The 57,671-nt window shown below is 38.6% G+C and carries 50 protein-coding genes (2 of these 50 only partly in view); 29 read left to right on the top strand and 21 right to left on the bottom strand.

Features of this window, described 5'->3' with window-relative positions; all coding sequences use genetic code 11:
- Window positions 1-335: the start of a hypothetical protein gene (locus tag BM073_RS03670; RefSeq protein ID WP_091650528.1), read on the bottom strand. 397 nt of this gene lie to the left of the window's left edge; 335 of the gene's 732 nt are visible here — the first part of the coding sequence; its start codon is at window positions 333-335; its stop codon lies off the left edge, out of view.
- 61 nt (window positions 336-396) lie between these two features.
- Window positions 397-1,056 (bottom strand): DUF6503 family protein, encoded by a 660-nt coding sequence (locus BM073_RS03665; RefSeq protein ID WP_139217434.1) that lies wholly within the window; start codon window positions 1,054-1,056, stop codon window positions 397-399.
- Window positions 1,057-1,091: 35 nt separating this feature from the next.
- Between BM073_RS03665 and BM073_RS03660 the strand changes: the two genes are divergently transcribed.
- Window positions 1,092-1,961, top strand: a complete 870-nt coding sequence (locus BM073_RS03660) for a glutamate--tRNA ligase family protein (RefSeq protein ID WP_091650523.1) — start codon at window positions 1,092-1,094, stop codon at window positions 1,959-1,961.
- A gap of 178 nt (window positions 1,962-2,139) precedes the next feature.
- Here the strand turns inward: BM073_RS03660 and BM073_RS03655 are convergent, their stop codons facing one another.
- From BM073_RS03655 to BM073_RS03640, 4 genes are all read right to left on the bottom strand, one after another.
- Complete coding sequence (locus BM073_RS03655) at window positions 2,140-3,621, bottom strand: S10 family peptidase (RefSeq protein WP_091650520.1); 1,482 nt, start codon at window positions 3,619-3,621, stop codon at window positions 2,140-2,142.
- A gap of 70 nt (window positions 3,622-3,691) precedes the next feature.
- Window positions 3,692-4,405 (bottom strand): potassium channel family protein, encoded by a 714-nt coding sequence (locus tag BM073_RS03650; protein WP_091650518.1) that lies wholly within the window; start codon window positions 4,403-4,405, stop codon window positions 3,692-3,694.
- A complete protein-coding gene (locus BM073_RS03645) occupies window positions 4,405-5,199 on the bottom strand; it encodes a PhzF family protein (protein WP_091650516.1) in 795 nt (264 codons plus the stop codon). Before BM073_RS03645 ends, BM073_RS03650 begins: the two co-directional genes overlap by 1 nt.
- Window positions 5,199-5,714 (bottom strand): DinB family protein, encoded by a 516-nt coding sequence (locus tag BM073_RS03640; RefSeq protein ID WP_091650513.1) that lies wholly within the window; start codon window positions 5,712-5,714, stop codon window positions 5,199-5,201. The genes BM073_RS03645 and BM073_RS03640 overlap by 1 nt, the downstream gene beginning before the upstream one ends.
- Window positions 5,715-5,781: 67 nt before the next feature.
- Between BM073_RS03640 and BM073_RS03635 the strand changes: the two genes are divergently transcribed.
- The 4 genes from BM073_RS03635 to BM073_RS03620 all read left to right on the top strand — a co-directional run bounded on the left by BM073_RS03635 (window position 5,782) and on the right by BM073_RS03620 (window position 10,193).
- Complete coding sequence (locus BM073_RS03635) at window positions 5,782-7,128, top strand: M28 family metallopeptidase (protein WP_091650511.1); 1,347 nt, start codon at window positions 5,782-5,784, stop codon at window positions 7,126-7,128.
- A gap of 121 nt (window positions 7,129-7,249) precedes the next feature.
- Window positions 7,250-7,792, top strand: a complete 543-nt coding sequence (locus BM073_RS03630) for a ferritin (protein ID WP_091650506.1) — start codon at window positions 7,250-7,252, stop codon at window positions 7,790-7,792.
- A 159-nt stretch (window positions 7,793-7,951) separates the two neighbouring features.
- Window positions 7,952-9,046 carry a formylglycine-generating enzyme family protein gene (locus tag BM073_RS03625; RefSeq protein WP_091650503.1) on the top strand — a complete coding sequence of 365 codons (1,095 nt, stop codon included), beginning with the start codon at window positions 7,952-7,954 and terminating at the stop codon, window positions 9,044-9,046.
- A 55-nt stretch (window positions 9,047-9,101) separates the two neighbouring features.
- Window positions 9,102-10,193, top strand: coding sequence for a lipase family protein (locus tag BM073_RS03620; protein WP_091650500.1), 1,092 nt, complete (start codon window positions 9,102-9,104; stop codon window positions 10,191-10,193).
- On the opposite strand, the gene BM073_RS03615 is transcribed toward BM073_RS03620, so the two are convergent.
- Complete coding sequence (locus BM073_RS03615) at window positions 10,190-10,786, bottom strand: riboflavin synthase (protein ID WP_091650497.1); 597 nt, start codon at window positions 10,784-10,786, stop codon at window positions 10,190-10,192. The genes BM073_RS03620 and BM073_RS03615 overlap by 4 nt on opposite strands.
- A gap of 109 nt (window positions 10,787-10,895) precedes the next feature.
- Between BM073_RS03615 and BM073_RS03610 the strand changes: the two genes are divergently transcribed.
- The 5 genes from BM073_RS03610 (at window position 10,896) to BM073_RS03590 (ending at window position 14,163) form a co-directional block, all read left to right on the top strand.
- Window positions 10,896-11,552: a protein-L-isoaspartate(D-aspartate) O-methyltransferase gene (locus BM073_RS03610; protein ID WP_091650941.1), complete on the top strand. Its 657-nt coding sequence runs from the start codon at window positions 10,896-10,898 to the stop codon at window positions 11,550-11,552.
- Window positions 11,553-11,645: 93 nt separating this feature from the next.
- Window positions 11,646-12,173, top strand: coding sequence for an acyl-CoA thioesterase (locus BM073_RS03605; protein WP_091650494.1), 528 nt, complete (start codon window positions 11,646-11,648; stop codon window positions 12,171-12,173).
- Window positions 12,174-12,240: 67 nt separating this feature from the next.
- A complete protein-coding gene (locus tag BM073_RS03600) occupies window positions 12,241-12,825 on the top strand; it encodes a hypothetical protein (RefSeq protein ID WP_091650491.1) in 585 nt (194 codons plus the stop codon).
- A complete protein-coding gene (locus BM073_RS03595) occupies window positions 12,822-13,142 on the top strand; it encodes a DUF3817 domain-containing protein (protein WP_091650489.1) in 321 nt (106 codons plus the stop codon). The genes BM073_RS03600 and BM073_RS03595 overlap by 4 nt, the downstream gene beginning before the upstream one ends.
- 1 nt (window position 13,143) lies before the next feature.
- Window positions 13,144-14,163 (top strand): hypothetical protein, encoded by a 1,020-nt coding sequence (locus BM073_RS03590; protein ID WP_091650938.1) that lies wholly within the window; start codon window positions 13,144-13,146, stop codon window positions 14,161-14,163.
- Between the two features lie 2 nt (window positions 14,164-14,165).
- Here the strand turns inward: BM073_RS03590 and BM073_RS03585 are convergent, their stop codons facing one another.
- From BM073_RS03585 to accC, 3 genes are read right to left on the bottom strand one after another with little or no spacing between them, the layout of a single operon-like run.
- Complete coding sequence (locus tag BM073_RS03585) at window positions 14,166-14,759, bottom strand: Maf family nucleotide pyrophosphatase (RefSeq protein WP_245756362.1); 594 nt, start codon at window positions 14,757-14,759, stop codon at window positions 14,166-14,168.
- Window positions 14,701-16,032, bottom strand: a complete 1,332-nt coding sequence (locus BM073_RS03580; protein ID WP_091650486.1) for a DUF1015 domain-containing protein — start codon at window positions 16,030-16,032, stop codon at window positions 14,701-14,703. Before BM073_RS03580 ends, BM073_RS03585 begins: the two co-directional genes overlap by 59 nt.
- A gap of 1 nt (window position 16,033) precedes the next feature.
- The gene (accC, locus tag BM073_RS03575) at window positions 16,034-17,536 is read right to left on the bottom strand and encodes an acetyl-CoA carboxylase biotin carboxylase subunit (protein ID WP_091650484.1); all 1,503 of its coding nucleotides are present in this window, start codon (window positions 17,534-17,536) and stop codon (window positions 16,034-16,036) included.
- A 185-nt stretch (window positions 17,537-17,721) separates the two neighbouring features.
- Between accC and BM073_RS03570 the strand changes: the two genes are divergently transcribed.
- Window positions 17,722-18,972, top strand: coding sequence for an aminotransferase class I/II-fold pyridoxal phosphate-dependent enzyme (locus BM073_RS03570; RefSeq protein WP_091650481.1), 1,251 nt, complete (start codon window positions 17,722-17,724; stop codon window positions 18,970-18,972).
- Between the two features lie 102 nt (window positions 18,973-19,074).
- Complete coding sequence (locus BM073_RS03565) at window positions 19,075-19,251, top strand: BF3379 family histone-like protein (protein WP_091650478.1); 177 nt, start codon at window positions 19,075-19,077, stop codon at window positions 19,249-19,251.
- Window positions 19,252-19,318: 67 nt separating this feature from the next.
- Here BM073_RS03565 and BM073_RS03560 read toward each other — a convergent pair whose 3' ends face one another.
- Window positions 19,319-21,163 carry a M1 family metallopeptidase gene (locus BM073_RS03560; protein WP_139217433.1) on the bottom strand — a complete coding sequence of 615 codons (1,845 nt, stop codon included), beginning with the start codon at window positions 21,161-21,163 and terminating at the stop codon, window positions 19,319-19,321.
- Between the two features lie 272 nt (window positions 21,164-21,435).
- On the opposite strand from BM073_RS03560, the gene BM073_RS03555 reads away from it, so the two are divergent.
- The 3 genes from BM073_RS03555 to BM073_RS03545 all read left to right on the top strand — a co-directional run bounded on the left by BM073_RS03555 (window position 21,436) and on the right by BM073_RS03545 (window position 27,162).
- The gene (locus BM073_RS03555) at window positions 21,436-24,564 is read left to right on the top strand and encodes a VPS10 domain-containing protein (RefSeq protein WP_091650473.1); all 3,129 of its coding nucleotides are present in this window, start codon (window positions 21,436-21,438) and stop codon (window positions 24,562-24,564) included.
- Between the two features lie 123 nt (window positions 24,565-24,687).
- The gene (galK, locus tag BM073_RS03550; RefSeq protein ID WP_091650469.1) at window positions 24,688-25,854 is read left to right on the top strand and encodes a galactokinase; all 1,167 of its coding nucleotides are present in this window, start codon (window positions 24,688-24,690) and stop codon (window positions 25,852-25,854) included.
- Between the two features lie 12 nt (window positions 25,855-25,866).
- Window positions 25,867-27,162 (top strand): APC family permease, encoded by a 1,296-nt coding sequence (locus BM073_RS03545; RefSeq protein WP_091650466.1) that lies wholly within the window; start codon window positions 25,867-25,869, stop codon window positions 27,160-27,162.
- On the opposite strand, the gene rfbB is transcribed toward BM073_RS03545, so the two are convergent.
- Genes rfbB through BM073_RS03530 form a run of 3 tightly spaced genes read right to left on the bottom strand, consistent with a single transcriptional unit; the run spans window position 27,156 to window position 30,467 of the window.
- Complete coding sequence (gene rfbB / locus BM073_RS03540; RefSeq protein ID WP_091650463.1) at window positions 27,156-28,205, bottom strand: dTDP-glucose 4,6-dehydratase; 1,050 nt, start codon at window positions 28,203-28,205, stop codon at window positions 27,156-27,158. The two genes, BM073_RS03545 and rfbB, sit on opposite strands and share 7 nt — an antisense overlap.
- Window positions 28,198-29,262 carry an NAD-dependent epimerase gene (locus BM073_RS03535; RefSeq protein WP_091650461.1) on the bottom strand — a complete coding sequence of 355 codons (1,065 nt, stop codon included), beginning with the start codon at window positions 29,260-29,262 and terminating at the stop codon, window positions 28,198-28,200. The genes rfbB and BM073_RS03535 overlap by 8 nt, the downstream gene beginning before the upstream one ends.
- A 38-nt stretch (window positions 29,263-29,300) precedes the next feature.
- A complete protein-coding gene (locus tag BM073_RS03530; RefSeq protein ID WP_091650456.1) occupies window positions 29,301-30,467 on the bottom strand; it encodes a glycosyltransferase family 4 protein in 1,167 nt (388 codons plus the stop codon).
- Between the two features lie 260 nt (window positions 30,468-30,727).
- Here BM073_RS03530 and proC point away from each other — a divergent pair, with 260 nt between their 5' ends.
- Complete coding sequence (gene proC / locus BM073_RS03525; RefSeq protein ID WP_091650451.1) at window positions 30,728-31,531, top strand: pyrroline-5-carboxylate reductase; 804 nt, start codon at window positions 30,728-30,730, stop codon at window positions 31,529-31,531.
- Between the two features lie 425 nt (window positions 31,532-31,956).
- Here the strand turns inward: proC and BM073_RS03515 are convergent, their stop codons facing one another.
- Genes BM073_RS03515 through alaS form a run of 3 tightly spaced genes read right to left on the bottom strand, consistent with a single transcriptional unit; the run spans window position 31,957 to window position 37,173 of the window.
- Window positions 31,957-33,069 (bottom strand): TlpA disulfide reductase family protein, encoded by a 1,113-nt coding sequence (locus BM073_RS03515; RefSeq protein WP_091650446.1) that lies wholly within the window; start codon window positions 33,067-33,069, stop codon window positions 31,957-31,959.
- A 1-nt stretch (window position 33,070) separates the two neighbouring features.
- Window positions 33,071-34,531 (bottom strand): Asp-tRNA(Asn)/Glu-tRNA(Gln) amidotransferase subunit GatB, encoded by a 1,461-nt coding sequence (gene gatB / locus BM073_RS03510; RefSeq protein ID WP_091650443.1) that lies wholly within the window; start codon window positions 34,529-34,531, stop codon window positions 33,071-33,073.
- A gap of 17 nt (window positions 34,532-34,548) precedes the next feature.
- Window positions 34,549-37,173 carry an alanine--tRNA ligase gene (gene alaS / locus BM073_RS03505; RefSeq protein ID WP_091650438.1) on the bottom strand — a complete coding sequence of 875 codons (2,625 nt, stop codon included), beginning with the start codon at window positions 37,171-37,173 and terminating at the stop codon, window positions 34,549-34,551.
- Window positions 37,174-37,547: 374 nt separating this feature from the next.
- Between alaS and BM073_RS03500 the strand changes: the two genes are divergently transcribed.
- From BM073_RS03500 to BM073_RS03485, 3 genes are all read left to right on the top strand, one after another.
- The gene (locus BM073_RS03500) at window positions 37,548-38,657 is read left to right on the top strand and encodes an alanine racemase (protein WP_091650435.1); all 1,110 of its coding nucleotides are present in this window, start codon (window positions 37,548-37,550) and stop codon (window positions 38,655-38,657) included.
- Window positions 38,658-38,832: 175 nt separating this feature from the next.
- On the top strand, window positions 38,833-41,424 hold the full coding sequence (locus BM073_RS03490) for a PAS domain S-box protein (protein WP_091650430.1): 2,592 nt from the start codon (window positions 38,833-38,835) through the stop codon (window positions 41,422-41,424).
- Between the two features lie 3 nt (window positions 41,425-41,427).
- Window positions 41,428-41,817 carry a response regulator gene (locus BM073_RS03485; RefSeq protein ID WP_091650427.1) on the top strand — a complete coding sequence of 130 codons (390 nt, stop codon included), beginning with the start codon at window positions 41,428-41,430 and terminating at the stop codon, window positions 41,815-41,817.
- 8 nt (window positions 41,818-41,825) lie between these two features.
- Here BM073_RS03485 and BM073_RS03480 read toward each other — a convergent pair whose 3' ends face one another.
- The 4 genes from BM073_RS03480 to BM073_RS03460 form a co-directional block, all read right to left on the bottom strand.
- Window positions 41,826-42,293, bottom strand: coding sequence for a hypothetical protein (locus BM073_RS03480; RefSeq protein ID WP_091650425.1), 468 nt, complete (start codon window positions 42,291-42,293; stop codon window positions 41,826-41,828).
- An 11-nt stretch (window positions 42,294-42,304) separates the two neighbouring features.
- Window positions 42,305-43,129, bottom strand: a complete 825-nt coding sequence (locus BM073_RS03475) for a DUF2490 domain-containing protein (protein ID WP_091650422.1) — start codon at window positions 43,127-43,129, stop codon at window positions 42,305-42,307.
- A 1-nt stretch (window position 43,130) separates the two neighbouring features.
- Window positions 43,131-45,074 carry a hypothetical protein gene (locus tag BM073_RS03470; RefSeq protein WP_091650420.1) on the bottom strand — a complete coding sequence of 648 codons (1,944 nt, stop codon included), beginning with the start codon at window positions 45,072-45,074 and terminating at the stop codon, window positions 43,131-43,133.
- 264 nt (window positions 45,075-45,338) lie between these two features.
- Window positions 45,339-46,742, bottom strand: a complete 1,404-nt coding sequence (locus BM073_RS03460; protein WP_091650414.1) for an arginine decarboxylase — start codon at window positions 46,740-46,742, stop codon at window positions 45,339-45,341.
- A gap of 291 nt (window positions 46,743-47,033) precedes the next feature.
- Between BM073_RS03460 and rocF the strand changes: the two genes are divergently transcribed.
- From rocF to hisC, 10 genes are all read left to right on the top strand, one after another.
- Window positions 47,034-47,984, top strand: coding sequence for an arginase (gene rocF, locus BM073_RS03455; RefSeq protein WP_091650409.1), 951 nt, complete (start codon window positions 47,034-47,036; stop codon window positions 47,982-47,984).
- A 243-nt stretch (window positions 47,985-48,227) separates the two neighbouring features.
- Window positions 48,228-50,018 (top strand): arginine--tRNA ligase, encoded by a 1,791-nt coding sequence (gene argS / locus BM073_RS03450; protein ID WP_091650404.1) that lies wholly within the window; start codon window positions 48,228-48,230, stop codon window positions 50,016-50,018.
- 1 nt (window position 50,019) lies between these two features.
- Window positions 50,020-50,610 carry a glutathione peroxidase gene (locus tag BM073_RS03445; RefSeq protein WP_091650400.1) on the top strand — a complete coding sequence of 197 codons (591 nt, stop codon included), beginning with the start codon at window positions 50,020-50,022 and terminating at the stop codon, window positions 50,608-50,610.
- A gap of 9 nt (window positions 50,611-50,619) precedes the next feature.
- Complete coding sequence (locus tag BM073_RS03440; RefSeq protein WP_091650398.1) at window positions 50,620-51,528, top strand: 1,4-dihydroxy-2-naphthoate polyprenyltransferase; 909 nt, start codon at window positions 50,620-50,622, stop codon at window positions 51,526-51,528.
- A 74-nt stretch (window positions 51,529-51,602) separates the two neighbouring features.
- A complete protein-coding gene (locus tag BM073_RS03435) occupies window positions 51,603-52,454 on the top strand; it encodes a universal stress protein (protein WP_091650395.1) in 852 nt (283 codons plus the stop codon).
- 47 nt (window positions 52,455-52,501) lie between these two features.
- A complete protein-coding gene (locus BM073_RS03430) occupies window positions 52,502-52,855 on the top strand; it encodes a translation initiation factor (protein WP_091650394.1) in 354 nt (117 codons plus the stop codon).
- An 88-nt stretch (window positions 52,856-52,943) separates the two neighbouring features.
- Window positions 52,944-54,212 (top strand): serine hydrolase domain-containing protein, encoded by a 1,269-nt coding sequence (locus BM073_RS03425; protein ID WP_091650392.1) that lies wholly within the window; start codon window positions 52,944-52,946, stop codon window positions 54,210-54,212.
- Between the two features lie 254 nt (window positions 54,213-54,466).
- Window positions 54,467-55,327, top strand: a complete 861-nt coding sequence (gene hisG, locus BM073_RS03420) for an ATP phosphoribosyltransferase (RefSeq protein ID WP_091650389.1) — start codon at window positions 54,467-54,469, stop codon at window positions 55,325-55,327.
- Between the two features lie 21 nt (window positions 55,328-55,348).
- Window positions 55,349-56,644: a histidinol dehydrogenase gene (hisD, locus tag BM073_RS03415; RefSeq protein ID WP_091650387.1), complete on the top strand. Its 1,296-nt coding sequence runs from the start codon at window positions 55,349-55,351 to the stop codon at window positions 56,642-56,644.
- Window positions 56,641-57,671, top strand: partial view of a histidinol-phosphate transaminase gene (gene hisC / locus BM073_RS03410; protein WP_091650384.1) — the 5' portion only. 22 nt of this gene lie beyond the right edge of the window; 1,031 of the gene's 1,053 nt are visible here — the first part of the coding sequence; its start codon is at window positions 56,641-56,643; its stop codon lies off the right edge, out of view. Before hisD ends, hisC begins: the two co-directional genes overlap by 4 nt.

The following is a 57,671-nucleotide window of genomic DNA, read 5'->3' as shown; positions in this document are numbered from 1 at the left end:
AAGCGATAAGAATAAGGCTTCTCCTTTACTTCAAAAGTCGGCAGAAAACGGGCTTTATCCTGTAACTCAATCAAAAAATAGCGCTCAGCCGAAAGCACCTTTTTTTGACTGATAAATCCGGGAAAACTTATCAATATGGAATCACCCGGAAATGCCTTCACTGAAAAGTAACCTCTTGAATTTGAAAGTGAGTTATGATCTTTACCAATGACCTCTACTTTCACGCCCTCTAAATAAGCCTTATCATTGCTGTCCAGGATATTACCTGAATAGGTGATTTGAGCGCTTACCGAAAAGCTTAGAAACAGAAAGAAAAGAAGGAATAAAATTCTCACCTCGAAAAGTAAATAGGTGCTCTCGATTTCTGAAAAATTGAGGGTTAAAAGACCTTAATCTCTATTTAATTTCCAATAGCATGTCTGTTCCCAAAAATTCCGGGGTTTCCGTTCTGTACCAGGATCTGTTGGTTGGGATTTTCAAGCCATTGTGTTCAGTAAGTCCATCTAAATAAATGATTTCCCCTTTTTTTGTTTCCTCATCCTGATAAAACTTATACGCTTCCATGGCATAAGTTTGAGGGTCTAGGTAGAAATACCAAACGTCCTTTTCATAAGGAACCCTCACGACCAGATAAGATTTACCATTCAATTCTTCTTGCGTAACCTTATCATCGATTTGCGTTCCAGGATCTTGCAATTTCATAGGTAATCCCCACAAATAGGTATAATAATTTCTCATACGGAAAGCTCTTTCAGCTTCAATCTCTCCTTCAAATACCTGAATTGAATCATTCCAAACCAAATAATGAAGCCCTTCTATTCGGTATACCATTTTGGATAAGTTATTCTCGAAGGATACTTCATAAAACCTGGAGTCTCTTCCTGCAGGAAGGCTATCCTGAATCACTAAAGTGCCCTTAAAATTTTTCCATTGATCCTTAGGATCATGAAACTCAATACTTTTCTTAATCAATTCATTTCCAGTTAATTCCAAATCACTCTTTGTATTACAAGAAAAAATAGAAATGATAAATATGAAGGAGAATAAAAACCGCATGACCTTTTTTTTACTAATCTACTTATTTTGGTGAGATGAATCAGCTTTTGACCAGAATAGCACCAACTCCAAGTGGGTATTTGCATTTAGGAAATGCCTATTCTTTTTTAGTCACGAAGGCAATTGCTGAGAAATTTGGAGCAAAAATCCTCTTGAGAATTGATGACTTGGATAGAGATCGATTCAGAGAAGAATACGTTCAGGATATTTTTGATTGCTTGGACTTTCTGGAAATCAATATTGATCAAGGGCCTCGGAACTTGCAAGATTTTCATCAAGAATGGTCACAAATTCACCGATTTGGGCTTTATGAGCAAGCATTGGATAAATTGAGGGTGGACAAAAAGGTCTTTGCCTGCACTTGTTCCAGAAAGAAAATCAGCCAATTAGATTCCTCCGGTTATTATTTGGGACATTGCCTGGATCGAAAGATACCTTTACAAAGACCTGAAGTAGCCTGGCGACTGGATACCTTAGACGCTGATCTGATCAAATTAAAAGACATTCAAGACCGCATTCATTACGAGGTAATTCCCGAAGACGTAGCCTTCTTTGTTGTTAGAAAAAAAGACCGACTTCCCTCCTACCAATTAACTTCTTTAATTGATGACATCCATTTTGGAGTTAATCTGATTGTTAGGGGAAAAGACTTGTATTCGTCCAGTATCGCTCAAACCTATTTAGCAGAGCAATTGAATCTATCCGCTTTTCAAGAGAGTCGATTTTTTCATCATGATTTAATGAAAGGACCCAAAAAGAAAAAGCTTTCTAAAACCGATGGAGCTACATCTATTAAACAGCTTAGAGAGGATGGAAAGGCACTCAATCAGGTAATTGAATTAATTGGGGACTATCTGGGCAAACCTTTTCAAAATTACGATGACATCAAAAAAACAATCTCCTGAACGTCATCAACATCCAGGAGATTGAATTCTTAGAAGCCAAAATAAAGACTTTAGGATATTCCGATTAGATCAATTTTGTAAGTAATATTCATTTGATTAAGTAATGAATATGCAATTGCAACTATGCAAGGAAACTTACATTTTCTCGATTTTCACTTATCCTTCAGCCTCTTTTCAATTATTTATATTTAGCAGGCATATTCGGTGCTACCATAGATTTTTGAATGAATTGGCGAATATCTTCATTGGAAGTAGCCAAATCCTCAGCTCTCAAGTACATCATATGTCCAGATCTATAGCCTTTAAAGGAGAGTCTATCTGACATCTTGCCATTAGGGTCTATATGCCAAAGGCTATATTTTGCATTAAAGAAATCGGTTCCCCCATCAAAATATCCGGATTGAACCATCACGTGCAAATAAGGATTTTGACGCATTGCCTGGCCTAGATCATAGCCTGTATTTTCATTAGATCTGTCCCAAGGATGAACAGGCCCGAAAAGATTATAAGTAAGGTCTGACTTGAAACCCAATACGTTTCTTGCATAAATATTAAATGCAGGTGCAAAAGCATGATTCCAGCTAGTCAAGGCTGGATCAAAATCGTAGCGATCACCCGCTTCCATTCTGTCAAAACCTTTATATCTACTATCTAATCTACCGACAGTCATTCCTTCATCTCTCAATAGTTCTTTCCAGAAGAAGCTGGTTGGAACCATCAGATTATGGTCAAGAATTACTTCTTTGCTCAAACCTGAATAACGAGACATTTGTGTGGCGATTGCATCCCTTTCTTGTGCAGAAAGACTTCCTCCTTTCACCATAGCTGGAAGTACTTTTTCGATGGTATACTTTTCTACTTCCGGTAAAATCTCATCTAAATCCTTGCTCTGAAGATCAGCAGGAAGCTGACCATGATACCAAGCGGTTGCTGCATAATAAGGAAGATAGTTAGCCATTTTCACCGGCCCTCCTCTGTCAATCCCCATATCTGTAGGTGAAACCAGGATCACCCCATTAAAATACATCCAATGAGCATTTTGTAATTGAGAAACCAATCCTGCCACTCGCGTGGTACCATAGCTCTCTCCTATCAAATACTTGGGAGAAGCCCATCTGTTTTGTCTAGTCACAAACGTATTTACCCAATCAGCTAAATACTTGATGTCAGAGTTGATTCCAAAAAAGGTAGATCTTGGAGTCTCAGAGTTCAAAATTCTGGAATATCCTGTATTAACCGGGTCTACATAGACGATGTCGGCTACATCCAAGATCGAATGAGGATTGGATCTTGTACCATAAGGTTGCACTGGATAACCCTCATCATCAATATTCAATAATACCGGCCCTGTATAAGCCAAATGCATCCAGATAGAAGCTGAACCAGGACCACCATTAAACGAGATCACCAAAGGGCGGCTCGCTTTGTTGGTGATATCAGTTCGCTCGTAATAGGTGTAAAATAAGGAAGCTATAGGCTCTCCATTATCGTCCCAAACAGGTTGAGTACCCGCAGTGGATTTATATGGCACCCTTTTTCCTTTGATGGTGACTTCATGTGTTTTTTCTACAGAGGTTTCAACAGGCAGTTTGCGTGTCTCCTGAGCCATCGTCAGGGAATAGCAAAGCATCAATGCCAATGAAAGGTATATTTTTCTCATGAGTTTAGTGATTTAGAAAGAAAGCTAAGGGGAATGATAAAATAAAGCAGGGCCTTTTACACCAGTGGACTCATCTTTTACTTTCACTAACCAATTTTGCGATGACCACTGCGGGATATAAAATCCCTACTGTGCTCAAGAACACTGAAAGCATTTTAGACATGATGTTTACTGGGTAAAGGTCTCCGAAGCCGACAGTAGTGAGAGATACTAAACTAAAATAAATGTACTGGGCATAATCATCATCTAATCCTTTCAAGTCTAGCTCTCCCGAAATACTGTTTCCTAAAGTCAAATGGATAATTTCAAAAACAAAGGCCCCTAATAAGGCTACACATAAATACACATTAATTGCACCAATGACTCTATAAACATTAAACTCCCTGTCTCTAAATAAGAGTCTGAGATTCAAAAATATAAATATGGACATATTCAGTATACCTACAATTCTTTCTGTCAGGTAAAACTGAACCGGAAGGTCCGAAAATCTGAGAATCCTGAGCGTTAATTGAGCAAAGAATAATAAAGCCGTAAAAATTATTAAGAATCGCTGCGTTGAAGACCAAATTCCCGTAAAAAACAAGAAAAGAAAAACCAAGTTCACAAAGATCATCTCCACATGACCATATTCTATTAATATGGGGAGAATGAAAATGGTAAACAGTAGAATCAGCAAAAGCAGGCCAAAACTACCGTCAGTCAACCAATATTCGGTAAAATTGGTAAATACTCTCTTTAGAGTTCTTTTTTTGAAATCTTTGACTTCCTGAAAACTTTCCTCCATTACACTTCAATAAATCCCTGAAGAACAGCAACTGCTTTTCCCCGTAATATCACTCGATCATCGTGTTTTTCCAAAAATAATTTCCCGCCTCTTTTACTAGCCTGATTTGCTTTCAACTGCATCTTACCAGTTTTTTGATACCAAAAATCCATCAATGCGCAGTGTGCAAAGCCAGTTACAGGATCCTCAGGTACTCCCACGTTGGGTCCAAAAAACCTAGATACAATGTCAAAATCGCCATTCCCTGCGGCGGTAATGATAAAGCCTTCCTCGCTGTGAGCTGCAATCTCCATAAAATCAGGCTTAAGTCTTTTTACAGCCTCTGCTGACTCCAGCTCAAAAATCCAGTTCTTTCTCAATTGTGCAGCCGATATGATCTTTTCTCCGAATAGTTCACTTTTAAAATGTGGATGCAGATCTTCAAAAGTGGGGATCAAAGGGAAATTCATTTCCAATCCATCCTCATTTCCTATTACTCTCAATTCACCACTTAAGGTGTGAAAATGAATCGTTTCTCCTGCCTGGGACCAACCTTTTTGAAGCATCCAAAATGAAGATGCCAATGTGGCGTGCCCACAAAGATCAATTTCCAAAGTAGGAGTAAACCAGCGTAGGGAAAAATGATTGGGATTCTCAGTTCTTTGCACGAAGGCAGTTTCACTCAGATTCATCTCCATGGCTATGGATTGCATCAACTCTTTTTCTAAAGGATCATCCAGCAGACAAACGCCCGCTGGATTGCCTGAAAAAGCCTTTTCAGTAAATGCGTCTACAACAGCTATCTCTAATCTCATCAGTATCTTTCTTTTAGAATATTCAAATGGTGAATGAAATGCCCAGGAATAATCCAAAATAAGGCTCTCGGAGTAATGGTGTTTCCATTGGCTTCACCTTTAAAATCCAAAACATCTTCACGAAGTGTTTGGATTAAGGTCATCAAGGCTTTTCTCTGAGCTTCAAAGTCTTTGATTAGTAAGTCAGACTGAACCGAACCAAAGCGGGCATTCAAAACATACGGATCCTGATCAAAGCCAGGTAAAGCAGATTTTTCACCTCTCGCAAAACACAATGCACGGAAAGTCATAATTCTTTCTGTATCTATCACATGACCCAAGACTTCCTTGGGTGACCATTTTCCACTTTGGTAAGGATGGTCAGACCAATTTTCAGGTTTGGATGCAAATAAGCTTTTCAAGTCTTCAATTTGGCTTTCCACCAACTCGCAAAAAGGAGTTTCCGGAACCAAGTCCATATAGGTAGAATAATAAGCAGGGTATTCGCCTTTGTTGGGAAGTAAGAAGGTGTTCATGTAAAATTATGCTGTTATTTTAAAGTCTGAGGGTAAATTTAGGCTTAAGCAATTAATCAACCTTACCATGCGTAAAATTTTATACACCCTACTGTTGGGGATTTTTTCCCAGCAGATCATTGCACAAACATTAATCATCCGAAATCCTGAAATAGACCAAATGGTTCAGGAAATTTCTGCGGATACTTTGGAATCCTATGTGAGAAAACTAGCTTCATTTAACTCTAGACACACTTTAAATACCGATGAAGTAAATGGAATGCCTGCTGCTCAGAACTGGGTACTTTCTAAATTTAATCAATTTGCCAAAAACTCATCCGGTAGAATGAGTGCAGAAATCGAGCGTTTTACCATTCCTGCTGATGGAAGAAGAATAGAAAAAGACTCCCCTGCTGCTAATGTGGTGGCTACAATAAAAGGCACAGATCCAAACGATAGCAGAATATTTATTATCTCCGCCCATATGGATTCACGAAATAAAAATGTGATGGATCCCGACAATCAGGCACCTGGAGCTAATGATGACGGAAGCGGTACAGCGGCTGTGATTGAATTGGCAAGAATCATGGCTTCACATTCTTTTCCTACCACCATCAAATTTGTGGCATTTACAGGGGAAGAGCAAGGTCTTAAGGGCGCAACCTACATGTCGGATAAAGCCAAAGAAGAAGGTTGGAATATCGCTGCAGTACTCAATAATGATATTGTAGGGAATAGTGAATCATCCGGAACCTTGATCAAAGACAATCTCAAAATGAGAGTTTTTTCAGAAACTATTCCAGTGGCTGAAACAGAAAGAGAAGCTTCTATCAGAAGATATACTGGTTCGGATAATGACTCTGACTCCAGACTTCTAGCAAGATATATCAAGGAGCTTGGTGAAAGATATGTGGACCAATTTGAAGTTAAATTGATTTACAGAGCCGATAGATTCTTAAGAGGCGGAGATCAGACAGCTTTTGCCAGAAACGGTTTTACCGCTGTTAGAATGTCGGAAATGAATGAAAATTTCTACTATCAGCATGAAAATGTCCGTGTTGAAGACGGTATACAATATGGTGACTTACCTGAGTTTATGGATTTTGAATATTTAAGAAAGGTTTCAGGAGTTAATTTGGCTTCATTGGCAACCTTGGCGAATTCAGCCGGTAAACCACAAAATGTTAGAATTGATGTGAGAGGATTGAGTAACCATTCCATCTTATTATGGGAAGCTCCGAAAGTTGGAAAAGTTAAGGGTTACTATGTCTTGATGCGTGAAACCTCCTCTCCTGTTTGGGAAAAGAAATTTTTCACCACAGACACCAATTTAACATTGCCCTACTCCAAGGATAATTATTTCTTCGCTGTACAGTCTGTTTCCGAATACGGCGCTGAAGGATTACCTGTATTTCCATCTCCTTTGACCAGATAAAGGGGAAATTGAAATGCGATATAAAACCTATTTAATTAAATCAATTCTAAATTTCTTGTAAAAAAGCAATTTTGGAACCTTGGTTCCTAGAAATGGTTAATTTGGTATAAATAACATCGCTATGAAACAAAAGGAAATAGTCACATTGCAGCGTTCCCTGCTGCACGACACAGAAGCATTACTGAACAAACAGATTGAAATGGAGGGTAAATCCTCTGCCTACTATCTATCAATGGCATCTTGGTGTCATATGATGGGTTACGAGAATGCTGCAAAGTATCTTTATACCCATGCTGATGAAGAAAGATTGCACATGATGAAAATCTTTCAATATGTGAATGAGGCAGGTGGACATGCTATCCAACCTGAGATCACTGGAATCAGAAACCATTTTAATTCCTTGAGAGAAATATTCGAATTGATTTTGGAGCATGAAATCAAAGTGACCAAATCCATCAATTCAATTGTAGATCATGCCTTTTCTGCTAAAGACTTCGCCACTTTCAGCTTTATGCAATGGTATGTAACTGAGCAAAGAGAAGAAGAAACCATGTCCAGAAGAGCATTAGAGCTATTCGATATCATTGGAGAAGAAGGTATTGGTTTGTGGACCATTGATCAAGAACTGGGAAAACTTCATGCAGCAGCGCATGCGGGTGAGTAAGCTCAAATTATTAAAAGACAAAAGCGGCTTAAAAGCCGCTTTTTTTTTGATCTACAGAAAGAAGGATAGAACCATTGCTATCAAAAAAACTAATCTTATCAATGATCAGTCTGACATTGTATAAGAAACTTGTTACTTTTCAATACGAAAACAAGTTATATGAATCTTATTAAATCTAGAAAATATTACCTCAGTCTTTTAATTCTTCTTCCTTTCTTTGCTTGTCAGGAAAAAAAAGAAAATCAATTAGAAGAAGATCTTTTTGAATTATCTGATAGCCCTAAACCCGAAAACACACCTGATGGAATGGTTTGGATTCCAGGCGGAAAATTCACCATGGGCACCAATGATGCAGATGCTTATGAAGCTGAAAAACCTGCAGTTCAAATCGAAGTACAAAGTTTTTGGATGGATGAGCATGAAGTCACTAATCAGGAATTCCAGAAGTTTATAAATGAAACAGGCTACCTAACTGTAGGCGAAAGACCGATTGATTGGGAGGAGCTGAAAAAGCAACTTCCCCCGGGAACTCCAAAACCGGATGACTCTGTCTTAGTGCCCGGTTCAATGGTTTTCACCCCTCCTCCCTTTCCTGTACCGCTTCAAGATATTTCCCTTTGGTGGAGCTGGGTCAATGGAGCCAACTGGCAACATCCGGAAGGTCCAGATAGCAATCTTGAAGGCAGAGAAAATCATCCTGTAGTTCATATCGCATATGAAGATGCGGTAGCTTTTGCTGAATGGGCTGGAAAAAGACTACCTACAGAAGTGGAATGGGAATTTGCGGCTAGAGGAGGAATCAATGGTAAGCGGTTCGCTTGGGGTGATGAATTAATGCCCAATGGGCAATATTTAGCCAATACATTCCAAGGAAGCTTCCCCAATGAAAATTTAGGAAAAGACGGTTTCATTGGCACTTCACCTGTAAAATCCTTTGCTCCAAATGGCTTTGGCCTTTACGATATGATCGGGAATGTGTGGGAACTAACCAGTGACTGGTATGATGCACTCAAGTTTGCCAGAATTGCAGGAAAAGCACCCAAACTAGATGCCGGAATGAACCCGTGTTATAATCCAGACAATCCCTTTGCACAAGAAAGAGTGATCAAAGGGGGCTCTTTTTTATGTGCAGAAAATTATTGTGTCAACTACAGGCCCTCGGCAAGACAAGGTCAGGCTTTTGATTCGGGCACATCCAATGTTGGATTTAGATTGGTCAAAGATGTGGATACTAAAACTCTTAGTATGAATTAAACTTACATTCCAAAAATTAATAAAAGCTCCTTATTTTAGAGGAGCTTTCTTTTTTATGAAAAAACTATCCATAAGCCTAATTTTAACGGTTTTATTCGCATCTCAAGCCTTTGCTCAATTAAAACCTGGTTTTGAAGCTGAAGAATACTTGCAACTTCTGGGTGTTTTTACCCATGGGCTACCAGACAGCACGAAAGTAGGTATACCTTCCCCAAAGGATTTAGAAAAATTATATGATTCACCCGTGGTAGGACTTGAAAATAAATGGAGTCTTTGGGTTCAAGAGTCTGAGAAAATTGCTGTAATAGCTATTAGAGGAACAGTTCAGAGTCCTACGAGTTGGCTGGCAAACTTCTACGCTGCAATGATCCCTGCATCTGGATCCATGAAAATACGAGATGATTACACCTTCAAATATGATTTTGCGAAAAATCCCAAAGCCGCGGTTCATGTGGGTTGGACTTTTGCAACTGCAGCTTTGTCCGAAACAATGACACCAAAAATAGATTCACTGATTGCCAATGGATATCAAGACTTTATAATAGCAGGCCATTCTCAAGGTGGTGCCATAGCAAATTTGGTTAGCGCAATGCTCAATGTTAAAAACCAATCAGGGAGTTGGCCCTCAAAAATTAGAGTTAAAACTTACTGCTCTGCCGCCCCTAAACCGGGTAATTTATACTTCGCCTATGATTATGAGTACATGAATCAAGGCGGTTGGGCCTTTAATGTTGTCAATGCTTCAGACTGGGTGCCTGAAGTTCCTTTTTCAGTCCAGACAGTTGATGATTTCAACAGCACAAATCCCTTCTCCGATGTTTCAGGAATCATCAAGGCACAGAAATTTCCAAGAAACCTAATTTTCAAGAAGGTTTACAAGAAACTGGATAAGCCAACCAAAAAATCCACGAAAAATTTCCAAAAATTTCTTGGGAAGTATGCAGGAAAGCAGGTATTGAAACTATACCCTGATTATGAATCTCCCGCTTTTTTCCCAAGCAATCACTTTGTCCGAGTAGGTAATTTCATTGTGCTTTTACCTGATGAGGAATACCGAAAAATTTATCCTGATGAAGAAGGTAAAATCTTCAAACACCATGTGTTCAATCCTTATTATTTTCTTTTCAAAAAACAGTACTTGGATTAGGGATTAGGATATCCTCTTAAAATTCTTTGAATGTATTTGCCCACGATGTCAAATTCCAAATTGACCAAATCCCCTATTTCTAATTGATGGAAATTGGTGTGCTCGTAGGTATATGGGATAATAGCAACTGAAAATCTACCTGGTCCTGAATTAAAGCATGTCAAACTAGTGCCATTGATAGTGATGGATCCTTTTTCAACAGTCACATTGCCCGTTGCAGGGTCAAATTCCAAATCAAAAATCCAAGAACCATCCTGATCTTTGATATTTTTCACTACTCCGGTCTGATCCACATGACCTTGAACAATATGCCCATCAAACCTTCCATTAGCCGGCATGCATCTTTCCAAATTCACCTTTTTACCCACTTTCCAAGCAGCTAGATTGGTTTTTTGAATAGTTTCATCAATAGCCGTTACTCTGTAAGCTTTAGGGTCTGTTCTTACTACAGTTAAACATACCCCATCATGAGCGACCGATTGATCAATTTTTAATTCCGAACAAATTTCTGACTCCAAGTCAAAATGAACATTTGAACCTTCTTTGGTAATATTTTGAATGACTCCGAATGATTCGATGATTCCTGTAAACATATATTTTCTTTGAACTGGCTTTCAGTGAATAAGCAATTTTTGCCCATTGAGGTTTCAAATTAAGCCAAAATATCCTTTAACTTCGACTGAAACTCCATATTCAATGCCACTGCTTAAATTAGAAGACACCTACCTCCACAAAGGAAAAAGAAAAGCACTTGTAGCTGAACTCAAAAAGAAAGGAATTCAAAGTCAACGTGTTTTAGATGCAATCAACACATTACCCAGGCATTTTTTCTTTGATTCGGCCTTGATATCTCATGCCTATGAGGACAAAGCTTTCCCAATTGGTGAGGGTCAGACAATCTCGCAACCTTATACAGTAGCCTTTCAAACCGAACTGTTAGATATTCAGCAAGGGGATAAAGTTTTAGAAATAGGTACTGGTTCCGGTTACCAAGCAAGCATCCTGCATCTTTTAGGGGCAGAAGTTTATACTATTGAGTATCAAAAAAAGCTTTTTGAGGGCACCCAGAAATTTTTGAAAAGACTGGGAATAGATATGAACCTGTTTTATGGAGATGGTACAGGAGGTCTTCCTCAATTCGCCCCTTACGATAAGATTATTGTGACCGCCGGAGCTCCAGTAGTACCAGAAGCCCTAACCCAACAATTGAAGGTTGGGGGAGTTTTAGTCATTCCTGTTGGGGATAGAAGTAGACAAGCTATGGTAAAAATCACCAAGAAGGCAGGAGGAAAATTAGAAAGAGAAGAATTTGATTACTTCGCTTTTGTACCCTTATTGGGAAAAGATGGATGGAAATAGAATTAAGATATTTTTCAGAATAATATTCTGAAAATATATTTTCATATCATGCTTTAAGAAATTTAATTTTTATTTTTGTTGAAATTAAAGATTATGGCTAAGAAAAAATTTGCAAGGGAATCAGCTACCATCATGACAGAAATGGTGCTACCTAATGACACAAATACACTCAATAATCTCATGGGCGGAAGGTTGATGCATTGGATGGATGTGGTTGCAGCCATCGCTGCTCAAAAGCATTCCAACCGAATTGTAGTAACAGCTTCTGCTGATAGCATTTCATTCAAGCAGCCCATTAAACTTGGCAATGTGGTCACATTGGAATCCAAAGTAACAAGGGCTTTCAATTCTTCAATGGAGGTGTATATTGAAGTAACCGCAGAAGATATTCCTGCTAGCACAAAAATCACTACGCATAGAGCTTTCTTTACATTTGTTGCGGTAGACCAAAACGGGAAACCCATAGAAGTGCCTGAGGTAGTACCTGAGACAGCAGAAGAAGAGGAACTTTTCGAAGGAGCCTTGAGGAGAAGACAATTGAGATTAGTATTGGCAAAAAGAATGAAACCAGAAGATGCAGTGGAGTTGAAATCCATATTCAATCTAGACATCACAAAATAATGATCAGGGAAGGCACAAAGTCTTCCCTTTTTTTGGCTTAAGGGGATTTTTTGAGCAATTTTCAGACATGGAAAATTTATCACTGGGTGAATTAAAATATATACTTCAAGAACCGATTTATCTTTTCGAGGAAGATCAATCTGAATTGAAAAACAAGGTTTCAGAGAATAAATCAGAGCTTGTCAAGAAAAATGAGGTACCCCCTACTCCTCATGAAGAACCAATCAAATCTGATGAATTAAAGCCTGAGACTGAAGAGATTGAAATAGAACCTATTAAAGTTCGTGGCAAGTTTGAAAAAGGGATTCTGATTTTACACGAGGAGGCAGCACTCAGTGACCCAGTGATGGATATGCTTGTGAAAATGATACAGGCAGTAGGACATAGTATGAGCGAAGTTGGATTAGTCAGTTCGGAAGAACTGCATGGAAAAAGCCTAGAGGAATTTCAAGCAATCAATGCGCATATTGTTCTGAAGTTTGGCAAAATCAAACACCCTATCAATGCGCTTCCCATCCATGAATATCAAATTCACACAGAGGAGGAAACAGAGTATTTGTTCGCAGATTCTCTAACAGCCATTTCAGAGGATAAAAATTTAAAAGTTAAAACCTGGAACGCTTTGAAACTTCTCTTTAATATTTCCAAATGAAAAAATTAACTCCAGAGCAGAGCTTGTGGGCCAAACGATTTAAATGGATCAGTTTGATTGAAGGAATATCATTTTTGGTACTCTTATTTATTGCTATGCCATTGAAATACATGATGGATATGCCTCAGGCTGTTACAGTTGTGGGCTGGATTCATGGACTTCTTTTCATTATATACATCTACACCGTTTTCCCTACAGCTTCAAAGCTAAAATGGAATTTCAGCCGAACTCTATTTGCCTTGATAGCTTCTGTATTACCCTTTGGCCCATTTATATTTGACAGAAATCTGAAGAAAAGCCAACAAGTTGATTTTTGAAATGGCATTGATCAGCAAAAAGAAAAAAGTATACAAAATCAGCTCAGAGTTGAGAAGCTACCTCTTGGAATATTCAAGAGAGGTGGATATTCCTATTCATTATCATGAGCTATTGAGATATACTGATTCGATTGCTTTATACGATTCCAAAGAACAGGACACATTTTGGGAGACAGTATTTTATGATCAATCAGATCGAGAAGAAATCCATTTAAATGTCAAAAAGATCTATGCTATCCTGAAAGCCGGAGGAGATATGTCTGTGATGGATCACCTGTATGTAGACAGAATTGATCTCTGTATCTATGGAAACACGCAGCCATTTCGGGTAAGGATTGTTAATCGGATCAATGATAATTTTGACTATTTCTATATCAAAAATGCAGACGCCTCCAGAGTATATGGATTGGAACTAGAGCATTTACTTTCTCCCAATAGAATCAGTTACCTTGTTCATCAAAACACCTTAATTGAGGAACATATAGCAGGTATTCCAGGGGATAAATTTATGCGTCTCCATATGGCAGATCCACATCTGAACCCTATTCGACTCGCCAAAGAGTTCGTCAAATTCAATGAGCGTTGCTTTGTAAGACTTTTGGGAGATATGCACTCCTCTAATTTTGTCATTGATGTTACTCCTGATTTCGAAGAGACGCATTATAGAATCAGAGCGATTGATTTTGATCAGCAAACCTATGAAGGTAAAAAGTCCATCTATTTGCCTCAATATTTCAAGGAAAACAATGTCTTAATTCAATTGGGAATGAAATACATCACTCCTGAATCCATGAGACAGTATCAACGAGAAGAAAGAGCCTTGATCGCCACAAGATTGAAGTCTTCCTATCATGAAATCGAGGGAATTTTAAACGCTATGGAAAAGGATCATATTGCTCCTTTGCAGAATGTGGATAGCCTTAGAAAAGAATTGGCAAGACATTATAAGAACCAAAAGTTCATGTCTTGCCAAAATATGGGACAAATACTTAAAGTAAGTCTAGAGCAGTTGCTCAAATAGCATTACCACTTTTTCAATTGCTCATAAACCAAGTGCAAGGGGAATCCCATTACATTAAAGTAAGATCCTTCAATACTTGCTACTCCTATAAATCCAATCCATTCCTGGATTCCATAAGCTCCCGCCTTGTCGAAAGGCTTATATTCTCGGATATAATGCCAAATCTCCTCTTCTTCCAAAAATCGAAAGGTTACCTTCGTTTCATCCTCAAGCGTGATCCTCTTGTTTCTATCCTTGATGGTAACAGCTGTCATCACTGTATGCGTAGCACCGGATAAACTTTTGATCATGTCGAAAGCCTGTTGTTCTGAATTGGGTTTGCCCAGAACATGGCCTTTTTCGATGACAACAGTATCAGATGTAATGAGGATTTCATTTTCTTCAAGTTCCTCAGAATAAGATTCTGATTTCAACCTAGAGAGATAAGCCGCCACGTATTCCGCAGGAATATCTGCCGGAATCGTCTCATCCACAGGGTTGACTTTAATCTCAAATTCCAGCTCTAACCCTTTAAGAAGCTCTTGTCTTCTCGGAGAGTTAGATGCTAAGATGAGCTTTTTGTCCTTCAGTTTTTTCAAAAAAGGCGTCATATTCATAGTCAAATTCGTCTTGATCAATACTCGCAAAAATCAATCCTCCGAGAGCTTTAGGATAAAAATAAGTAGATTTCTGCGGCATCATTTCTCCGGATTTACAAACCTCCAATACTTGCTCCATCTCTAATTCTCTGGTAATTAAAGCAAAGATTGCTTTTCCGGATCTTACTTCTCTGATACAACGCGCAAAATTTCTTTCGTAGGCTATTTTGGGTGATTTTCTTTGTTCTTCTGAAGGGATTCCTAAAATCTGGTTAAAGAGAACTTCGTGCAAAGCTACTAAGTCCAAGTTTTTCAAAGCAGGCGCTAAGTTCAAATTTAAATTTTCAAACTTCTCTTCCTTTAACTCCAAAAAGTAGGACTCCTCTCCTATCACCAAACCATAAGTATGGGATTTATGAAAAGCATAATTACCTAATTCATCCGGATCTGGGAATTTTTTGACTACAAACCAATCCTCCAACTTATTCATTAATGTGGATTGTTCGATTTCCATATCATAAAAAAGCCGATGAGTGGGAAGAATTTTCAGATCATTCGCCAATGCATTGGTTAAATACATTAAATGATAATCATGAGCCTTCCACTTCTTATCCTGATATTCTCCATTCATCGAATTGCGATAAGAAATAGCTCCTTCTAAGCGATGGTGGCCATCTGCTAATATGATTTGCTTTTTTTGAATTAGATTCAAAAACTTTTGAATAACCTCTGCGTCATGGATCACCGCCAAAACTTCCCTTACTCCTTGGTAATCCTCCAATTCATACAATGGGGATTCAATAGCTGCATCCATGTATTTCTCCAATTGGAATTCCTCGTCCTCATACAATCCATGAGTGGGACTTGCCTGGATTTTAGATGCCTTCAAAAGATCTACTCTATCATTTACCGCAGAGACTATCGTGTTCTCATGCCTTAGAATTTGTTTTTCATCCCAATTATAGGCTTTAATCTGAGCTATAAACCCTTTTCTACATCGCTCATCATGCTCTCCCGGAAGCCTGAAATATTGATAATAGACATAAATTCCGGGAAGCATATCCTGAGAGATAATCCCTTCTTTTTTCCATTCTAAAACAGTATTCTTCACTCTTTCTATAGGCTCGGGACCTTTAGGTACAGAAAGGTGTATACTATTTAAAGGATTTTGGTAAAGTTGTTCTCTCTGCTTTTCAGAAACCACATCAAAAAGTGGGGCAGTAAGTTCTTCCAACTTGGAGCTAAACTTCTCAGCATACCTCCAAGCTCTTAATGGTAGTATTTCAGCCATATTATTTTAATCTATTCCTCCACATGCTTGTAGATTGGGAAGGGTTAGACTCAGTAGTTTTGTTTGTTGATTTTGATTTTTGAGCATTGAAAAATTCGACCGCCAAAGCAGCCAACATTTCTTCTTCTTCAGGAGAGAGCTTCTGGTCCAAAACTTCAGGAGTAAAGTACCTTTCCACGAATTTGGTATCGAAATTTCCACTGACGAAGGCCTCATGCTCTAAAGCAAAACGACAAAAATCCAATGTGGTTTGAATTCCTGTAATCTCATAATCCTCAATTGCCCTCAACATTCTGTCTATCGCAGCCTCTCTAGATTCTGCATGCGTGATTAGTTTGGCAATCATTGGATCATAATAAATTGGAATATCCATACCTTCCTCAAACCCATCATCCACACGAATTCCAGGTCCTTGAGGTCTTTTATAGGTAATTAATTTTCCAATATCCGGTAAAAAGTTGTTTCTCGGATCTTCGGCATAAACACGAACTTCCAGTGAATGTCCGTTAATTTTTAAATCCTCTTGAACAAAGTTCAATTTTTTCCCTTCAGCCACCCAGATTTGCTCTTTTACCAAATCCTTTCCCGTAATCATCTCTGTCACAGGATGCTCTACCTGAAGGCGGGTATTCATCTCAAGGAAATAAAAGTTCAATTTATCGTCAACAATGAATTCCACTGTTCCGGCACCATAATAATTACATGCCTTAGCTACTCCCACAGCTGCCTCTCCCATGGCTTTTCTCATTTCTGGAGTCACTACGGCTGAAGGCGCTTCTTCAATTACTTTTTGGTGTCTTCTCTGAATAGAACACTCTCTTTCAAATAGATAAACAATATTTCCATGCTGATCGCCCAAAATTTGAATTTCTATATGTCGTGGAGAAGTAATGAATTTTTCAATAAACACAGCACCATCTCCAAAAGCAGACTGTGCCTCAGAAACAGCCCTTTGCATTTGCTCCTCAAATTCCGCTTCAGATTCTACAATCCGCATTCCCTTTCCTCCTCCTCCTGCGCTTGCCTTGATCAGGATTGGATATCCGATTTCTTGAGCCTTGGATTTAGCAGCTGCAATATCTGAAATGGCCTCTTCCGTCCCCGGAACCAATGGAATATCATACTTAGAAACCGCCTGCTTAGCTGCCAATTTACTCCCCATAACCTCAATAGATTCAGGGGAAGGCCCTACAAAAATGATCCCTGCATCACTGACTTTTTGGGAAAAACCCGCATTTTCTGATAAAAACCCATATCCTGGATGAATGGCATCTACTCCTAATTCTTTACATGCTTCAATTATTTTATCTGCCAATAAATAGGACTGATTAGAAGGTGGAGGTCCTAAGCAAATAGCCTCATCAGCAAATTTGACATGGGGGGATAATCTATCGGCTTCTGAATAAACTGCAACGGTTTTAATTCCCATTTCCTTTGCTGAGCGCATGATTCTAAGGGCAATTTCCCCTCTATTGGCTACCAGCAATTTTTTAATACTTGGCATGATCTCTAATCTAATTTGGGTACTGTACAAAGTCAAAAGCGAATTAAGGAAATTATTTTGAGGAATGTTAAGAAAGCAGCAGTATGACAAGGGATTTTTGCTTGGTAGGCATTTAAGTTTTATTTTTGGCGGATTTTGAATGAATAAATCATTGCAAAATCTTTATCACTTAAATTCAATAAGCTTTGGATCTATTTGCAAAACTACACACCAATCTGGGCCCGCTGGGCAAACACTCTCAGTTTTCAGATGGCTATTACATGTTCCCTAAACTAGAGGGCGAGATTGCTCCCCGTATGAAATTTCAGGGAAGAGAAGTATTGACTTGGTCTCTGAATAATTATTTGGGTCTGGCCAATCATCCTGAAGTAAGGAAAACTGACGCTGATGCAGCAGCCAAATGGGGTGCAGCATACCCAATGGGAGCTAGAATGATGTCAGGCCAAACCTCACTGCATGAAAAATTAGAGGATGAATTGGCTGAATTCGTAGGCAAAGAGAAAGCCTACTTACTGAATTATGGCTATCAAGGCATCATGTCTGTAATTGATGCTCTATTGGACAGAAAAGATGTTGTCGTATACGACTCGGAATGTCATGCCTGTATTATTGATGCATTGAGAATGCACATGGGAAAAAGATATGTTTTCCCTCATAATGATATCGAAAACTGCGAAAAGCAGTTGGAAAGAGCGACCAAACTTGCCGCTGAAACAGGTGGAGGTATCCTTGTGATTACGGAAGGTGTATTCGGAATGACTGGTGATCAGGGAAAACTCAAAGAAATCTGTGAACTAAAAAAGAAATTTGAATTCCGTTTATTGGTTGACGATGCTCATGGTTTCGGAACTATGGGACAAACCGGTGCCGGAACTCATGAAGAGCAGGGAGTAATCGAAGAGGTAGACCTTTATTTCTCCACATTCGCAAAATCTATGGCATCTATTGGTGCTTTCATTGCAGGAGAAGAAAAAGTGATTCACTATTTGAGGTTCAATATGAGATCTCAAATCTTCGCCAAATCTTTGCCTATGCTTTTGGTAGAAGGTGCTTTGAAGCGTTTGGAGCTTCTAAAAACCCAACCAGAATTGAAGGCAAATCTTTGGAAAGTAGTCAATGCATTGAGAAGCGGGCTACATGAAAACGGTTTTAGCACAGGAAAATCAAATTCTCCAGTTACCCCAGTGGTCTTGAACGGAACAGTTGGAGAAGCTGCAGCTCTTTCTTATGACCTGAGAGAAAATTATAACATCTTCTGTTCAGTAGTGATTTACCCAGTAGTACCTAAAGGCATGATTATCTTGCGTTTAATCCCTACTGCTGTTCACACTTTGGAAGATGTAAAAGAAACTGTTCAGGCCTTTGCAGCTGTAAAAGACAAGCTAACTAGCGGTCAATACAGAAATTCTGAGATAGCAGTTTCCTTCGGAGAATAAAAAAAAATTCAAAAAAAATACCCTCAGGATTGAAATAGCAAGTATTTGGGCTATATTGGATTCAAATAAACTTATCATCAACCTAAAAAACACACTTTTACTATGAGCAGATTTAGTGAAGTTAAAGATCTTGTAATGGGCCTTGAGGGCGATTTCGAAAAATTCTACGAGAAAGGTAATCAAGCAGCCGGAACCCGAGTAAGAAAAGGGATGCAAGATTTGAAAAACTTGGCACAGGACATCCGTAAGGAAGTTCAAGACAAGAAAAACGCCGGTTGATCCGTAAAAAATAAAAGGTGGCTCAAAAGCCACCTTTTTTTTAACTGGATTTTAATAAAGTGGAGCCTTAAAACTCCACTTTATTGTTTTCAGGCATTACATCTGCCAATCTTTTACTTGGGTCAATCTCAATTGATTGAATATCCTCCAATTTTCTATCCAACACGATAGTCTTTTCTAAATTGACCCACGGCCAATCCTCTGTATACACTCTTTTTGGCATTCCTTCTTCATTGGCTTTTTCACCTCTCATAATCACCAAAGGCATATAAATTTGCTCCTGCGCACCATCCTTATACGTGACCACTATATCAAGAGGCATTGGCATTAAACCAATTCTTTGGAAAGTTACTGCTGTTTGATCTCCTCTAGCTTCTACAGGACCTATAGCATAGTCAATGGTCTTTGTTGTATAAACAAAATATTCCTTATACCAATCCAATTCGATTCCGCTTTCCTTTTCCATAATTCTAATCAAATCATTGGCATTGGGATGCTTGAATTTCCAAGTATTGAAATATCTCAATAAACCTCGATCTCTTACCTCTTTACCAATTACGTAACCTAATTGCTCCATAAATACAGCACCTTTTGAATAAGCCGCAGAACCGTATGCCCTATTGGTATGATAATGGTCTGAATGCGTAGACATGGGCTCTTCCAAGCCTGATTTCGCTAAACTGATGTAGCCACGATAACTTCCTGCATGAACATTCCCTACTCCTTCTCTAAAAATTTCACCCATAGTCAGATTGGTGGCATAACTCGTGAACCCTTCGTCCATCCAAGGATACAAAGATTCATTGCTTGCCAGAACTCCGTGATACCAGCTATGAGCCAATTCGTGAACCATCACTCCTACCAAGCTGCCTAAGCTTCTTTCTCCGGTGATTAAAGTAGACATGGCATATTCCATTCCACCATCTCCTCCTTGTACCACTGAAAATTGCTTATAAGGATATTGCCCAAAATTCTTGGACATATATTCTATAGCCTTAGGAGTATATTCTTTCAATTTTTCCCAGTTCTCAGAGGTATTCTCTCCTGGAATAAAAAAATGGTGAACTGTTATTCCATTGTCCATTTGAACCTTATCATGCTGGTACTTCGGATCAGCTCCCCACATAAAATCGTGAACCATCGGAGCTTTAAAATGCCAAGTCAAAGTATTCCCTTTTGGCTGGGGCACTTTCACTCCTGCATCTTCATAGCCATGACCAATTTCATTTGGATTCTGCAGGTAACCTGTTCCCCCAATGGTGTAGGTTTTATCAATGGTAATTTTAACATCAAAATCACCCCAGATTCCATAAAACTCACGACCTATGTAAGGATTTGCATGCCAACCTTGTTCATCATAATTGGCCATCTTAGGATACCATTGGGACATGGAGTAGCGAACACCCTCTTCTGAGTCCCTTCCCGATCTCCTGATTTGTACAGGTACTTGACCTTCAAATGCCATTTCAAAGGTTGCATTGGAATTAGGCAAAATCGGCTGATCCAAATCCACAACCAAGATTGTTTCTTCTTCATTGAATTTTACAGCCTTTCCGTCTTTAGTCAAGGACTTGACATGCAGATAGCCGATTTCTTCCGGAGACAGTAAAGAGATTCTGTCTCCTACTCTTCTATCCGGATCAGCAATGGTACGGGACCTTACATCCATCATGCTTCCTGGTTGGAATGCATTATAATACAAATGATAAAAAACCCTATTTAGGGTATCTGGTGAATTGTTGGTGTATGTGAGAACTTGAGTACCGGTATATCGATTGGTTTTCACATCCATGGATACTTCCATTTGGTAATCCACCGCTTGTTGGAATCTACCTGTTTTTGCAAAAACACCCGTACCCGATATCAAGCAAAGAAAAAGCCCTGCAAAAGGCTTCATGTACTTAGTGAGCATAGATTTAATTTTTTTTTCTAAAGAAAATCAAAATGAATAGGCTGGGCAAACCAACTATCAAATTTTACTTAGAAGAGTAAGTTTGATGCTCAAATAGCTATCTACTCCATTGAAATAATTTTCGAAAAAGGTTTGAATCATTTCCTTTAGTTTCAGAAAAAATTACCAATCCAACACCCTTGCGAAATCGAGCTGAAAGACTTAAGTACTTTGGGAATTTATCTCTAAAGGCACGATTCCATGTGAATAGTGAGAAAACAAATTTAAAACACATGAAAAAACTCTACATTTTGATTTTAGTGGCCATGATGGGATTCAACCTTCAGGCCCAACAGGTCAATATGGATTTATTTAAATCCATGAAAACAAGAAATGTGGGACCGGCAGGTATGAGTGGTCGAATTACTGCTATTGATGCAGTTGACGATGATCCCACCATTATTTATGCCGGTTCTGCATCTGGCGGACTTTGGAAATCCACTTCAGGAGGTATCCATTGGGAGCCTATTTTTGATGACCAAAAAGTTCATTCTATCGGAGCTATTTCCATTTACCAAAAAAATCCTTCCGTAATCTGGGTAGGTACAGGGGAAGGAAATCCAAGAAACTCTCTAAACCTAGGTTATGGAGTTTACCGCTCACTTGATGCAGGTAAGACCTGGGAAATGATGGGCTTGGAAAAAACAAGAGCTATCCACAGAATCATCGTACACCCGGATGACCCCAATACTGTTTTTGTGGGGGCGATCGGTTCGCCTTGGGGTGAGCAAGAAGATCGAGGTTTATACAAAACTACAGATGGAGGAAAAACCTGGAAAAAAATCTTGTATGTAGATACAAAAACTGGTGTGGGTGAAATGATCATGGATCCAAATAACCCAAACAAGATCTTTGTCAACATGTGGCAACACAGAAGATATCCATGGTTTTTTGAATCTGGAGGAGCATCTAGTGGCTTGTACGTGACTTATGATGGAGGAGACAATTGGACAAAGCTGGGTGATAAAAACGGTTTACCAAAAGGAGACTTAGGACGTATGGGACTAGCTATTTCTGCTGCAAATAGTAATAAGGTTTATGCTTTGGTTGAGTCAAAGAAAAATGCACTTTATGTATCTGAAGATGGGGGTTCCAATTTTAGTATGATCAACAGTGGTGATGATATTGGAGATAGACCTTTCTATTATTTTGAAATCCATGCCGATCCTAAGAATGAAAACAGGATTTACACTTTGTATTCCAGGGTTGGAATGAGTGAAGATGGTGGTAAATCTTTCAAGCAAATCTTACAATATGCAGGAGTTCACCCGGATCATCACGCTTGGTATATCAACCCAAATGATCCAAAACTTCTTATTGATGGAAATGACGGTGGCTTGAATATTTCTCGTGACGGAGGTAAAACTTGGTATTTCGCAGAAAAGTTACCAGTAGGCCAATTCTATCACGTCAATGTTGATAATGAGCTTCCGTATAATATCTATGGAGGCATGCAAGACAATGGCTCTTGGGTAGGCCCAGCCTATATCTGGAGAAGAGATGGAATTAGAAATACATATTGGCAAGAAGTATCATTTGGTGATGGATTTGACGTTGTTCCCCATCCAGCAGATTCAAGATATGGATATACCATGTCTCAGGGTGGGAATGTGACCCGCTTTGATAAATTGACAGGTCACAACCGATTCATCAAGCCTACACATCCAGATAAAGACGTGTTCTTGAGATTCAACTGGAATGCTGCAATTGCACAAGATCCGCATGATGATAATACCGTATATTACGGTTCGCAGTTTTTGCATAAGTCAACTGATAGTGGGGAAACTTGGGAAATTATTTCACCGGATTTGACAACCAATGATTCAACCAAGCAAAGGCAGCAACAAACAGGAGGTTTGACCTTTGATATCACAGGAGCAGAAAATCATACTACAATTATTGCCATAGCTCCGAGTCCAGTTGATCCTAATGTTATTTGGGTGGGTACGGATGACGGCAACTTGCAAGTAACCCAAGATGGTGGAAAAACCTGGAACAATGTAGCTTCCAAGCTGACAGGACTTCCAAAAGCAAGCTGGATTCCTCAAGTTCAAGCTTCTACCTACGAAGCAGGAGAAGTGTGGGTCATTGCAAATAATTATAGAAACAATGACTTTTCAGCTTATGCCTACCATAGCAAAGACTTTGGAAAAACATTTACCAGAATAGCAGATGATTCAAAAGTTTGGGGATATGCCTTATCCATTATGCAAGATGTAGAGCAGCCTAATCTAGTTTTCCTAGGAACTGAGTATGGATTGTACGTTTCGTTCGATAAGGCAAAAACCTGGAACAAATGGGAACATGGCTATCCGAAAGCTGTCTCCACATACGATATGACCATTCAGGAAAGAGAGGCTGACTTGGTAATAGGCACCTTCGGAAGATCCATGTGGGTTCTGGATGATATCAGACCTTTAAGAATTTTTGCAGCTAATGGAGGAAAAGCTCCGGCAGCAAAAATAACGGCTGTTCCAGCTCCTGATGCTTATCAAGTAGAAATTCAACAGCCACATGGTGAGCGATTCCCGGCTGATGGAAAATATGCTGGAGAAAATAGAGAAACAGGAGGAAGACTAAGCTTTATCATCAATGATGACAAAGAAAAGTTGGATACAGTCACTGTGAATATTTATAATCAAGCAGGAGAACAAATCAGAACCTTGAAAACTGCACCTCAAAAAGGGGTAAATAGAGTTAACTGGGGTCTAGACAGAAAATCTACAGCAGAAAATGCCGGAGGAAACCGTGGACGAAGAAATGGATTCTACGAACCTAGCGGTGGAGATGCACTTCCTGGAACTTACAAAGTAGAGTTTGTATATGGTGAGGAAAAAGCTGAAACTTCTATTAATGTGTATGCAGATCCAAGAATCGAGATTCAACTAGCAAACCTAAAAGCCAGAGAAGACTTCACTAAGAAGTTGGAAGCTTTGCAGACAGAAATGAGCACAGCAACCAATCAAATGAGTGAAGCAGAAAAAGCTATCAAGAAGGTGGAAGACATGACCAAGGACCTGGATTCAGAAGAGGCAAAAGAATTGGCAAAAGCAGCCAAGGAAATCAAGAAAAAACTGGAAACAGTTAAAGAAGCCTTTAATGGACCAACCCGAGAAGGTCAGGGAATCGTGAGAAACCTCTACCCTACTACCATGACTATGCAGTTTGCACCTAGAAGGTATGTAGGCTCATCCTACGGAGCACCGGGAGAAACTGAAGAAAGGCTCTACCAACATGCAAAAGAGTCCGCAGAAGAGGCCTTTAAAGTACTGGAAGAGTTTATGAGTGGAGAGTGGAAAGCTTTCGAAGAGAAAGTAAAAAACACTCCTGTAAACCTTTTTGAAGGTGTGAAAGAAAAATAAATTCAAACCTAGAAAAAATGAAAGGCTGGCTATTTTTAGTCAGCCTTTCTTTATTCTAAGAAGCACAAATTTCAGCACAATATTTATATTCAGGTCCTTAAACCTATTAGCCAACATTCACTCATGTTCTCTTCGAATTTTAGCCAAAAAGCCATTCAAGAATTCCAAAATAGATACCAAAAGAAGCCAAGAGTTTTTCGTTCTCCCGGAAGAATCAATTTGATTGGAGAGCATATAGATTACAATAACGGCTGGGTAATGCCAGCGGGGATTGACAAAGAAGTCACCTTTTGTATTTCAAAAAATGAAACTGACACCTTTCGGATTTTCTCATTAAACCAACAAGAGGAGGTTTCTTTTACCCTGTCTACTTACAATTCCATCCCATCAGGCTGGGCGAAATATGTGATTGGAGTTATAGATGAATTAATAAAAGTCGGAAAAAAAATCCCTGCATTTGACGCTACAATAGACGGAAACGTTCCCTTCGGATCGGGACTATCCTCATCTGCGGCTTTGGAATGTGCCACTGCATTTGCAATCAATGAGTATTTTGAATTAAATCTTTCCAGAAAAGAGATTGCGCTAATTTCTCAAGCAGCCGAAAATAATTTTGTGGGGGTGAATTGCGGTATTATGGATCAATTTGCCTCAGTGTTTTCCAAAGAAAACCAGGTGATCAGGCTGGATTGCGACACATTGGAATATGAATATTTTCCCTGTGAACTTGGAGAGTACACCTTGATTCTCGCCAATACATTAGTCAAACACAGCTTGGGTGATTCCGAATATAATACTCGAAGAAGGGAATGCGAAACCGCCCTCGAAGTTTTATCCGATGCTAAAGGAGTTGAAAAAAGCTTTAGAAATTTGACGATTGAAGATCTCAATACCTATTCTTCATTGATCAATGAGACACAAGCTAAAAGATTAAGCTTTGTACTTGGAGAAATCAACAGAGTTCAGCTTGCAAGTAAGGCACTTAAAAATAAAGATTTTCATGAGCTGGGTAAATTGCTTTACGAATCACACGAAGGATTGCAACATTTATATGAAGTGAGCTGTGAGGAATTGGATTTTATGGTCAATTTTTCAAAAGGCTTTGAAGGTCTTTTAGGATCTAGGATGATGGGAGGTGGATTTGGAGGATGTACCATCAATCTCATTGAGCGGAAATCTTCCCAATCTTTTCAAAAGGAGCTTACAGGAGCATATTTCAAACAATTTGGCATCGAACCTGAATTCTATCAGGTCAATATTGGAGAAGGAAGCTCAGAAGTGATCCTATAATTAAAATGAAAAATGCCAGATACAGCTAAAATTTCCTGGAAAACCGCCGCGGGCCTTGTGATGGCCAATATGATCGGAACTGGGGTATTTACAAGTCTTGGCTTTCAACTCCTTCAGGTTCAAAATACCTGGTCAATCATTCTTTTGTGGGTAATTGGAGGTATCATGGCCTTAATCGGCGCTTTGATATATGCTGAGTTGGGAACTCATTTTAAAAAAAGTGGAGGTGACTATATTTTTTTATCAGAAACCCTGCATCCTTCCATCGGCTATTTATATGCTTGGGTTTCTTTAACTGTAGGATTTTCTGCTCCTATCGCTATTGCTGCCATGGCAATGAATAACTATTTAAACCCTATCATTCGAGCAGGAATCTATCCAGGATTGGCATTTTTACTTTTTATTCCGCTTACACATATTTTCTCTATCAAGCGCTCTTCACAGTTTCAAAATCTCTTCACCCTAATCAAGATCCTATTTATTCTGGGATTAATTGGAATAGGTTTAAGTCTTTCAAATCAAATTTCTACATCTGCTTTGGATTTCTCAGGAACCTGGAAAAATGAAGTGGTTCTGCCTGGATTTGCAGTTTCTCTGGTTTATGTATTTTATGCCTACACAGGCTGGAATTCAGCTGCATATATTGTAGAAGAAATAGAAAATCCCGGGAAAAATCTTCCAAAAGCCCTTTTAGCTGCAACAAGCTTGGTATTAGTTCTATATGTTTTAATGCAATTGGTTTTTCTCAAACATGCTAACCAAGAGCAATTGCTGGGTCAAGTTGAAGTAGCTGAGATTTCTTTTAAGAATATCTTTGGTGAATCGGGAGCCATGTGGGTAAGCATCTTAATAGGGATTCAATTAATTGCCACCATATCAGGATATGCTTGGGTTGGACCAAGAGTTACTTATGCCATGGCTAAGGATTTTAAAATCTGGAAGCCTCTATCCAAAACAAACTCAAAAGGAATTCCCGTTAGAGCTATTTTAATCAATACACTTTTCAGTCTAATCCTTTTCTTAAGCGGTTCTTTTGAGCAGGTAATGATCTACGCTGGATTTATTCTACAAATAATGGGAACCATCACAGTTTACTCTTCTTTAAAGGTTTCTAAATCCAAGGGTTTTCGCTCTCCTTTCAAACCCCTTCTTCAGTATTGCTATATCGTCTTTAGTTTGTTTGTTTCAGGATATATTTTCTGGGAGAAACCAAAAGAAAGTCTTGCCGGGTTGATCCTAATTCTAGCAGGTTTAATTCTGTATAAAGTCGATAAAAAAACCGGCACTAGGCCGGTTGTAGATCAATGATAATGTTGTTGGTAGTAATCTTGGTAAGCTCCCGAGGTCACATGGTCTAGCCATTCCTCATTGACCAAGTACCAATCAATGGTGATATCTATTCCCTCATCAAACTGCAAACTTGGCTCCCAACCTAGCTCGTTTTTGATTTTGGATGAGTCAATGGCATACCTCAAATCATGACCAGCTCTATCTTTCACAAATGTGATCAGCTTCTCAGAAGTACCTTCTTCCCTACCTAGCTTTTCATCCATTTTCTTGCAAAGCAGACGAACGATATCAATATTTTTCCACTCGTTGAATCCACCGATATTGTACGTTTCCCCTGCTTTTCCTTGGTGAAATACTGTGTCAATTGCTCGAGCATGATCCTTCACAAACAGCCAATCTCTGACATTTTCCCCTTTTCCATAAACTGGAAGCGGTTTCATATTCTTGATATTGTTGATGCAAAGTGGGATCAATTTCTCAGGAAAATGATTTGGTCCATAATTGTTAGAACAATTTGAAACAACCGTTTTCATTTTGTAGGTATTTGCATAGGCCCGCACAAAATGATCAGAAGCTGCTTTGGAAGCAGAATAAGGCGATTGAGGATCGTAAGGAGTAGTCTCTAAGAAGAAGCCTCCATCATGCAGTGATCCATAAACTTCATCTGTGGAAACATGGTAAAATAAGTGCTGATCCAATTCTCCTTCCCAGGCTTTTTTGGCAGCATTCAATAGATTGACTGTTCCAAAAACATTGGTTTTCACAAATGCCAAAGGATCAGATATTGACCTATCTACATGAGATTCTGCTGCAAGGTGGATTACATCGGTAATGGCGTGTTTTTCAAATACTTTTTCCAATTCCAAAGCATCTTGAATATCAACCTTCTCAAAGTAATAATTGGAAGCATTTTCTACAGCCTTTAGATTTTCAAGATTGCCGGCATAGGTAAGGGCATCCAAATTCACAATCTTATAAGAAGGATATTTCTCTACAAAAAGTTGTACTACGTGGGAACCAATAAATCCAGCTCCGCCTGTAATTAAAATTGATTTACTCATTTATAGTTTTTTTATAATAATCTAAGTACCAATCAGTAAATGCCTGAACTCCATCTTCAATTTTTGTATCAGGTTTATATCCGGTATCTCTGATCAAGTCAGAAACTTCTGCGTGTGAAGCAGGAACATCACCAGGCTGTAAAGGTAGAAGTTCCATTTTCGCCTTTTTGCCTAGTCCCTTCTCGATTGCCTTGATATAATCCATCAACAATACAGGAGAGGAATTACCAATATTATACACTTTATACGGGGCCCTCCCACTTCCTGGATCTGGGTTTTGAGGGTCAAAATCAGGGTTGGGTCTTGCAGGCCTATCAGCTACTTTAAGAATTCCTTCAACTATATCATCAATATAGGTGAAGTCCCTTTTCATCTCTCCGTGATTAAAGACTTTGATAGGTTCCCCTTTCAAAATTGCCTCAGTAAAAAGAAATAAAGCCATATCTGGTCTACCCCATGGACCGTAAACGGTGAAGAAGCGTAAGCCAGTAGTAGGTATTCCAAATAAGTGACTGTATGTATGAGCCATCAATTCGTTGGATTTCTTTGAGGCTGCATACAAAGAGATAGGATGATCTACTGAATCAGAGGTTGAAAAAGGTAATTTTTCATTTGCACCATACACTGAACTGGAAGATGCATAAACCAAGTGTTTGACTGGATTATAGCGACTGCACTCCAAAATATTCAGGAAAGCAATGATATTACTTTGAATGTATACTTCTGGATTCGTTAGGGAATATCTTACACCTGCCTGTGCCGCAAGATGGATTACAACATCAAATTTTTCAGCTTTAAAAAGTTCAGACAACTTCTCTTTCTCTGTTAAATCAAGCTGTATAAATGAATATTCTGGATACTTATTAGACTGAAGTAATTTTCCATAGTTAAGCTTTTCCTTTTCAATGCCCATATGCTCCAAACGAGCGTATTTTAGATTGATATCATAGTAGTCATTGATCGAATCCAAGCCTACTACCTGTTCTCCCCTTTCAATCAGTTTTTTTGCAACATGGAATCCAATAAAACCGGCTGTACCGGTGACCAAATACTTCATAGGGAAAAATAACTATTCATTATTAATTCAAATATATACTATTCACTTTTCTCAACCTCTTCAATCAAGCGTTGATAATTGGAAAATATTTCTTGATGAAGCTTCGTTCTCTCATATTTTTCACTGATTTCTTTAAAAAGGTTTGCGGCCAGTAATTGCATTTTATCTCTTTTTACGAATGCAAATTCCAGTGCTTCTCTTAAAACCTCTTCATTTTTTACAGGAAAAATTAGCCCAGTTTTTTGCTGGCTAATGATATCTGAATTACCAATTATATCAGAGCAAATCACAGGCAGCTGCATCGCTCCTGCTTCCAACAAAACATTGGGAAAGCCTTCTCTATGGGAGGCATGAACCAAGACATCTGCCAAAGCCATGTAATGAGCTACATGATCAGTCCAGTCTATTTGAACTATCCTTGGATGATCTTGGATGGTCTGAATTATTTCCGGGGAGAGTGGATTTAAATCTTGTTCAAAACTGCCTAACAAAACCAATTTTGAACTGGACACTATCTTTGAAGCCAAAAAAGCCCGAACCAACTCCTCAATACCTTTGTCTTTGACAAGCCTTCCTACAGCTAAGATTAAGAAATCATCTTCTCCTGGTAAGATTCTCATCGTTGCGGCAACCAAGTGATTTTCCTTTAGCGCAGACCGATTGTATTTAGCTAAATCCACTCCATTAGAGGAGCCACTTCCGATTACTTTTAATTTACGCTCAGAGCTTAGCTCTTTTTCAATCACGAAATTTTTTAATCCATGAGAATTAGGCCATACCTCAGTAGCGTTGGAATAGGTCCATTTTTCAGCACTTTCTAAAAGTCCTTTTTTTTGACCCTCGGCAGCCATGGCAGGAATGCCCGCTAAAGTATGAATCCGAATTTTGACACCCGCTAAATTTGCTGCTATCATTCCAAGCAAACCTGCCTTGGGTGTATGTGTGTGAACTATATCAGGTTTCTCATTTCGGAAAAGTTGGTACAATTTCCAAACGCATTTTAAATCCTGAAATGGGGTGATTTTTCTTGTAAAAGGAATTGTAATGTGCTTAACCCCTTCTCTTTTTTCGACTTGTGGAATTTCTTTACCATCAGAACTGACCGCAATTACCTCCCAACCCTTTTCTTTCATATATTTCATTTGCCCTGAAAGCAAAAGATTTAAAGAAAGAGGAACAGTTGTAATACGAATTAATTTCGGCATCAGTAGCTATTATAAAAACGCAAAGGCAGGTTTTGAAACAAACCTACCCGCTTTTGTGCAATTGCAGGGCCAAAAATAGTCATGTTAATGGAATATTCTACCATTAAAGCAGTGGATTCAATCTTAAAGCTTAATTAACTTTTGCCAAACTTGTAAAAAAAGTAATTGATATCATTTTCAGCTTTTTCTTAAGTATCTATTAATAAATAGCGCATTTAATTACCTTTAATGAAGATTATTTGCTAAAAATTGAAAAATTCATGATCACAGATAAAAAAATAGCAATCATAGGCTGTGGGAATTTAGGGACTTCCATCGCAAATGGCTTATTGGAAACCCAAGGCTTCGTTGCGAAGAATCTGACTTTGACTAAAAGGTCAATCAGTAGTCTATCTTCCTATTCCCAACTGGGAGTCACAATCAGCTCTGACAATATTACTGCTGCTCAGGAGGCTGATTTGGTGATTTTAGGGGTGAAACCCTACAATGTCACTCCCATATTAAATGAAATCAAAGAGGTTCTGAACCCTAGAAAACAGATTATTATTTCGCTAGCTACCGGAATAAGCCTCGAGGAAATGTATAAAACCCTAGATCCTCGGACAGTCTGTTTCCGTGCTATGCCCAATATTGCAGCAGATATTCAAGAATCGATAACCTGCATTTGTCAACAAAATGCAAATGCAGAACAAATTGCATTGATTGAAAAGCTATTTAATTCGATTGGATTTACTCAAACCATCGATGAAAATTTAATGGAAGCAGCAACAGTCTTAGGTGCCTGTGGTATTGCTTATGTTTTACGCTTTATGAGAGCAATGATTCAAGGAGGTATTCAAATTGGATTTGATTCTGTAACTGCCAGTAAAATTGTCAATCAAACTGTGAAGGGTGCTGCCGAACTGATGATACAGAAGAACATGCATCCTGAAGCAGCAATAGATAAAGTGACCACTCCCAAAGGCTGCACTATCGTAGGACTGAATGAAATGGAACATCAAGGCTTCAGTTCAGCAATGGTCAGGGGGGTAATTGCCAGCTACGAAAAGATTGAAAAACACTAAAAAATCACGCTTTAAAAAGAAACCGAAGAAAATCTTCGGTTTTTTTTATGTCAATTTTTGTCAAACTGAAATTAATCAAAAAATAACCGAAAAAATAAAAATGCCGTTTGGAGCACACCAGCCATACTTCTTGTATTAAAAAACAATCATTTCTATGAATATTTATATTTATTGAAAAAGAAAGAATTTTTGATGTGTTTTTCTTTTGAATATTTTTATTAGATTTGTCTCGGGTGATAAACAACTTTTGCTATTCCTTTTTAAAAGAACCAATTTTTAAAGGAAGGACTGTTTGGTACTTTTTCCTCCTTCCTTTTATGAAATAGAATTTCTGCTCTGAAAACCTTCGCTAAAACGAAGGTTTTTTTCATAAAAAAAACCCTGTCATTTTTGGTGACAGGGTTCTTCATTTTTGGTCAGAAATATTAATCAAAAATCTCTGCAAGCTTATTTTCAAGACTAGGTCCGCGTAAATCTTTAGCGATGATTTTCCCATCAGGATCCAGCATATAAGTAGCTGGAATGGCATTGATTTGATAGGTCTCTGCAGCTTTGGAATTAAAATACTGAAGATCTGAAACATGAGTCCAAGTCAGACCATCGTCTTCAATAGCTTTCAACCAGTCTTCTTTGGTTCTGTCTAAAGAGACTCCAAATACTTCAAAGCCTTTATCTTTATAAAGATTGTACATTCTTACAAGATTAGGATTTTCCTGACGACAAGGCTTACACCAAGCAGCCCAAAAATCAATCAGCACGTACTTCCCTTTCATATCAGAAAGCTTTACCATTTCCCCTTGAGGATTAGGTAATTCAATCTCAGGGGCAGGCTGCCCTACAGATAACTTTCTCATTTCATCCAGTTGTTGTTTTAACTGAAGGATTGATTTCGTGTTAGGGTAGTTTTCATTCAGATCAGAAACCAATTGATCCAAAAATGGAAAATCATTTTTTGGATTTAATAAGCCTACCGCAGCAAGAGAGGCAAAGCTATCTCCCATACTTTCTATAGTCGCTTTTACTTTTTCAGATTGCTGAGCTTCCAATTCCATTGCCTGCTCTTGGATACTTCGGATAGCATCTGAGTTATTACTACTCATGGCTTCATAATAAGCTTCGTTTAGCTTATTCACTTCAGCTTGATAATCATTCATCAGCTTTTCCAGTTTGAGCATCTCCTGAGAGTCTTGAGAACCCTCGATTTTAATTTCCTCTGGTTTGGAGAAATCATAATAAACCTGCACATTTTCATCCAAAAGAGCTAGCCTTACTGAGCGTTGACCATAAAGATTCAATTCATAAAAGGTAGGAGAATCAACAGCCACCTCATATTCAAATTCCCCTTTGGAGTTAACCTCCAAGGTATCTAAAACCTTTGGTCTTGATTCTGTAAACTGAGAAAGAACAACCACTCCTGCCGGAGCATTTTCAACTTTCCCCGAAACAAGGACTTTTCCATCCGTATTAGACTGTCTGCTTCCACAGGAAACCAATATTGTGAAAACAGCCAGAAAACTTAAGCTGAGTATTTTTTTCATATTAATTGTCTAGAATTTTTGTCAATAATTTAGTGGCGACTTTTGGATCTGCCTTTCCTTGAGACTTTTTCATTACCTGTCCCATAAACATCCCCATTAATCCCTTTTTACCTGATTTATACTCCTTTACCTTAGAAGCATTTTCACTGATCACACTTTCAACTATAGGCAACAAAGAATCTTCATCGCTTTCCTGGATCAAATTTAACCGCTGAGCAATTTGAAGAGGACTTTCTTCAGATTGATTAAGCATTTCAGGATAAATCTTTTGCTGAGCAGCTGTGAAGCTAACATGCCCCTCATCAATCATCTCAATCAATTCTCCCAACTTGGTAGCCGGAATCGGAAAATCTGAAATTGAGGCTCCACTTTCATTCAAATAGGACTTAATCGGTCCCATCATCCAGTTGGATGCCGCTTTATAATTAGAAGTGATTTTACAAAGATTATCAAACCATAAGGCAATGGATCTTGATTCTGTCAAGAAACTGGCATCATAATCCGGAAGCCCGTAGTCATTGACAAACCTGGATTGCAGTTCACGAGGAAGCTCTGGCATCTGTTCCTGAATGGAGCTCAACCATTCTTCAGAAATCACCACCGGACTCAAGTCAGGCTCAGGAAAATACCTGTAATCATTTAAATCTTCCTTGGTACGCATGCTGGCAGTTGTACCCGAATTGGCATCAAAAGTTCTTGTTTCAGAGACAATTTCCTTGCCTTCTTCCAACAGCCCGATTATTCTTTCATGCTCGTGCTCAATAGCCCGAAAGACATTTCTGAAAGAATTCATGTTCTTCACTTCAACTTTTTTTCCAAGTTCTTTGGCGCCCTTGAGCATGACAGATACGTTGGCATCGCATCGAAGAGATCCCTCTTCCATGTTTCCATCACATATTTCTAAATATTCAACGAGCTTTTTAATCTCAGTCAAAAAAGCATAAGCCTCTTCTGGGCTATGCATATCCGGTTCAGAAACGATTTCAATTAATGGAGTACCTGCTCTGTTAAAATCCACAAAAGTATCTGTTTCACCTGCCAAGTGAATTGATTTACCTGCATCCTCTTCCATATGTACCCGATTGAGTCGGATATCTCTTTTGGTTCCGTCTGAAAGCTGAATAGGTACTGTCCCACCCACGCAAATAGGCCCTTTATCTTGGGTAATTTGATAGCCCTTAGGCAAGTCTGGATAGAAATAATTTTTTCGGGAGAAAATATTAAATCGCGTGATTTCAGAATTACAGGCTAACCCCATTTTCACTGCATACTCCACCACCTTTTTATTGATCTTCGGTAATGTGCCTGGATGCCCTAGGGTAATTACAGATATTTGGGTATTAGGAAGATTACCGTATTCAGTAGAATCGGCTGAAAATATTTTACTCACAGTCTGCAATTGGGCATGAACCTCCAGCCCAATTACCAACTGATATTTATTTCTTAAATCTTCGCTAATCATATTTACTTATTCAGCGCTTATAAAAACATTTGCTTTGCCTTGCTAATCACGTCTGGAAGGCCTTCCAATTTTTTGCCACCTGCTGTAGCAAAGAAAGGTTGACCTCCTCCTCCACCCTGAATCTCCTTGGCTAATTCACGGACAATTTGACCCGCATTCAAGTTTTTAGATGAGATCAAATTTTCGTCCAAAATAACAGCTATTTGCGGTTTTCCTTCGATTTCTGCTGCAAGAATTACAAAGGCATCAGCTACTTCATTTTTCAATTCATAAGCCAATTTCTTCAAGGAGTCTGCATTCGGAAGGCTAATTTGAGCCAAAAGAATTTTTGCTCCATCCTTTTCTACAAATTGCTTTAAAAGATCTGCTTTAACTCCTGAAGCTTTCTCTTGATATAATTTATCCAGCTCGCTCTTCAATTCCGCTTTTTCCTGCAACAAAGATTCCACCGCTTTCTTCAAGTCTTTAGGGTTCTTTAACAGGTCCTGAAGTTCTTTCAAGAGATTTTCCTGAGCTTTCAGATATTTCTCTGCTTCCAAAGAAGTTATAGCTTCTATCCTTCGAACCCCTGAAGCTACAGATCCCTCTGAAAGAATCTTGAATAGCCCAATTTGTGCTGTGGAAGGAACATGAGTACCACCACAAAGTTCGACTGAGAAGTTTGGATCAAAGGTGATTACTCTCACATAATCCCCATATTTTTCACCAAACAAAGCAGTTGCGCCCATTTGCTTAGCTTCTTCAATAGGGACATTTCTTTTTTCCAAAAGCGGGATATTCTCCCGAATCTTGGAATTGACAATGTCTTCAACCTGAGAGATTTCTTCTTCAGTCATCTTAGCAAAGTGGGAGAAATCAAACCTGAGGATTTGATCATTCACCAAGGAACCTCTTTGCTGCACATGTTCTCCTAGCACCTGTTTAAGAGCAGATTGCAACAAATGAGTAGCAGTATGATTATTCATAGTTAAGGACCGCTTGCCCTTATCCACCTCAGCTGAAAACTTCAAACTTGGATCCGTTGGCAGTTTTTCAACAAAATGAACAATCAGGTCATTTTCCTTTTTGGTGTCTACTACTCTTATTTTTTCCGATTCAGATATCAAGTAACCGGTATCCCCTACCTGACCGCCACTTTCTGCATAAAATGGAGTTTTGTCCAGCACCAACTGATACTTATCTCCTTTTTTATCCTTAACTACCCTGTATTTGATGATGTGGGAATAAGCCTCAGTAAAATCATAACCTATAAAGTCCACACCTTCATCATCATGCACTGAAACCCAATCTCCGGTTTCGGATTCTGAAGCTGCTCTAGATCGATTTTTTTGTTTTTCCATCTCAAAGGCAAAGCCTTTTTCATCCAGTGAAAAGCCACCTTCTCTTGCAATTAAAGAAGTTAAGTCCAGTGGAAAACCATAGGTATCATATAATTCAAAGGCAGTTTTTCCTGAAATCACGGTTTCATTTTGAGCTCTCAAGTCCGCCTTGATTTGATCCAGCATCTTTAAGCCTTTATCCAAGGTTCTCAGGAAAGATGTTTCCTCTTCCTGAATCACTTTTGCAATAAATTCCTGCTGTTGCTTTACCTCTGGAAAAATCTCCCCAAAGTTGGCTGAGATCAATGGGCTCAATTCATATAAAAATGGCTCCTGAAAATCCAAGAAAGTATATCCATACCTCACAGCTCTTCTGAGAATTCTTCTGATCACATAACCAGCTTTATTATTGGATGGCAATTGTCCATCTGCTATGGTAAAAGAAATTGCTCTGATATGGTCGACGATAACCCTAAATGCAATATCAGTTTGCTCATCTTGCCCATACTTTTTCCCAGATTTACCTTCCAAAAAGGAAATGAAAGGCATAAACAAATCCGTATCATAATTGGACGACTTATGCTGTATTGCTCTTACAAGTCGCTCGAAGCCCATTCCAGTATCAACATGCTTGGCAGGCAATTCTTTTAGACTTCCATCAGAAAGTCTGTTATACTGCATAAACACCAAGTTCCATATTTCAATGACTTGAGGGTGATCATTATTTACCAGATCCTTCCCGGCAACTTGCTTTCTTTCTTCCTCAGAGCGCAAATCAATGTGGATTTCTGAACAAGGACCACAAGGACCTGTATCTCCCATTTCCCAAAAATTATCCTTTTTGGACCCCATGATGATTCTATCTTCTGGAACAATTTTTTTCCAGAAATCATAGGCCTCTTGATCCATTTGTAAATTGTCATCCTGGTCACCTTCAAAAACAGAAACATATAATCTGTCCTTTGGTAATTGATACACCTCAGTCAGTAATTCCCAAGCCCATTCAATAGCTTCTTTTTTGAAATAATCTCCAAAGGACCAATTGCCCAGCATTTCAAACATGGTGTGGTGGTAAGTGTCCACTCCGACTTCCTCCAAATCGTTGTGCTTTCCACTTACACGAAGACATTTTTGTGAATTGGCTACTCGGGCGTATTTAGCCTGCTCATTTCCTAAAAAAGCATCTTTAAATTGATTCATCCCTGCGTTTGTAAACATCAGGGTAGGGTCATTTTTAACAACTATTGGAGAAGAAGGAACAAACTGATGCTGTTTAGACTGGAAAAACTCAATGAATGTACTTCGGATTTTTTTTGCTTCCATGAAGTTTAGACTGCGCTTAAGGTGTTGAATATTGGATACAAGTCCGCTAAAATCGGCCTTTTATTTTGGGACACAAAATTAGTACAATTGGCGGGCTATCGCTAAGGGTGTGGGTAAATTCTACAATTGTTTCAAAATCGGAGGCTAAAATTCCAAAATCCAACTCAGAAAAATGAAATAATACAGAATACCAGTCTTGTTCAAAATCCTTCCGCAGGATAAACTCGAAATAGGAATAGTCAATTTCAGTATTTCAATCAATCTCTAATTTTAATCTTCAAAGCTTATTGGATAGCAGTAATTCATGAATTATTCATTTCCAAGCTCAAAAATCTTTTTTACTTTCAGGTAAATTTTAATGCTATCAAACCACAATGACCTACCTATCAAAAATCACTTCCCCTACTCTGCTGATCGATGAGAAAAAATGCCGGGCAAATATTAAACGAATGGCAGATAAAGCTGCTCGGCATGAAATGAAACTTGCTCCACATTGGAAGACTGCTCAATCTAGAATTATTGGGACTTGGGCAAAGGATTTTGGAATCAAAGAATTAACAGCTTCATCAATCAAGATGGCTGCATATCTATGCGGACAAGGCTGGGATAATATCCATATAGCTTTTCCTTTTAATTCATTGGAAATAAATAAGCTGAATGAATTAGCCAAAAATCAAATCCTTTCAGTTCAATTGATCAACCCAATCACCACTCAAAAATTGGTAGACCAATTGACTGAAAAAGTAGGTTTCTTCATAGAAATAGATGCCGGATATGGCAGAACGGGCGTCAAGGTTTCGGATTTTGGACTGATTGAAGAAATCTTGAGAACAGCTAAGAAGTCTGATAAGCTATATTTTAAAGGTTTTTACATCCATGCAGGTCATTCCTATTATAAGCCTGACATTCCAGAACTCTATGAGCAAACCAGAAATGCATTAGGGATGCTGAAGGCCAAATATCGATCTGAATATCCGCACCTAGTTACTCGAACAGGAGATACTCCCGGTTGTGCAGTGATGGAAGATTTCGGAGATATCGATGAAATGGGACCTGGAAATTTTGTCTTTTTTGACTTAATGCAAGCCAAACTTGGCGGTTGTTCAAAAGAAGAGATAGCTGTTGCTCTTGCAGTTCCAGTGGTCGATATTAATAAAGAAAGAAAAGAAGTGCTTGTTCATGGTGGTGGGGTTCATTTGGCCAAAGATGTGTTGAAAGAGCCTGATGGCACAAATAATTTCGGCGAAGTGGTCCAACTGGAAGAATCTGGCTGGAAAATTTCTGAACCTAGTGAAAGGTCCTATTTAAAAAGTATTTCTCAGGAGCATGGCATTATAAAGGCTTCCGAGAGCTTTCTACAAAAGGTGAAAATTGGAGATGTGATAGGAATACTACCTGTTCATTCCTGTATGACAGCAGATGCTATGGCTTCTTATTTGAGCTTGGATGGTCAGACAATAGACCATGCAGAGGGAGTCTCCTAATGCAGTCATTTGATGATCAAATGACCTAAAAAATCAATCAAAACCAATTTTACGATTATGAGTTATCAATTTGATTGAATTGTGAATGAAGACTGTATAGCTTATTTCCTCCCTTAAAATTTCTTGATTCCCTACTTGATAACCTGTAAAATAGGTTTGAAATAATAATGTATTGATGAGCAGCATTTCACCTCTTTTTGAAGAATTTTCTTCTTCAAAAAACATCCTCAACCTGATTGAAACTGAATTATGTGATGGGATTTTACAACTCACACAAAATTCGGATTGGGAGGAAAAAAGCAACATATCTCTTAAAAATCTATTAGGTTTTCCTATTGGAAAGAATTATCCTGGTTTTTTTAATCTCGTTCAGCCTTCAGATCTCACGGCATTTTTGGATGCAATTGGAAAAATTTCAGCTGAAAGAGGAGGGAAAATAAATTTTATACTCCGAGCCAAGCATGTAAATGGAAAGCGCCTTCATCTCCAACTCATCGGACAGAGATTAAAAGCAAACTCGCCTGATTTATTATTTTTTATCAAAGACCAAACTGCAAAAATCGAGCAGGAGGACTTTACTTTTCAATGCAACTTAGCATCAAAAATTGGATACTGGAACATAGATCTAGAGACACAAAAGCCCTATTGGAGCCGAGTGACCAGATTGATACATGAAGTACCAGATGATTTTCAACCTGATCTGGAAACAGCGATAGATTTTTATAAGGATGGGCATAGTAAAGAATTGATCCAACGAGTCGTAAAAAATGCGCTTGAAAAAGGAGAACCTTATGATGTCGAACTTATCCTTTTAACATATAATAAAAAAGAAAAGTGGGTTCGGGCCATTGGACTTCCGGAATTTGCCGATGGAAAATGTATTAGGTTATACGGGACTTTTCAAGACATCCACCAACGCAAAATCAATAGACTTAAACTCCAAGCTGAGCAGGCAAAGTTTAAAAACGCTATTGAGGGGACTAATCTTGGAACCTGGGAATGGAATGTTCAAACGGGCGAGGCTGTGTTTAATGAAAGGTGGGCTGAAATCACAGGATACACGCTGGCCGAATTAGCCCCAATTTCTATAGAGACTTGGACAAAATTGGCTCATCCTGAAGACCTTGAAGTTTCCTCCAAAAAGCTTCAAGACTGTTTTGAGAAAAAAACAGATTTTTACGAATGTGAGGCCAGAATGAAGCATAAAGACGGGCATTGGGTTTGGGTGTATGATAGAGGAAAGGTGTTTTCATGGACTGAGGATGGCAAGCCGTTGATGATGTTTGGAACTCATCAGGACATCACTGAAACCAAAAATGAAATTGAACAACAAGCCATTTTCATTCAGCAGGCACCGACATCCATTGCGATGTTTGACAAAGAGTTGAATTACCTCTCCGCTTCTTCTAAATGGATTAGAGACTATGGACTAAACGGTAAAAAAATCATCGGAAATTCCTTTTTTAAAACTTTCCCGAAATCAAATCAAAACTGGCAGGAAATTTTTGAGGACAGCTTAAAAGGCAATTCCCGAAAAAAAGACGAGGAAAAGTTAGTTTATGAAAACGGGGAAATTCAATGGATCAAATGGGAGTGCAAACCATGGTATAATAAACAGGGGAATATTGGTGGTGCATTGATTTACACCCAGGATATCACGAAAGTCAAAGAAACAGCTGAGCAACTGAAAATTTCCATGTCTGCTTTTCAAAGAAATTTTGAGAATGCGGGGATTGGGATGGCTATAGTGTCTACCGAAGGACAATGGAAAAATGTCAACGACAGACTTTGCGAAATGATAGGATACAGTCGTGAAGAACTTTTGAAGCTAACTTTTCAGGACATCACCCATCCCGAAGATCTCAATGCTGATTTAGAATTGTTGTATGAAACCATAAGAGGAGAGCGACAAACGTATCAGATTGAAAAAAGATATTTTCATAAAACCGGAGAAGAAATCCATGCACTGCTTTCAGTATCAGCAGTAAGAGATACCGAGGATAAATTACTTTATTTTATTTCTCAGATCATCGATATTACTGATTTAAAGCATGCACAGGCTCAAATAGAAAAGTTATTACAGACCAGTGAAGACCAAAACGAGCGTTTAAAGAATTTTGCCCATATCGTATCTCATAATCTTCGTTCCCACAGTGGTGGAATGGTACAACTTCTGGAGTTTTTAGAAATAGAAAGTCCGGAATACTTTCAAAATGAATTGGTCAAATTGCTCAAACAAGCATCCGACAATCTTAAAGAGACTATTGAACATTTAACCCAAATAGTCAATGTCAACTTACAGTCCTCCTATCCAAAAAAAGCGCTCAATTTGTATGATGTGGTGGAAAAAGCCTTACAAAGCCTACAAATGGCAAGTCAAAAGTCAAGCGTGAAACTGATTAATGAAGTAGATCCCGCTTTGAAAGTAATGGCAATTCCTGCATATTTGGATAGTATAGTGCTGAATTTTCTTACCAATGGCATCAAATACAAAGATCCTGAAAAGGATAGTTTCGTAAAAGTCAAAACAATTAACCACTCAGAAAGCATAGAAATTCAGTTTGAAGACAATGGTTTGGGGATAGATTTGGAGAGATATTCGAATTCTTTATTTGGAATGTACAAGACTTTTCACAAACATGATGATTCGAGGGGAGTAGGACTTTATATCACTAAAAACCAGATCGAAGCTATGGGTGGAAAAATCGAAGTAGAGAGTAAAGTTACAGTAGGAACAATTTTTAAAGTTTTTTTAAATAAGAATTAAATCATGATTGACCTAGCTTGTTTAATTGAGGATGATCCTATTCATGTCTTCCTAACAGAAAAATTTTTGGGTGCCAGTGGAAAAGTGAAGGAACTCATCCGCTATGCTAATGGAGAGGAAGCTTATTTTGCACTCAGAGAAAAGTTCGAGAAAAAAACACCTTTACCTGAATTAATCCTATTGGATCTAAATATGCCTATTTGGGATGGATGGCAATTTTTGGAAGAGTTCACGAAGTTAGCCATTGAAAAAAAGATTTACATTTTCATTCTGACAAGCTCTATTGACAGTCAGGATGAACTTAAAGCTCAAAAGTATGGGATGCAGGATTATTTTAGAATTAAACCAATCACTGCCAATATGGTGACAGAAATATTTGACATGATGGATTAAGAAATCTGTCAATTGATAAAATAAACTATCCCAAGCTTTACTGTCCAAGTACTCCTCTGTCCAAATTGCCTTTGAATCTCAGGATTCAAACCCAATTGATCGAGTAATTTCCATTGGAGTCCGGTACCCACATTGAATGTGTGGAGATTTACAGGTGGATTCTCACTCAACTCAAATACTCTCTTATAATATCCGTATCCTGAAGAAGCGTACCATTGATATTTTTTTTCCGTCAGATAATACCGTGCATCTAAATTTACTCCAGTCGCTTTTCCTGTTGCTGGGAGATATACAGATACACTGGGACTAACAGATAAATAATGAATGGGGAAATATTCACCCGATATATTTATCGCAAAAAACCCAGGTTGGAATCGAAAATCATAGCCCTGAGATATCCTCCACTGCTTTTGATATTGAGCATGAACGCTCATGGATAAAGTAATTGCGATCAGCAATAAGCCAAATTTCTTCATGATTTTTAACCTTAAAATTGGAAGTCTCTGGTCAATGGTTTTCGGTTACCTCTAAAATCAAATGTGTACATAATATTCAAGCGAATAATATGTCTGTTCCGGTAAATACCCAAAGTGGATGTCGGACCATAAGTCCACATATGTCCACCAAAAAACATGAGGTTGTTGTAGGTATAACCAATTGCCGTGTAAAGACGGTTTTCTTCAAAAATATTCAGCTTAGTCTTGCCGGTTTCGAAGAATATCTCATTGGACGGAGCAATAAAAAAGGTCTTATTTTCCATTTTCGGCTTATTCAATGGAACATAAGCAGTGATTTTATAGCGATATCTATTGGTAAAATCATAGTCATCACCTACGTTATTTAAACGCTTGAATCTATGCTCAAATCTAAATTGATGAAGAACCTTTACCCTGCCAACTCCCTGAGTAAGCAACCATTGATGCCAAATTCTAGGTTCTAAGACAGAGGTCTCAAATTCCGGATTTCCAGGTTCAGGTGTGTAATTCCAAACTAAGGTCGGACCGAAAGTAACTTCGAAATTGTCTGTGAATAAATAGGTCATCCCGAAACGGTTATAAACCTGTCCCATTCTACCCACAAAATCACTTCTGTTATCAATACTACTCCTTCTTCGATAGTGATTTTCTTGATACCACCACCACTTTTCTGATAGCCTCAGTTTAAGGTACAATCCATTCCAGAGTTCAGTTGTGGCGGGTAAACCTTGAGGCTCCGTCACAGGAGAACTTTGAGCTAAAGCCAAACCAAAAGAGGTTACAAAGAATATCAGGATCAGACTTAACTGATGGACCCTATTGATCAATCTTTTCATTTTATTGAAGCCCTAGTGATTGTTCTAATTTTGAAATGGAAGCTCTCTTGTTGATGCTCCTTTCTATGCTTTTGGTGTCTTGATCCACTAAGGCAACCATCTTGGAGGAGAGCGTTTGAATTTTCTGAATCCAAACTGGGAGCTGTTTAGGATTCCTTTCCTGCATCAATTGTCCTTGGTAATATTCCATCAGGCGTTCGTATGCATCGTATAATTTGGGCTTAATTCTTTGATTGTAGCGGCTATAAGTAAATGGATTAAATACCTCTTCTTGATAAAGCTCGTCAACCTGCTGTGAGTAGCTATTCAACTCCAACAATTCAGGGTAATTAGAAATAAGGGTAGAAAGCAAATCCAGTATGTTTTGACCTATTGCCTTCTTCTTATCAAATTCCTGCTCCTTCGCAAAATCACCCGTCAGCTTTTGTAATGTTTGAGTATATAATTGCTCATAGACTGCTTTGACATATTCATTAGCAAAGTCCACCTGATATAGATTTCTGGTTGCCTCAGACTTTTGAGCAATTTGCTTTTCCAAGTCAAGGAGTTCAGAATCTTGCCTAATCACAAATAATGATTCATCTACCAAATCTTGCTGCTGATCAATCAATTCTGATATCTGTGTCAACCAGGAATCCAATCCTCTAAAAAAACCTTTTGAAAATTCTTCTTTAGAAAAAGACAAGGATCTGCTAACACTTTCTCCGCCATAAGTGAATTTGATTGGGATTTCTTTAGGGAACTTATTTTCCAGAGATTTTTCCAATAATGACACATCATGATATTGAATATCCTTTGTTTCCAGAAGTTTGACCAACTCTTCCAATCCTTTCAGTCTATTTTCAAAATCACTGTGAATTTGATAAGCATAAGCCATTGACTCTGAAGAGTTTTTATTCAACACAAAGGAATCATCATCGAGATAGGTTTGAATTTTGGAGATGAGACTTTTATAGCTTCCCGGAATGGTCTCTATCAGCCTCTGCTGAGTGCGATTAAATTCATACACCATCCTTCTGGTATGCATTGGGTAATCAATCAATTGTCCTGCTGCATTCACATAGGAGGATTCAAACTTTAAAAGTTTACTTAGGAATTCTTTTATGAATTGATTCCCTGCGTTCTGAGATTTAGCCTCTTCTGAGTCACTTAAAAATCCATCTCGGTAATCCAGATTAAAAACCCTATCTGCAACTCTAAATCCGGTATTTTTCCCTTGATCCAATAAATTGAGCTTATCTATGGTTTCAAAATAAACCTTATCCATGATCAGTTGGTCAGTCTTCAAGTCCCTCTTGACCATCCCGATTAAAAAGCCATTTAAATAATTTCGGACTTCTGAAATGAGCTTCTCCCCTTCTCGGTAGACAATTACCCATTCCCCGTCCATCACACCGTTTTCCAGGAGTTTACCTCTGATGAATTCGGCCCTGCCATTGTTTCTAAACTGAATTTCGAGTTTTTCAGAAAGATCTCCTTTTTTAAAAAGTAATTGATCAGAAAATGCTCTTCTTACTTTTTTGGGGCCGTCTACTGAATATTCCTCATATACCCAATTCCCTGAGGGCACCCCTCCTTCGTAATTAGCCTTTAATTCAATCAGAGTTCCACTTAAATCAGCCACAAGCTCAATGTCCTTTACATCCCTTATAGTGACTTTATAATCTTCTGTGAGGTAATTCCATTTCTGGGCTTTCTTATTTCTATCATAGGCGCCTTCCACCAGCACCTTTAAGAGCTCATCCTTTTGAGGCAACTTTTTAGATTGGAATTTAAAATCTCCATCTAAAACCACAGAATCTTTATCAAAAGAATAAAATTCAAAGTCAGCTTTTCCCTCGAATCCTCTCCATGAATAAGCACCGCTATAAATCTTTTTTTCCTGTCCCCAAATGTCATTACTGTATAAAAGGGCTAAAACAAGAAAGCATCTTGAAAACTTCATAGGCCAATTGAATCAAGAATATCACCAGAAACTAAGTTTTAAAAAACCTCAGCAAACTCAATTAGTTCCTGCTTATTATTTTTTTCGTGTTCCTTTAAAAAAGGGTTATATAATTCCCCCAGTGCATCTAAACTGCAAATTTATTATGGGAGAAGAACTTTTTAAATAATCTTAAATTACTGAATGTAAAAAGCTACACCTTTCATGGTTTGATAACCAAAAAAAGGAGAAAATCTACAAAGTGTAGACTTTCTCCTCAATTTATCACTTCTCAACTGGGGAATAGCCCAATGTTTTGAGCATACTTTCCTCAGTTTGATCCTTCGCAAATAATTTATGAACAATGCTACCGGTTTCATCTCTATCTATCAACACATGCTTGGGAGCTGGAATCAAGCAGTGTTGTATTCCTCCATACCCTCCCAAAGATTCCTGATAGGCTCCTGTGTGGAAAAAGCCGATATATTGTTTTTTGCCTTGCTCCACTTTAGGCAAGTAGATATTGAATTGGTGAGCTTCGGAGTTGTAATAATCCATGCTGTCACAAGTCAAACCTCCCAAAGAAATATTGTGATATTCCTCATCCCAGTTATTTACAGCTAGCATGATATATTTCTGATTCAAGCCCCAGCTATCCGGTAACTGAGTAATGAAAGATCCATCAATCATATACCAAAGCTCCTTATCATTTTGGAGTTTCTCATCCAAAATGCTGTAAAGAACAGCACCGCTCTCTCCTACTGTGTAACTTCCAAATTCAGTAAAAATATTCGGTTCATCGGTGTGGTTTTTAGCACACATCCATTTGATATTTTTGACAATTTGATCCGCCATATATTGGTAGTCGTAGTCAAAAAACACGTTTGTTTTGATAGGCCATCCCCCTCCAATATCCATGGTGTCCAAACTTGGAGCTACCTTCTTCAGGTCCACATACTTTTGGATAAATCGGGTCAACTCAGACCAGTAATAGGCAGTATCCTTAATTCCTGAATTGATGAAAAAATGGAGCATTTTCAAGCTTACTTGAGGATTATCCTTAATTTTTTCCTCATACAAGCTGATAATATCATTATAACGCACTCCCAGTCTGGATGTATAAAACCCAAACTTTGGTTCTTCATCAGCAGCGATACGGATACCCACTTGGAATGGGACTTTCACGTGCTCCAAGTAGTAATCAATCTCACTCAGATTATCCAGGATAGGAACACAGTTTTTAAAACCGTCATTCAGCAATTCGGAAATGTATTGCTTGTACAACTCCCTTTTGAACCCATTGCAAATAATAAAGGTATCCTTCGTGATTTTCCCTTCTGCATAAAGACTTCTCACCAAAGGAATATCGAAGGTTGAGGAAGTCTCTATATGGATATCATTTTTCAAGGCTTCATTCAATACGAAGCTGAAATGAGAAGATTTGGTACAGTAGCAGTAGGTATATTTTCCTTTATAGTTATGCGTTTGAATCGCATTGTTGAAGTAGGTTTTGGCATTCTGAATACTTTCAGAAATTTTGGGCAAATAGGTTAATTTTAAAGGTGTGCCATAAGTTTGGATGATCTCCATCAAGTTCACACCATTAAAAAATAACTCATTATTTTCAACATGGAACTCTTTGGTTGGAAAGTCAAAAGTCTGTTGGATCAGATCAATATATCGATTCATTTGCCTTAGTTGAATGTTTTATAATACGCTTACAAAATTGGACAATAAATATGGAATTCAAATTAAAAGCCCATAAATCCCTGAAAAAGCTCTAGGACTTAATCTTTATAAAGGAGTTCAAATTTTCTCTTCACATATATCTAAAACCACCTGTTTTAGCTACTTGTTTCCTTCCAAAGAAATAATAAAACCATACTTATTTCAGAAAATCACTTTATCCTTGAATTAAATGGATTAAATCGGGGGTATTAAGTAGCTTTGCCGGCATAAACCCAATAAATTTTTGAGAAAATGAGAAATATCAAACTAGTAGAAGTTCGTTCTGAAATTGCAGCCGGCACCCGGGGTGCAAGTTTGGGTATAGACGCTCTCAAAATAGCTTCTCTGGATAAAAAATCAGATTTCTTTACTCAATTCGAGCCTATTAATGTGGCTGACGCGAATAATTACCTATGGAAAGGAAATAAATTTCCTCACGCCAAATATATTGACGGGGTGTATCAGGTTCTCAAAAATGTATACAGCTCAATAGAATCTCTTCGCTTGGAAAAAAAATTCCCTATTGTATTGGCAGGAGACCACTCTACAGCAGCCGGCACCATCATGGGAATCAAAGCCGCTAACCCAGAATTAAGATTAGGAGTGGTTTGGATTGATGCTCACGCAGATCTTCATACACCTTACACCACACCTTCAGGAAACATGCACGGGATGCCTCTTGCAATGGTTTCTCAACTGGACAATAAAGAATGTCAGGTTAACCAACCAGATGAAGAAACATTGTTGTATTGGGAGAGAATCAAAAAAATAGGTGGAGATCAGCCTAAAATTGATCCTCAAGATATTGTCTTCATCTCTGTAAGAGATACAGAATCTCCTGAGGATTTCCTGATCAAAAAGCATGAAATCCGAAACTTCAAAACCAGTGAGGTCAGAGAAAAAGGCATAAGTCAAGTTGCCAACGAAACCTTAGAGATTCTCAAAGATTGCGATCAAATCTATATTTCATTTGATGTGGACAGTTTGGATAGCTCCATTTCTGTAGGCACAGGTACTCCAGTTCCAGACGGACTTACTGTCGAAGAAGCCATTCAGCTAAACGCAGAATTAATCAAAGACAAAAGAGTGTGTTGCTGGGAAATTGTAGAAGTAAACCCTACACTTGATACGGAAAACACCATGGCAGAAAACGCCTTTGAAGTACTCGAAGTTACCACCAAATCTCTGGTTGAAAACTTTTAAATGAATTGAGTCAATAAGGAAGACGAGTAAAACTATTAGGAATAATAAATGGCTAAAATCGATTATGTGAAATCGTCATTTTGATGCTTTTTTATTTCAAAATTCAAAACAATTGAAGCATAGAAAATTTCAGACAGGGTATAGATTAAAGTTTGCTGTTTTACCAGTTGACAATAGGTTGTATACATTCTAAAAAAAATCTTTGCGTACCTTCGCGTTCTTTGCGATTAGGTTAACAAAATCATGAATATTCAAGAAAATATCCTCTCAGGCATACAACAAGCCTTTCAAAATATCTTCAATCACGATCTAGCAGTAGATCAACTGAGTTTGGCGCCCACCAGAAAGGAATTTGAAGGAACTTACACATTTGTGGTTTTCCCATTTCTGAAAATCAGCCAAACGACTCCTGAAAACACAGCCAACCAAATTGGTGAATATCTTAAGGCAAATGTCAGTGAGGTCGCTGATTTCAATGTGGTCAAAGGATTCCTGAACTTAGTTTTGAATGAAAATTCATGGCTGGATATTTTTCAAAAAATTTATTCCAATCCAAATTTGGGGCAGCTTCCTGCCAATGGGCAGAAAGTAATGGTGGAGTACTCCTCTCCCAACACCAATAAACCACTGCATTTGGGCCATCTCAGAAATAACTTTTTAGGCTTTTCGGTTGCGGAAATCCTCAAAGCAAATGGCTACCAGGTGATCAAAGCCAACTTGGTCAATGATCGGGGAATTCATATTTGTAAGTCCATGGTGGCTTACCTGCATTTTGGAAATGGAGAGAGTCCTGAAACCTCAGGGTTAAAGGGAGATCATTTGGCTGGGAAATACTATGTGCTTTTTGATAAAGAATACAAATCCCAGATCAAAGTTTTGATAGAGCAAGGTCAAAGTGAAGAAGAGGCAAAGAAGAACGCCCCAATCTTATTGGAAGCCCAGGAAATGCTCAGAAAGTGGGAAGCTAATGATCCTGATGTCGTTAGTCTTTGGAAGCAAATGAATGCCTGGGTATATGCAGGGTTCGACGCCACCTACACCAAAATGGGAGTTGACTTTGATAAATTCTACTATGAATCCGACACCTATTTATTAGGGAAAGATATTGTCGAAGAAGGACTAAAAAAGGGTGTTTTCTTCAAAAAAGAAAATGGCTCTGTTTGGGTAGATTTGACTGATGAAGGATTGGACGAAAAGCTTGTTTTGAGAGGTGATGGAACTTCCGTTTATATCACTCAAGACATGGGTACAGCAGACTTGAAGTACAATGATTTTCAAATAGATAAATCGGTATATGTGGTTGGAAATGAGCAAGATTATCACTTTGATGTCTTGTTCAAAATCATGCGTAAACTGGGCAGACCTTATGGGCCAGGGCTTTATCACCTTTCCTACGGGATGGTAGATCTGCCTACAGGTAAAATGAAATCTCGAGAAGGTACAGTAGTGGATGCCGATGACTTGATGCAGGAAATGATTGACACTGCAGAATCTCATACCAAGGAATTAGGGAAAATTGAAGGGTTTACTAGCGAGCAAGCAGCTGAACTGTATGAGATATTGGGACTTGGCGCTTTGAAATATTTTCTATTGAAAGTGGATCCTAAAAAACGAATGCTCTTCAACCCTCAAGAGTCTATCGAATTTCAGGGAAATACTGGCCCATTCATTCAATATTCACATGCAAGAATTGCATCTATTTTAAGAAAAGCAGATCAGCTGGGAGTAAATTATCAAAACCCTGATTTTAGTAGCGTGAGTAAGATTGAAGAATCGGAATCTGCTTTGATATTCTTATTGAATGATTTTGAAAAGAAAATTAAGCAGGCTGGTGAAGATTACGCTCCATCCATCATGGCTCAATATCTTTTTGATTTGGCCAAAGAGTATAACCGATTTTATGCAGATCTTCCTATTTTTAATGAGGATGACACAAACATTCTTACGTTTAGAGTGGCCCTTTCTTCGCTAACTGCTCAAACAATCAAAAAAGGAATGAGTTTGCTAGGCATAGCAGTACCTGACCGAATGTAATATGAAAAGCATCTTCTACCTTCTCTTAGCTTTAGTCCTTCTTTCCTGTGGGAAAACATTAGAAAGACCTGAGCATTTGCAAGCAGGAATGATGACACTAAACAATACCTCTATGGAAAGTTCATTCTATGATTTTAAACTCAAAAATATTGACGGAAAAGAGGTTGATTTCAGTCAATATAAGGGCAAAAAAGTATTGATTGTCAATGTGGCTTCTAAATGCGGCTATACTCCTCAGTATGAGTCATTGCAGGAATTACACGAAAACTTCGGAGATAAAATCGCAATTCTGGCTTTTCCGGCTAATAATTTTGGTGGACAAGAACCTGGATCTAATGAGGAAATCAAGGAGTTTTGTACCACCAATTATGGAGTAAGTTTCCCTGTTTTTGAAAAAATATCTGTAAAAGGTTTCGATAAACACCCTTTGTACAGTTGGCTTTCTGACGAAAAACTAAACGGATGGAATAATCAGGAACCAACATGGAATTTCTGCAAATACTACATAAATGAACAGGGAGAATTAATGAAGTTTTTCCCTTCTTCCGTGAATCCTTTAGATGAAGAAATCATTTCATTGGTAGAAGCATAATCTAGATTAGTGAAAAGAGAAATTAGCACAAAAAAAGAAGCCTGGCTGCATGCAGTCAGGCTTCGTACTTTACCCTTAGCGCTTGCGAGCATATTCGCAGGTTCTTTTATTGCCGCATGGCAAAACTCATTTCGTTGGGAAATATTAGTCTTGGCTTCCTTAACCACTGTTTTTCTCCAAATCCTATCTAACCTCTCCAATGATTACGGAGATTCTGTGCATGGCGCAGACTCGATCGATCGCCAAGGACCGGTTAGAGCGGTCCAATCAGGGCTAATCACCCTGCCTGAAATGAAAAAAGCAATGTATCTATTTGGAGCTTTATCATTGATTTCAGGCCTTTCCCTTCTTTATTTGGCCGTTCAGGATTTACAGATTTTCTTGCTCTTCCTGGGTTTGGGTTTGGCAGCAATTTGGGCATCCATCACCTATACTTCAGGTAAAAATCCATATGGCTATGCTGGTCTGGGAGATCTTTCAGTATTTATATTTTTTGGCTTATTAGGGGTACTCGGGACATATTTTCTCCATACCTATAGTAGCAATAATTTAGCTGTATTGATTGCGGTAGCTTTAGGTTTTTTTAGTACGGCAGTTTTGAATATTAATAATATCAGGGATATAGATTCCGATAAGCTTGCGGGAAAAAAATCAATTCCTGTCAGGATCGGGAGAAGCAATGCAGTTAAGTACAATTGGTCTTTGATCATATTAGGGAATCTTGCTCTTCTTTGGTTTGTAATTTATTCCAGTGAATGGTTTTCACTCATTGCACTTTTAGCAAGTATCATAATGATCAAGGTAGCCCGAGGAGTTCAAGTAGCTCAATCAGCTCAGGAAACTGACCCTTATCTCAAAAAAATGGCAATTAGTACCCTATTTTGGGTAGTTCTTTTTGGGATTGGGCTACTTTTTTAGGAAAAGCTGACAAAAGTCCTTTTATGGTCTCGATTTTATGCTAATTTGGCATAACACAATAACTCTTTTTGACCATGACTAAAGTACTTGTACCCTACGACTTCTCAGAACAAGCCCAATATGCACTGGATTTCACCACTAATCTTGCCTCAAAATTGGACAATATTACTGTGGAAGTGCTTCACGTTCTCGAAATCCCAACCAACACCAGCCTTGGTACAATGGGTGGAGGTGAAATGATGCCTGAAATTGAAAACCAGATTTTCTTCGTGGAATTGACGGAACGAAGGAAAAAACAAATGAAAGAACTGGAAGAGAAATTCAAATCCCAAAAATTTGAATTCAAAACCAAATTAAAACTTGGAAATGCCTTTCAGGCTATCAGTGAATCCATCAATGAAGAAAAACCAGATCTGGTTGTAATGGGGTCAAAAGGCTCTTCCGGCTTGGAGGAGGTCTTGGTGGGGTCGAATACCGAAAAAGTGGTAAGAAATGCCAAGTGTCCTGTAGTCACCATCAAATCTCCAGTTGATCCTAAGGATTTGAAAAAAATTGTTTTTGCTAGTGATTTCAGAGAAAATTCAGATGAAGTAGCAGCTAGAATCAAAAGGCTACAAAAATTGTTTGGAGCTGAACTTTACTTGGTCAATGTGAATACACCTGGCAGCTTTGAAACTACCAGAGAATCAATCGCTAGAATCAAGCATTACGTAAAGAAATATGATTTCGAAAACGTCAAAGCTGAGATCTACAACTCTTCATCTGAGGAGTCAGGAATCATTGAGTTTGCCGAAGACATCGATGCGGATTTGATTGCAATGGCAACTCATGGAAGAACAGGTTTCTTACATTTAATCACCGGAAGCATAGCAGAAGACGTGGTCAATCACGCTAAAAGACCAGTTTGGACATTTCGAGCTGAGTAAAAAAACAAGTAAATTGCCTGCATAAAAGCAGGCTTTTTTATTGAATTATGGGAAGAAAAAACAACGATTGGAAAAAAAGAGATGGGGTAGTATACTCCACCAGCGACAACTTTGATTACAATTATGAGGAAGATGAAGCACTGGAAACGCTCCCTCCTGCTCAACAAAACCTGAAGGTAATGTTGGATAAAAAAGCAAGAGGAGGAAAACAGGTTACTCTGATTGAAGGCTTTATTGGAACTGAGGATGATCTAAAGGATTTAGGGAAAATGCTCAAGACAAAATGTGGTGTCGGGGGCTCTGCAAAAGATGGAGAAATCTTAATCCAAGGTGACCACAGAGACAAAGTCGTACAAGTTTTACAAAGTGCCGGATACAAAGCAAAACGATCTGGTGGCTGATTATTGAATTTAACATCTTATAAAATAACTGAGCAAAAAAACTCAGACCTACATATCCCTCACTACCTACCTAGCAATAACCCAGATCATGAAAACATCCCTTTCTCCCCTAGTTATCATTCTTCTTCTTTTATCTTTCTGTAGTCCCAAAGAAGAAACGAAAACAGAATTCTGGGTTGACCAGACCGTCAAAAATCGAATTGACTCTACGCTCAATAGCTTTGTGGAGTCTGGAAATGTAGCAGGAATTTCAGCTTTGGTTTATGAAAAAGGCGAGGAAGTTTATTTCAACGCATTTGGGTATGCCGATAGAGAAGCAGGTGTTCCTATGGACAGAAACACCATCGTGAAGATATATTCTATGACCAAGCCTGTCACTGGAGTAGCTTTAATGTCTCTTTATGAAAAAGGAAAGTTTCAGTTGGATGATCCGCTTGAAATGTATTTACCGGAATTTTCAGATATGAAGGTTTATCAAGGGGTTGATAAGGATGGAAAAATGATCTTGGTGGATGCGGAAAGACCTATCAGCATCAGGGATATCACCCGTCATACTGCAGGCTTTCCAAATAGAAATGATATCCCAGGTCTAAGTGAGGTCATGGCTGAAAAAGATGCGAGAAGTTTTAATAATACACTTGCCAGTATGGCTCAAAAAATGGGTAGCACACCTTTATGGTTTCACCCTGGAACCCAGTGGGAATACGGCCTTTCTGTGGATGTGCAGGCATATTTGGTAGAAAAAATAGCAGGAGTTCCATACAAGGAATATGTTCAACAAACTATTCTGGATCCCCTGGGAATGAATGAAACACAATATTACGTCCCTGAAAATCTCAGAAATAGAGTGGCCGCAATGTATAATCGAACTGGAGAAGGTCAATTGGAAAGAATAGTGGACTCTGTAGCTCATGAATTTAATTTCAATGAATGGCCACTGACTCCAGGAGGTTTTGGATTGACGAGCACTTTGGATGATTACATGAAATTTGCTCAGATGCTGGTAAATAATGGAAGCTACAAAGGGGTACAAATCCTAGAACCAGAGACGATCAAATTGATGAGTACTGACCACTTACCAGATTCAATTACTGAGAAATCTTGGCTTCCAAGCAAAGGAAATGTAGGGTTTGGGATTGATTTTGCAGTAAGAAAAGCACCACCTTCCGATGAAAAGGAAAATAATGGCGTGGTAGGAGAATTCTTCTGGGACGGAGCTGCAAGTACCCTGTTTTGGGTAGATCCTGTCAATGAAATAACCGCAGTCCTATTTGTGCAACTTTTCCCGTATGACGGAATAGGTTTACACAAAAAGTTCAGAGATGCAGTTTACGGGTCATATAAAGCCCCGAATTAATTCAAAAAAACGAAAACTATCTTCAGGTTTGGATGTTTTAATTCCGTGCTTAACTTTGCCATCAGAAATGAACATCCAAACCACATATTGTACTTTTAGAGCAGCAGGCCACATGAGCCATTTGTTGCATCATTTCCATCATTCCTCTTGAGAGGAATTATTTTACACACCCACCCGGTGACGCCGATGACAGGGATTCGGCCTTTCACCAAAATTTATTACTAGCCTTTTATTTCTTAGCGTAACTTGCTATCATGGAAAAAATTATCCGTATTGCCGTTCAAAAAAGCGGTAGACTTTCAGACGATTCATTAAGCCTCATAAAAGAATGTGGCATCAAATTTTACAATGGAACGGGGAAACTCAAGTCCACATCCACCAACTTTCCGATCGAATTCCTCTTTTTAAGAGATGACGATATTCCAGGCTACGTAGCCGATGGAGTGGCTGATTTGGGAATCGTTGGGGAAAACGAATTAGTAGAAAAAGACAAAGACGTCACTACCCTAAAAAAATTAGGATTCTCAAAGTGTAGACTTTCCTTAGCCATCCCAAAAGGTCAAGAGTATTCCGGAATAGAATATTTTCAAGGGAAAAACATTGCCACATCTTATCCTAAAATTCTTGGAGATTATCTTGAATCCAAAAAAATACAGGCATCTATCCATGAAATTTCCGGTTCAGTGGAAATTGCTCCAAGTATAGGTTTGGCAGAAGGAATTTGTGATATCGTCAGTTCAGGTTCCACCTTGATGATGAATGGTCTGAAAGAAGTGGAAGAAATATTCAGATCAGAGGCAGTTTTGATTGCCAATAAAGATTTGGAAGAATCCAAAAAGCAAATCGTAGACAAATTGCTTTTCAGGATGAACGCTGTTCAAAAAGGAAAAAGCAATAAATATGTACTTCTGAATGCTCCAAACGAGTCTTTGGAAAAAATTGTCAGCCTAATCCCAGGTATGAGAAGTCCTACCATTCTTCCTTTAGCTCAAGAAGGCTGGTCGTCTGTTCACTCGGTATTGAATGAGGATCAATTTTGGGAAAATATCGAGGAATTACGTGCCGCTGGTGCAGAGGGAATCTTAGTAGTCCCAATTGAAAAAATGGTGATTTAAATTGCTCTTAACGCGAATAACATGAAAATATTGGTCAATCCTGGTCCATCTTCTTGGAAAAAAGAACTTGCCAGACCGGTTTTTAAAACCAAAGAAATCAATAAAATCGTCAAGCCTATCCTAAGAAAGGTAAAACGAAGTGGAGACAAATCTCTCTATAAGTTCGCACATGAATACGATCATGTTGATTTGGATTCTTTATTGGTAGATGATACAGAAATAAAAGCAGCTGCTGCTGCCTTGGCGCCAGAGCTAAGAGAGGCTATACAAACCGCAAAAGCCAATATTGAACGCTTTCATGCTGCACAATTCAACCCTGAATTAGTAGAGGAAGTAATGCCAGGCGTGATTTGTAAAAGAAAAAGCGTACCTATTCAAAAAGTTGGCCTATATATCCCGGGAGGAACAGCCCCCCTTTTTAGTACAGTTCTGATGCTGGGAGTACCTGCTAAATTAGCTGGCTGTAAAGAAATAGTGTTGTGCACCCCTCCTAATCGAGAAGGAAAAGTGCATCCAGCTATACTCTTTACCGCCGAACTGATAGGTATTGATAAAATTGTAAAGGTAGGCGGAGCTCAAGCGATTGCTGCCTTAACTTTTGGTACAGAATCAGTGCCAGCTGTTGATAAAATATTTGGTCCAGGAAATCAATTTGTTACCGCAGCCAAACAATTGGCGACCAAATACGGAGTTGCCATAGATATGCCTGCCGGCCCCTCTGAGGTATTGGTTTATGCTGACGAATCTGCTATTCCAGCCTTTGTTGCAGCTGATTTACTATCTCAGGCTGAGCACGGCGTAGATTCTCAGGTAGTTTTGGTAACTCATTCCGAGAAGTTTGCCAAAAAAGTCTTGAAGGAAGTTGACTCTCAGTGGGGAGACTTGTCCCGAAAAGATATTGCTAAAAAAGCTCTCAACAATTCAGTTGCTGTGGTACTGGATGATCAGGAAAGTGCATTGGCCTTAATTAATGCCTACGCTCCTGAGCATTTGATCATTGCTGTAGAAAATGAAGAAGAAGTAGTTGCAGGAATTGTCAATGCAGGATCTGTATTTATTGGGAATTACACACCAGAATCTGCAGGTGATTATGCCAGTGGCACCAACCACACACTGCCTACCTATGGCTATGCCAAAAACTACAGCGGTGTCTCCTTGGATAGTTTCGTGAAAAAAATAACCTATCAAAAGATTACCGAAGAAGGATTAAAAAACCTTGGGCCTACAGTAGAGATTATGGCTGCTAATGAGTTGCTTGACGCTCACAAAAATGCCGTAACTATTCGTCTTAACTATTTGAAAAAGAATAAACTATGAGTTTTGACTTAAACTCACTTTTAAGGCCGCATATTGTAAATTTACAGCCTTACACTTCGGCTCGTGACGAGTATACAGGCAAGGAAGGAGTCTTTTTGGATGCGAATGAAAATCCTTACGGCTCTATAACAGATCAGGATTTCAACCGATATCCAGACCCTTACCAATCTGAACTGAAAGAGAAGATAGCTGCTATTAAAAATGTAAAACCAAGTCAGATTTTCTTGGGAAATGGGTCAGATGAAGCTATTGATTTGCTTTTTAGGGCCTTCTGCAATCCCGGAGTGGACAATGTAATCCTTTTGCCCCCTACCTATGGAATGTATGAAGTTAGCGCTTCAATCAATGATGTAGCAGTTAAAAAAGTACCCCTAACGGCTGACTTCCAGTTGCAGACTGATTTGATTTTCGAAGCTATCAATGATAAAACGAAAATAATTTTTGTATGTAGCCCGAATAATCCGAGTGGTAATAAGGTAAAAAGATCAGATGTACTGCTGCTTCTCAAGCACTTTAATGGCTTGGTTGTAGTGGACGAGGCTTATATTGACTTCAATGATGAACCGAGTTTTACCAATCATTTGAAGGATTTCCCGAACCTCCTCGTCATGCAGACATTTTCCAAAGCATGGGGTTTAGCCTCTTTAAGACTTGGAATGGCATTCGCTTCTGAGGAACTCATCAAAATCCTAAACAGAATAAAGCCTCCTTATAATATTTCAGGACTAACTCAGGAAACTGTCCTTGCAGCAATTGATAAGCAGAATAAGGTAGATTCCATGATCCAAAAAATACTGGATGAAAGGGACTTTCTTGAAAAGCACTTATTGGAAATTGATGCAGTTCAAAAAATCCATCCATCGCAAGCAAACTTCCTTCTTGTAAAAGTACCTGCAGCCAATCAGGTGTACGAGCAATTGATCGAAAATAAAATAATTGTGAGGAATCGCGCAAAGGTTCAACTATGCGAGAATTGCCTTCGGATTTCCGTTGGAACCAGGGATGAAAACAAAGCCTTTATCAAGGC

Source organism: Algoriphagus ornithinivorans (assembly GCF_900115305.1).
In the GTDB taxonomy this organism is placed as follows: Bacteria; Bacteroidota; Bacteroidia; order Cytophagales; family Cyclobacteriaceae; genus Algoriphagus; species Algoriphagus ornithinivorans.
Note: the sequence above shows the minus strand (reverse complement) of the source record. Positions and strands in the feature narration are given on the sequence as shown.

Coding starts and splice junctions, on each gene's coding strand:
- BM073_RS03665 (WP_139217434.1), bottom strand. CDS start 1,056: ATGCGGTTTTTATTCTCCTTCATATTTATCATTTCTATTTTTTCTTGT.
- BM073_RS03660 (WP_091650523.1), top strand. CDS start 1,092: ATGAATCAGCTTTTGACCAGAATAGCACCAACTCCAAGTGGGTATTTG.
- BM073_RS03655 (WP_091650520.1), bottom strand. CDS start 3,621: ATGAGAAAAATATACCTTTCATTGGCATTGATGCTTTGCTATTCCCTG.
- BM073_RS03650 (WP_091650518.1), bottom strand. CDS start 4,405: ATGGAGGAAAGTTTTCAGGAAGTCAAAGATTTCAAAAAAAGAACTCTA.
- BM073_RS03645 (WP_091650516.1), bottom strand. CDS start 5,199: ATGAGATTAGAGATAGCTGTTGTAGACGCATTTACTGAAAAGGCTTTT.
- BM073_RS03640 (WP_091650513.1), bottom strand. CDS start 5,714: ATGAACACCTTCTTACTTCCCAACAAAGGCGAATACCCTGCTTATTAT.
- BM073_RS03635 (WP_091650511.1), top strand. CDS start 5,782: ATGCGTAAAATTTTATACACCCTACTGTTGGGGATTTTTTCCCAGCAG.
- BM073_RS03630 (WP_091650506.1), top strand. CDS start 7,250: ATGAAACAAAAGGAAATAGTCACATTGCAGCGTTCCCTGCTGCACGAC.
- BM073_RS03625 (WP_091650503.1), top strand. CDS start 7,952: ATGAATCTTATTAAATCTAGAAAATATTACCTCAGTCTTTTAATTCTT.
- BM073_RS03620 (WP_091650500.1), top strand. CDS start 9,102: ATGAAAAAACTATCCATAAGCCTAATTTTAACGGTTTTATTCGCATCT.
- BM073_RS03615 (WP_091650497.1), bottom strand. CDS start 10,786: ATGTTTACAGGAATCATCGAATCATTCGGAGTCATTCAAAATATTACC.
- BM073_RS03605 (WP_091650494.1), top strand. CDS start 11,646: ATGGCTAAGAAAAAATTTGCAAGGGAATCAGCTACCATCATGACAGAA.
- BM073_RS03600 (WP_091650491.1), top strand. CDS start 12,241: ATGGAAAATTTATCACTGGGTGAATTAAAATATATACTTCAAGAACCG.
- BM073_RS03595 (WP_091650489.1), top strand. CDS start 12,822: ATGAAAAAATTAACTCCAGAGCAGAGCTTGTGGGCCAAACGATTTAAA.
- BM073_RS03590 (WP_091650938.1), top strand. CDS start 13,144: ATGGCATTGATCAGCAAAAAGAAAAAAGTATACAAAATCAGCTCAGAG.
- BM073_RS03585 (WP_245756362.1), bottom strand. CDS start 14,759: ATGAATATGACGCCTTTTTTGAAAAAACTGAAGGACAAAAAGCTCATC.
- BM073_RS03580 (WP_091650486.1), bottom strand. CDS start 16,032: ATGGCTGAAATACTACCATTAAGAGCTTGGAGGTATGCTGAGAAGTTT.
- accC (WP_091650484.1), bottom strand. CDS start 17,536: ATGCCAAGTATTAAAAAATTGCTGGTAGCCAATAGAGGGGAAATTGCC.
- BM073_RS03565 (WP_091650478.1), top strand. CDS start 19,075: ATGAGCAGATTTAGTGAAGTTAAAGATCTTGTAATGGGCCTTGAGGGC.
- BM073_RS03560 (WP_139217433.1), bottom strand. CDS start 21,163: ATGCTCACTAAGTACATGAAGCCTTTTGCAGGGCTTTTTCTTTGCTTG.
- BM073_RS03555 (WP_091650473.1), top strand. CDS start 21,436: ATGAAAAAACTCTACATTTTGATTTTAGTGGCCATGATGGGATTCAAC.
- galK (WP_091650469.1), top strand. CDS start 24,688: ATGTTCTCTTCGAATTTTAGCCAAAAAGCCATTCAAGAATTCCAAAAT.
- BM073_RS03545 (WP_091650466.1), top strand. CDS start 25,867: ATGCCAGATACAGCTAAAATTTCCTGGAAAACCGCCGCGGGCCTTGTG.
- rfbB (WP_091650463.1), bottom strand. CDS start 28,205: ATGAGTAAATCAATTTTAATTACAGGCGGAGCTGGATTTATTGGTTCC.
- BM073_RS03535 (WP_091650461.1), bottom strand. CDS start 29,262: ATGAAGTATTTGGTCACCGGTACAGCCGGTTTTATTGGATTCCATGTT.
- BM073_RS03530 (WP_091650456.1), bottom strand. CDS start 30,467: ATGCCGAAATTAATTCGTATTACAACTGTTCCTCTTTCTTTAAATCTT.
- proC (WP_091650451.1), top strand. CDS start 30,728: ATGATCACAGATAAAAAAATAGCAATCATAGGCTGTGGGAATTTAGGG.
- BM073_RS03515 (WP_091650446.1), bottom strand. CDS start 33,069: ATGAAAAAAATACTCAGCTTAAGTTTTCTGGCTGTTTTCACAATATTG.
- gatB (WP_091650443.1), bottom strand. CDS start 34,531: ATGATTAGCGAAGATTTAAGAAATAAATATCAGTTGGTAATTGGGCTG.
- alaS (WP_091650438.1), bottom strand. CDS start 37,173: ATGGAAGCAAAAAAAATCCGAAGTACATTCATTGAGTTTTTCCAGTCT.
- BM073_RS03500 (WP_091650435.1), top strand. CDS start 37,548: ATGACCTACCTATCAAAAATCACTTCCCCTACTCTGCTGATCGATGAG.
- BM073_RS03490 (WP_091650430.1), top strand. CDS start 38,833: ATGAGCAGCATTTCACCTCTTTTTGAAGAATTTTCTTCTTCAAAAAAC.
- BM073_RS03485 (WP_091650427.1), top strand. CDS start 41,428: ATGATTGACCTAGCTTGTTTAATTGAGGATGATCCTATTCATGTCTTC.
- BM073_RS03480 (WP_091650425.1), bottom strand. CDS start 42,293: ATGAAGAAATTTGGCTTATTGCTGATCGCAATTACTTTATCCATGAGC.
- BM073_RS03475 (WP_091650422.1), bottom strand. CDS start 43,129: ATGAAAAGATTGATCAATAGGGTCCATCAGTTAAGTCTGATCCTGATA.
- BM073_RS03470 (WP_091650420.1), bottom strand. CDS start 45,074: ATGAAGTTTTCAAGATGCTTTCTTGTTTTAGCCCTTTTATACAGTAAT.
- BM073_RS03460 (WP_091650414.1), bottom strand. CDS start 46,742: ATGAATCGATATATTGATCTGATCCAACAGACTTTTGACTTTCCAACC.
- rocF (WP_091650409.1), top strand. CDS start 47,034: ATGAGAAATATCAAACTAGTAGAAGTTCGTTCTGAAATTGCAGCCGGC.
- argS (WP_091650404.1), top strand. CDS start 48,228: ATGAATATTCAAGAAAATATCCTCTCAGGCATACAACAAGCCTTTCAA.
- BM073_RS03445 (WP_091650400.1), top strand. CDS start 50,020: ATGAAAAGCATCTTCTACCTTCTCTTAGCTTTAGTCCTTCTTTCCTGT.
- BM073_RS03435 (WP_091650395.1), top strand. CDS start 51,603: ATGACTAAAGTACTTGTACCCTACGACTTCTCAGAACAAGCCCAATAT.
- BM073_RS03430 (WP_091650394.1), top strand. CDS start 52,502: ATGGGAAGAAAAAACAACGATTGGAAAAAAAGAGATGGGGTAGTATAC.
- BM073_RS03425 (WP_091650392.1), top strand. CDS start 52,944: ATGAAAACATCCCTTTCTCCCCTAGTTATCATTCTTCTTCTTTTATCT.
- hisG (WP_091650389.1), top strand. CDS start 54,467: ATGGAAAAAATTATCCGTATTGCCGTTCAAAAAAGCGGTAGACTTTCA.
- hisD (WP_091650387.1), top strand. CDS start 55,349: ATGAAAATATTGGTCAATCCTGGTCCATCTTCTTGGAAAAAAGAACTT.